The 56343-nt window shown below is 65.6% G+C and carries 56 protein-coding genes (1 of these 56 only partly in view); 28 read left to right on the top strand and 28 right to left on the bottom strand.

Annotation, left to right across the window (positions count from 1 at the left end; all coding sequences use genetic code 11):
- Positions 1–1018, bottom strand: partial view of an ABC transporter substrate-binding protein gene (locus V1Y59_RS15975; protein ID WP_330505944.1) — the 5' portion only. Its footprint begins 371 nt before the window's first position; the window shows 1018 of its 1389 coding nt (coding positions 1–1018); it begins with the start codon at positions 1016–1018; the stop codon falls past the left edge of the window.
- The gene (locus tag V1Y59_RS15970; RefSeq protein WP_330505943.1) at positions 1018–2007 is read right to left on the bottom strand and encodes a sugar-binding transcriptional regulator; all 990 of its coding nucleotides are present in this window, start codon (positions 2005–2007) and stop codon (positions 1018–1020) included. Before V1Y59_RS15970 ends, V1Y59_RS15975 begins: the two co-directional genes overlap by 1 nt.
- 122 nt (positions 2008–2129) lie before the next feature.
- Between V1Y59_RS15970 and V1Y59_RS15965 the strand changes: the two genes are divergently transcribed.
- The 3 genes from V1Y59_RS15965 to xylB are packed head-to-tail and all read left to right on the top strand — an operon-like array spanning position 2130 to position 6063.
- On the top strand, positions 2130–3194 hold the full coding sequence (locus V1Y59_RS15965; RefSeq protein ID WP_330506037.1) for an NAD(P)-dependent alcohol dehydrogenase: 1065 nt from the start codon (positions 2130–2132) through the stop codon (positions 3192–3194).
- The gene (locus V1Y59_RS15960) at positions 3191–4675 is read left to right on the top strand and encodes a mannitol dehydrogenase family protein (RefSeq protein ID WP_330505942.1); all 1485 of its coding nucleotides are present in this window, start codon (positions 3191–3193) and stop codon (positions 4673–4675) included. Before V1Y59_RS15965 ends, V1Y59_RS15960 begins: the two co-directional genes overlap by 4 nt.
- Positions 4672–6063: a xylulokinase gene (gene xylB, locus V1Y59_RS15955; RefSeq protein WP_330505941.1), complete on the top strand. Its 1392-nt coding sequence runs from the start codon at positions 4672–4674 to the stop codon at positions 6061–6063. The genes V1Y59_RS15960 and xylB overlap by 4 nt, the downstream gene beginning before the upstream one ends.
- Before the next feature lie 107 nt (positions 6064–6170).
- On the opposite strand, the gene V1Y59_RS15950 is transcribed toward xylB, so the two are convergent.
- Positions 6171–7256 (bottom strand): NAD(P)H-dependent amine dehydrogenase family protein, encoded by a 1086-nt coding sequence (locus V1Y59_RS15950; RefSeq protein ID WP_330505940.1) that lies wholly within the window; start codon positions 7254–7256, stop codon positions 6171–6173.
- Positions 7257–7381: 125 nt separating this feature from the next.
- Between V1Y59_RS15950 and V1Y59_RS15945 the strand changes: the two genes are divergently transcribed.
- Positions 7382–8116: a glucose 1-dehydrogenase gene (locus tag V1Y59_RS15945; RefSeq protein ID WP_330505939.1), complete on the top strand. Its 735-nt coding sequence runs from the start codon at positions 7382–7384 to the stop codon at positions 8114–8116.
- A gap of 12 nt (positions 8117–8128) precedes the next feature.
- On the opposite strand, the gene V1Y59_RS15940 is transcribed toward V1Y59_RS15945, so the two are convergent.
- Positions 8129–9094, bottom strand: a complete 966-nt coding sequence (locus tag V1Y59_RS15940) for an arsenic resistance protein (protein ID WP_330505938.1) — start codon at positions 9092–9094, stop codon at positions 8129–8131.
- 126 nt (positions 9095–9220) lie between these two features.
- Between V1Y59_RS15940 and V1Y59_RS15935 the strand changes: the two genes are divergently transcribed.
- The 5 genes from V1Y59_RS15935 to V1Y59_RS15915 all read left to right on the top strand — a co-directional run bounded on the left by V1Y59_RS15935 (position 9221) and on the right by V1Y59_RS15915 (position 13397).
- The gene (locus tag V1Y59_RS15935) at positions 9221–10297 is read left to right on the top strand and encodes an ABC transporter permease (RefSeq protein ID WP_330505937.1); all 1077 of its coding nucleotides are present in this window, start codon (positions 9221–9223) and stop codon (positions 10295–10297) included.
- On the top strand, positions 10294–11133 hold the full coding sequence (locus V1Y59_RS15930) for an ABC transporter ATP-binding protein (protein WP_330505936.1): 840 nt from the start codon (positions 10294–10296) through the stop codon (positions 11131–11133). Before V1Y59_RS15935 ends, V1Y59_RS15930 begins: the two co-directional genes overlap by 4 nt.
- Complete coding sequence (locus V1Y59_RS15925) at positions 11130–11990, top strand: ABC transporter ATP-binding protein (protein WP_330505935.1); 861 nt, start codon at positions 11130–11132, stop codon at positions 11988–11990. Before V1Y59_RS15930 ends, V1Y59_RS15925 begins: the two co-directional genes overlap by 4 nt.
- Entirely contained in the window at positions 11987–12589 is a 603-nt protein-coding gene (locus V1Y59_RS15920) for a TetR/AcrR family transcriptional regulator (RefSeq protein WP_330505934.1), read from the top strand. Before V1Y59_RS15925 ends, V1Y59_RS15920 begins: the two co-directional genes overlap by 4 nt.
- 85 nt (positions 12590–12674) lie before the next feature.
- Positions 12675–13397 carry a CPBP family intramembrane glutamic endopeptidase gene (locus V1Y59_RS15915; protein WP_330505933.1) on the top strand — a complete coding sequence of 241 codons (723 nt, stop codon included), beginning with the start codon at positions 12675–12677 and terminating at the stop codon, positions 13395–13397.
- A gap of 11 nt (positions 13398–13408) precedes the next feature.
- Here V1Y59_RS15915 and upp read toward each other — a convergent pair whose 3' ends face one another.
- The 4 genes from upp to V1Y59_RS15895 all read right to left on the bottom strand — a co-directional run bounded on the left by upp (position 13409) and on the right by V1Y59_RS15895 (position 17286).
- The gene (gene upp, locus V1Y59_RS15910; RefSeq protein WP_330505932.1) at positions 13409–14038 is read right to left on the bottom strand and encodes a uracil phosphoribosyltransferase; all 630 of its coding nucleotides are present in this window, start codon (positions 14036–14038) and stop codon (positions 13409–13411) included.
- A gap of 15 nt (positions 14039–14053) precedes the next feature.
- Complete coding sequence (locus tag V1Y59_RS15905) at positions 14054–15295, bottom strand: URC4/urg3 family protein (RefSeq protein WP_330505931.1); 1242 nt, start codon at positions 15293–15295, stop codon at positions 14054–14056.
- Positions 15292–16566, bottom strand: a complete 1275-nt coding sequence (locus V1Y59_RS15900) for a GTP cyclohydrolase II (protein WP_330506036.1) — start codon at positions 16564–16566, stop codon at positions 15292–15294. Before V1Y59_RS15900 ends, V1Y59_RS15905 begins: the two co-directional genes overlap by 4 nt.
- A gap of 132 nt (positions 16567–16698) precedes the next feature.
- Positions 16699–17286: a class I SAM-dependent DNA methyltransferase gene (locus V1Y59_RS15895; RefSeq protein ID WP_330505930.1), complete on the bottom strand. Its 588-nt coding sequence runs from the start codon at positions 17284–17286 to the stop codon at positions 16699–16701.
- A 94-nt stretch (positions 17287–17380) separates the two neighbouring features.
- On the opposite strand from V1Y59_RS15895, the gene bluB reads away from it, so the two are divergent.
- Positions 17381–18010 carry a 5,6-dimethylbenzimidazole synthase gene (bluB, locus tag V1Y59_RS15890; RefSeq protein WP_330506035.1) on the top strand — a complete coding sequence of 210 codons (630 nt, stop codon included), beginning with the start codon at positions 17381–17383 and terminating at the stop codon, positions 18008–18010.
- An 84-nt stretch (positions 18011–18094) separates the two neighbouring features.
- Here the strand turns inward: bluB and katG are convergent, their stop codons facing one another.
- The 4 genes from katG to V1Y59_RS15870 all read right to left on the bottom strand — a co-directional run bounded on the left by katG (position 18095) and on the right by V1Y59_RS15870 (position 22118).
- The gene (katG, locus tag V1Y59_RS15885) at positions 18095–20323 is read right to left on the bottom strand and encodes a catalase/peroxidase HPI (RefSeq protein ID WP_330505929.1); all 2229 of its coding nucleotides are present in this window, start codon (positions 20321–20323) and stop codon (positions 18095–18097) included.
- 37 nt (positions 20324–20360) lie between these two features.
- Complete coding sequence (locus V1Y59_RS15880; RefSeq protein WP_330505928.1) at positions 20361–20804, bottom strand: Fur family transcriptional regulator; 444 nt, start codon at positions 20802–20804, stop codon at positions 20361–20363.
- A 66-nt stretch (positions 20805–20870) separates the two neighbouring features.
- Entirely contained in the window at positions 20871–21095 is a 225-nt protein-coding gene (locus V1Y59_RS15875) for a dodecin (RefSeq protein ID WP_330505927.1), read from the bottom strand.
- Between the two features lie 129 nt (positions 21096–21224).
- Complete coding sequence (locus V1Y59_RS15870; RefSeq protein ID WP_330505926.1) at positions 21225–22118, bottom strand: MBL fold metallo-hydrolase; 894 nt, start codon at positions 22116–22118, stop codon at positions 21225–21227.
- Between the two features lie 135 nt (positions 22119–22253).
- On the opposite strand from V1Y59_RS15870, the gene V1Y59_RS15865 reads away from it, so the two are divergent.
- Positions 22254–23156, top strand: coding sequence for a hypothetical protein (locus tag V1Y59_RS15865; RefSeq protein ID WP_330505925.1), 903 nt, complete (start codon positions 22254–22256; stop codon positions 23154–23156).
- A 3-nt stretch (positions 23157–23159) separates the two neighbouring features.
- On the top strand, positions 23160–24935 hold the full coding sequence (locus V1Y59_RS15860) for a GMC family oxidoreductase N-terminal domain-containing protein (protein WP_330505924.1): 1776 nt from the start codon (positions 23160–23162) through the stop codon (positions 24933–24935).
- Here the strand turns inward: V1Y59_RS15860 and V1Y59_RS15855 are convergent.
- Complete coding sequence (locus V1Y59_RS15855) at positions 24904–25674, bottom strand: MFS transporter (protein WP_330505923.1); 771 nt, start codon at positions 25672–25674, stop codon at positions 24904–24906. The two genes, V1Y59_RS15860 and V1Y59_RS15855, sit on opposite strands and share 32 nt — an antisense overlap.
- Positions 25675–25767: 93 nt before the next feature.
- On the opposite strand from V1Y59_RS15855, the gene V1Y59_RS15850 reads away from it, so the two are divergent.
- Together V1Y59_RS15850 and V1Y59_RS15845 are read left to right on the top strand one after the other, a co-directional pair.
- The gene (locus V1Y59_RS15850; protein ID WP_330505922.1) at positions 25768–26559 is read left to right on the top strand and encodes a GNAT family N-acetyltransferase; all 792 of its coding nucleotides are present in this window, start codon (positions 25768–25770) and stop codon (positions 26557–26559) included.
- Positions 26560–26565: 6 nt separating this feature from the next.
- Positions 26566–27450: a hypothetical protein gene (locus tag V1Y59_RS15845; protein WP_330505921.1), complete on the top strand. Its 885-nt coding sequence runs from the start codon at positions 26566–26568 to the stop codon at positions 27448–27450.
- Positions 27451–27472: 22 nt separating this feature from the next.
- On the opposite strand, the gene V1Y59_RS15840 is transcribed toward V1Y59_RS15845, so the two are convergent.
- Entirely contained in the window at positions 27473–28063 is a 591-nt protein-coding gene (locus V1Y59_RS15840) for an FKBP-type peptidyl-prolyl cis-trans isomerase (protein WP_330505920.1), read from the bottom strand.
- 179 nt (positions 28064–28242) lie between these two features.
- Between V1Y59_RS15840 and V1Y59_RS15835 the strand changes: the two genes are divergently transcribed.
- On the top strand, positions 28243–28680 hold the full coding sequence (locus V1Y59_RS15835) for a VOC family protein (RefSeq protein WP_330505919.1): 438 nt from the start codon (positions 28243–28245) through the stop codon (positions 28678–28680).
- A gap of 26 nt (positions 28681–28706) precedes the next feature.
- Here the strand turns inward: V1Y59_RS15835 and V1Y59_RS15830 are convergent, their stop codons facing one another.
- The 3 genes from V1Y59_RS15830 to V1Y59_RS15820 form a co-directional block, all read right to left on the bottom strand.
- Positions 28707–29261 carry a DUF4334 domain-containing protein gene (locus V1Y59_RS15830; RefSeq protein WP_330505918.1) on the bottom strand — a complete coding sequence of 185 codons (555 nt, stop codon included), beginning with the start codon at positions 29259–29261 and terminating at the stop codon, positions 28707–28709.
- A 146-nt stretch (positions 29262–29407) separates the two neighbouring features.
- Positions 29408–31120, bottom strand: coding sequence for a dihydroxy-acid dehydratase (ilvD, locus tag V1Y59_RS15825; RefSeq protein ID WP_431309190.1), 1713 nt, complete (start codon positions 31118–31120; stop codon positions 29408–29410).
- 131 nt (positions 31121–31251) lie between these two features.
- The gene (locus tag V1Y59_RS15820; protein WP_330505916.1) at positions 31252–32379 is read right to left on the bottom strand and encodes a glutamate--cysteine ligase; all 1128 of its coding nucleotides are present in this window, start codon (positions 32377–32379) and stop codon (positions 31252–31254) included.
- A gap of 63 nt (positions 32380–32442) precedes the next feature.
- Here V1Y59_RS15820 and V1Y59_RS15815 point away from each other — a divergent pair, with 63 nt between their 5' ends.
- Together V1Y59_RS15815 and V1Y59_RS15810 are read left to right on the top strand one after the other, a co-directional pair.
- On the top strand, positions 32443–32889 hold the full coding sequence (locus V1Y59_RS15815) for a type II toxin-antitoxin system Rv0910 family toxin (protein ID WP_330431821.1): 447 nt from the start codon (positions 32443–32445) through the stop codon (positions 32887–32889).
- A 123-nt stretch (positions 32890–33012) separates the two neighbouring features.
- Positions 33013–34806: a thiamine pyrophosphate-requiring protein gene (locus tag V1Y59_RS15810; RefSeq protein ID WP_330505915.1), complete on the top strand. Its 1794-nt coding sequence runs from the start codon at positions 33013–33015 to the stop codon at positions 34804–34806.
- 12 nt (positions 34807–34818) lie between these two features.
- On the opposite strand, the gene V1Y59_RS15805 is transcribed toward V1Y59_RS15810, so the two are convergent.
- From V1Y59_RS15805 to V1Y59_RS15795, 3 genes are all read right to left on the bottom strand, one after another.
- Positions 34819–35148, bottom strand: a complete 330-nt coding sequence (locus V1Y59_RS15805; RefSeq protein WP_330505914.1) for a hypothetical protein — start codon at positions 35146–35148, stop codon at positions 34819–34821.
- A 44-nt stretch (positions 35149–35192) separates the two neighbouring features.
- The gene (locus tag V1Y59_RS15800; RefSeq protein WP_330505913.1) at positions 35193–36884 is read right to left on the bottom strand and encodes a cation:proton antiporter; all 1692 of its coding nucleotides are present in this window, start codon (positions 36882–36884) and stop codon (positions 35193–35195) included.
- Positions 36885–36974: 90 nt separating this feature from the next.
- Entirely contained in the window at positions 36975–37493 is a 519-nt protein-coding gene (locus V1Y59_RS15795; protein WP_330505912.1) for a flavodoxin domain-containing protein, read from the bottom strand.
- A 222-nt stretch (positions 37494–37715) separates the two neighbouring features.
- On the opposite strand from V1Y59_RS15795, the gene V1Y59_RS15790 reads away from it, so the two are divergent.
- From V1Y59_RS15790 to V1Y59_RS15780, 3 genes are all read left to right on the top strand, one after another.
- On the top strand, positions 37716–38006 hold the full coding sequence (locus V1Y59_RS15790) for a putative quinol monooxygenase (RefSeq protein ID WP_330505911.1): 291 nt from the start codon (positions 37716–37718) through the stop codon (positions 38004–38006).
- Positions 38007–38058: 52 nt separating this feature from the next.
- Complete coding sequence (locus V1Y59_RS15785) at positions 38059–38490, top strand: PPOX class F420-dependent oxidoreductase (protein ID WP_330506034.1); 432 nt, start codon at positions 38059–38061, stop codon at positions 38488–38490.
- A 121-nt stretch (positions 38491–38611) separates the two neighbouring features.
- Positions 38612–40192: an aspartate:alanine exchanger family transporter gene (locus V1Y59_RS15780; protein WP_330505910.1), complete on the top strand. Its 1581-nt coding sequence runs from the start codon at positions 38612–38614 to the stop codon at positions 40190–40192.
- Between the two features lie 9 nt (positions 40193–40201).
- On the opposite strand, the gene V1Y59_RS15775 is transcribed toward V1Y59_RS15780, so the two are convergent.
- Positions 40202–41866, bottom strand: a complete 1665-nt coding sequence (locus V1Y59_RS15775) for an alkaline phosphatase D family protein (RefSeq protein ID WP_330505909.1) — start codon at positions 41864–41866, stop codon at positions 40202–40204.
- A 205-nt stretch (positions 41867–42071) separates the two neighbouring features.
- On the opposite strand from V1Y59_RS15775, the gene V1Y59_RS15770 reads away from it, so the two are divergent.
- From V1Y59_RS15770 to V1Y59_RS15735, 8 genes are all read left to right on the top strand, one after another.
- Positions 42072–43148, top strand: a complete 1077-nt coding sequence (locus tag V1Y59_RS15770) for a DUF2332 domain-containing protein (protein ID WP_330505908.1) — start codon at positions 42072–42074, stop codon at positions 43146–43148.
- Between the two features lie 95 nt (positions 43149–43243).
- On the top strand, positions 43244–43477 hold the full coding sequence (locus tag V1Y59_RS15765; RefSeq protein WP_330505907.1) for a hypothetical protein: 234 nt from the start codon (positions 43244–43246) through the stop codon (positions 43475–43477).
- Complete coding sequence (locus V1Y59_RS15760; protein ID WP_330505906.1) at positions 43467–43778, top strand: type II toxin-antitoxin system PemK/MazF family toxin; 312 nt, start codon at positions 43467–43469, stop codon at positions 43776–43778. The genes V1Y59_RS15765 and V1Y59_RS15760 overlap by 11 nt, the downstream gene beginning before the upstream one ends.
- 168 nt (positions 43779–43946) lie before the next feature.
- Positions 43947–44186, top strand: a complete 240-nt coding sequence (locus V1Y59_RS15755; RefSeq protein ID WP_330505905.1) for a type II toxin-antitoxin system Phd/YefM family antitoxin — start codon at positions 43947–43949, stop codon at positions 44184–44186.
- Between the two features lie 26 nt (positions 44187–44212).
- On the top strand, positions 44213–44614 hold the full coding sequence (locus V1Y59_RS15750) for a type II toxin-antitoxin system VapC family toxin (protein ID WP_330505904.1): 402 nt from the start codon (positions 44213–44215) through the stop codon (positions 44612–44614).
- 299 nt (positions 44615–44913) lie between these two features.
- A complete protein-coding gene (locus V1Y59_RS15745) occupies positions 44914–45123 on the top strand; it encodes an antitoxin MazE-like protein (RefSeq protein ID WP_330505903.1) in 210 nt (69 codons plus the stop codon).
- Positions 45105–45452, top strand: coding sequence for a type II toxin-antitoxin system PemK/MazF family toxin (locus V1Y59_RS15740; RefSeq protein WP_431309189.1), 348 nt, complete (start codon positions 45105–45107; stop codon positions 45450–45452). Before V1Y59_RS15745 ends, V1Y59_RS15740 begins: the two co-directional genes overlap by 19 nt.
- Positions 45453–45702: 250 nt before the next feature.
- Positions 45703–46404, top strand: a complete 702-nt coding sequence (locus V1Y59_RS15735) for a DUF4062 domain-containing protein (protein WP_330505902.1) — start codon at positions 45703–45705, stop codon at positions 46402–46404.
- A 19-nt stretch (positions 46405–46423) separates the two neighbouring features.
- Here V1Y59_RS15735 and istB read toward each other — a convergent pair whose 3' ends face one another.
- The 7 genes from istB to V1Y59_RS15700 form a co-directional block, all read right to left on the bottom strand.
- Positions 46424–47188, bottom strand: a complete 765-nt coding sequence (gene istB, locus V1Y59_RS15730) for an IS21-like element helper ATPase IstB (protein WP_330505901.1) — start codon at positions 47186–47188, stop codon at positions 46424–46426.
- A gap of 66 nt (positions 47189–47254) precedes the next feature.
- Complete coding sequence (gene istA, locus V1Y59_RS15725) at positions 47255–48793, bottom strand: IS21 family transposase (RefSeq protein ID WP_330505900.1); 1539 nt, start codon at positions 48791–48793, stop codon at positions 47255–47257.
- 1319 nt (positions 48794–50112) lie between these two features.
- On the bottom strand, positions 50113–51117 hold the full coding sequence (locus tag V1Y59_RS15720; protein WP_330505899.1) for an ATP-binding protein: 1005 nt from the start codon (positions 51115–51117) through the stop codon (positions 50113–50115).
- Positions 51118–51131: 14 nt separating this feature from the next.
- Positions 51132–53141, bottom strand: coding sequence for a Mu transposase C-terminal domain-containing protein (locus V1Y59_RS15715; protein ID WP_330505898.1), 2010 nt, complete (start codon positions 53139–53141; stop codon positions 51132–51134).
- Positions 53123–53905, bottom strand: coding sequence for a TnsA-like heteromeric transposase endonuclease subunit (locus tag V1Y59_RS15710; RefSeq protein ID WP_330505897.1), 783 nt, complete (start codon positions 53903–53905; stop codon positions 53123–53125). Before V1Y59_RS15710 ends, V1Y59_RS15715 begins: the two co-directional genes overlap by 19 nt.
- A gap of 130 nt (positions 53906–54035) precedes the next feature.
- Complete coding sequence (locus V1Y59_RS15705) at positions 54036–54638, bottom strand: class I SAM-dependent methyltransferase (protein ID WP_330505896.1); 603 nt, start codon at positions 54636–54638, stop codon at positions 54036–54038.
- Between the two features lie 558 nt (positions 54639–55196).
- On the bottom strand, positions 55197–56165 hold the full coding sequence (locus V1Y59_RS15700; protein WP_431309188.1) for an amidohydrolase family protein: 969 nt from the start codon (positions 56163–56165) through the stop codon (positions 55197–55199).
- Positions 56166–56343: the final 178 nt, after the last annotated feature.

Below are 56343 nucleotides of genomic sequence, written 5' to 3'. Positions count from 1 at the left end.
AGGCGTCGTCGGGCTTCTCACTGCTGGTGGGGATACCGAGCGACCACGTGTAGAGCCACCCGTTGTCGGCCTTGGCCATTCGTGGTGCCGGCAGATATCCGACGTCTCCGGCGATGGTGGAGGTCTCCGGGCTCTCGAGCACCGAGACCGCCGATGTGGCGTCGTACCACATCGCCGTCTGACCTTGGGAGAGCAGGTTGCCGCACTCCTGGAAGCCCGACGACGCGGCACCCGGTTGGCCGTGGTCGCGGACCGTGTCGACGTAGAACTGCACTGCGGCCTTGACTTCCGGGCTGGTCAACTGTGCGTTCCAGTTCTCGTCATACCACCGTCCGCCGAATGCGTTGATGACGGTGTTCAGCGGCGCCAGCAACTCGCCCCATCCCGGCTTGCCGCGCAGGCAGATCCCGGAGACGTCGCCGCGGTCGAGGGCCGCGGCAGCGTCGGCGACCTCCGGCCAGGTCGGATTCGGGGGCAACGAGATGCCCGCGTCGGCGAACATCCGCTTGTTGTACATGAGGAACGACGACTCGCCGTAGAACGGCGCCGAGTACATCGAACCCTCGTACGACAGGGCGGATTTGAGTGTGGGGATGAAGTCGTCCGAGTCGTAGTCGGGATCAGCGGCCATGTACGGACCGAGATCGACCAGCCAACCGTTCTCCGCCCACATCGGCGTCTCGTAGTTGCTGATCATGACGACGTCGAACTCGCCGCCGCCGGTGGCGACGGATGCCGTGATCTTGGCCCGGGCCTCGTTCTCCGACAGGGTGACGAACTCCAGGTTGATCCCGGGGTTCTCGGCTTCGAACTGGGAGGACAACGCGACGGCGTCCTGCATCTGGGAGTTCGAGACCATGGCCACGGTGACCGCGTCACCGCCGCCGCCGGTCAACTCACCCGCGCCGGAACAGCCGGCCAGCGTGAGCGCGGCAACCGACGCGATCGCGGTGGCGCCGATCTTCGGGCCACGCGGGATGCGGCGGCGACGGCGGCCGCGTTTCGGGACGTGCGCCATCAGAGGTCACCTTTCTGTTGCGCGACAAGCCATTCTGCGGTGGGGAGATCGGTGACGAGGATCGTCGCGTACCCGCCGCGGATGGCGCCGAGGATGGAGTCCCGGCGGTGCTCTCCACCGGAGACGAGGATCGTGGTCGGACAGGCCCGCACACTGTCGAGCGGTACCGATACCGTCCGATCGACGAGCGTCGAGCCGACGGCACGGCCGTGGTCGTCGTAGAAGCGTCCGCCGATCTCGCCGACGGCTTCGAGTTCGTCGAGCTCATCGAGAACGATCGCGTCGATGAATGCGCCCTCGAAGAGGGTGGTCGAGGTCGACACCGAGCCGACGCCGAACAGCATCACGTTGGCCGACCTCGCTGCGGACAGCGATTGCGAGAGGATCGAATCCCGTTGCAGCGCAGCCACCGTCTCGGGATCGGCATACAACGGTGCGACCAGGCGGATCGGGCGTGCATGTAGACGATCGGACAATCGGGCGAGGGCGTGGTCGACACCGGTGTGGTATTCGACCGACGTCATCGAGCCATCCATCTGAACCACCTGGCGGCACGACGAGGTGGCCGCCATCGCGTCGGCGACCGCGACCTGCTCAGGACCCCACGTGAACCCGAGCACATCGGTCGGCTGGATGCGGCGCATCAGGACGGACGCCCCGGCGCGGCCCAGCGCGGCGTTGGCCGAGGCGGTGCCGTCGGCGACTTCGTCGATGATGAGGACCTCGTCGAGCCCGAACGTCTCCTCGACCGACCGCTCGACGTCGGTGTGAATGGAGGAGCGGAGGTGGCTGGGCGCGCTCACCGTCACCTGTACGAGTCCCTGGGCGCGCGCACGGGCGACGAGCCGGCCTGCAGTCGGACGGGACACGCCGAGACGCGTGGCGATCTCGGCCTGGGTCAGGCCCTCGAGGTGGTACATCGTCGCGGCGCGGACCAGGAGTCGCAGGTCATGTCCGGTGTCCGCGGTGGTTCTCGAAGGAGTGGTCAACCTCGCCGCCCTCAGATTCGTGTGAGCATTTGCTCACTAGCCGGGAATATGCTCAATACGCTAACATTGCGGATGTGATGCACGCAACAGTCAATCCCGTGAGTGATCTGGCGATCACGAGCATGCGAGCGAGTGTGCTGTACCCGGACGGTCGCCTTCTCGTGGAAGAACGGCCCATACCCCGCCCCCGCCCCGGCGAAGTCCTCATCCGGGTACTCGCCGTCGGTGTATGTGGTTCCGACACCCACTATCTGCGCCACGGTCGTATCGGCACGCATGTCGTCGAGCATCCGATCGTGCTGGGCCACGAGGCGGCCGGGGTCATCGTCGGAGTCGGGGATGGAGTTCCAAAATCCCGTGTGGGGCAGCGGGTGTCAATCGAGCCGCAGTGTCCGGACCCGTCGACAGACGAGTCGCGTCGCGGTCACTACAATCTGTGCCCTCGCATGCGCTTCTACGCCACACCTCCGGTCGACGGTGCGCTGTGCGAGTACGTCACGATCGGTGCCGCGTTCGCGCATGCGGTGCCCGACTCGGTCGGCGACGACGCCGCGGCGCTGTGTGAACCCCTCTCCGTCGGAATCACCGCCATCCGCAAAGCCGAGGTGACGATGGGGGACTCCGTGCTCATCGCAGGCGCCGGACCCATCGGACTGATGTGTGCGCAGGTCGCGCGGGCGGCAGGCGCGGATCGGATCGTGGTGAGCGAACCGGACGCGGTGCGACAGGCGATCGCACCGCGGTTCGGCGCGACCGAGGTCGTCGAGCCCGGCGCCGAGATCGCCGATGTCTCGGCGTTCATCGATGCCAGCGGAGTCCCGGCTGCGGTCACCGCCGGTGTACGTGCGCTTCGCCCAGCCGGGCGTGCGGTACTGGTCGGCATGGGCGCCGACGAGATGTCGCTGCCCACCAGCGTGATCCAGAACCGTGAGATCGTCCTGACCGGGGTGTTCCGTTATGCCAACACCTGGCCGGCGGCGCTGTCCCTCATCACCTCGGGGCGCGTCGATCTCGACGCGATGATCACGGGACGTTTCGGGCTCGACGACGTCCGAGCAGCTCTCGAGAGCGACCGCACACCCGGCAGCATCAAGGCGATCGTCTATCCCGGCGGGACGCCGCCGGCCACACCCATCCAGTCGCCGGAATCGGCGGAATCCGACACAGTAGAGGACGTGCACCCGTGACCGACACACACGAGCTGAGTCAGGCGGAGCTCGCGGAGATCCGCAGCGTCTCGACCCCCGAATACGACCGGTCGCAGATGGGTTGCGGCATCGTCCACTTCGGGGTCGGTGGATTCCACCGGGCGCACGAGGCAATGTATCTGGACCGACTGTTCGCCGCCGACGCGGAGGCCGCGTCGGATTGGGGGATCTGTGGTGTCGGGGTGCGGCCGCCCGACGCCGCGATGCGTGATGCGCTGGTACCGCAGGACGGTCTCTACACGCTGACCCTTCGTCATCCCGACGGTGCGGTGGAGACCACGATCGTGGGTTCGATCATCAAGTATCTGTATGCGCCGGACGATCCCGACGGCGTCGTTGAACAGCTGGCCGCACCGGCCACCCGCATCGTCTCACTCACCGTGACCGAGGGGGGCTACAACTTCTCGCCGTCCACCGGCGAGTTCGACCTCGACAACCCCGACATCGTCGCCGACCTCGCCGACGGTGCGGTGCCCCGTACCGTGTTCGGTCTGGTCACCGAGGCGCTGCGTCGTCGTCGGGCACGCGGTATCGAGTCGTTCACCGTCATGTCGTGTGACAACATCGCCGGCAACGGCCATGTCGCCGAGTCGACGTTCCTCGCATTCGCCCGCCGCAAGGACCCCGATCTGGCCGACTGGATCGCCGACCACACCCGTTTCCCCAACTCGATGGTCGACCGCATCACCCCCGCCACACCCAAGGAACTGCGCGTCGAGGTCCGCGAGCGGACCGGCATCGACGACCGGTGGCCGGTTGTCGCCGAACCGTTCACCCAATGGGTGCTCGAAGACGCCTTCTCGATGGGGCGTCCCGCCCTCGAGGACGTCGGCGTGCAGGTCGTCGACGATGTGACGCCCTACGAATTGATGAAATTGCGGCTGCTCAACGCCGGCCATCAGACGCTGTGCTACTTCGGATATCTGATGGGGTACCGGTACGTCCATGACGCGACTACCGAACCGCTGATCGCCGAGCTGTTGCGCCGCTACATGTCCCAGGAGGGACGTCCGACGTTGCAGCCGGTGCCCGGAGTCGACCTGGACTCCTACACCGAAACCCTGATCGACCGGTTCGGCAACTCCGCGATCGCCGACACGATCGCGAGGTTGTGCCAGGACTCCTCGGACCGAATCCCCAAGTGGCTGGTGCCCGTCATCCGAGACCGGCTCGACAACGGGGGAGATGTCACCCTTTCTGCCGCGGTGGTCGCGTCCTGGACCCGGTACGCCGAGGGCGTCGACGAGGACGGTGCCGAGATCACGGTGGTGGACCCGCTGTCGGAGCGGATGGTCTCGGCCGCAGTGAGGTCGCGTTCCGAACCGCTGGCTTTCGTATCGGACGCGAGCCTGTTCGGCGACCTGGCCGGCGACGAACGGTTCACCAAACCGTATCTGGCCGCCCTGGAATCCCTACGGAGTGAAGGCGCACGGGCAACCCTCGAGGGGCTGCTGGCATGACACTGGTCGCAGGGGTCGACTCCTCGACGCAATCGTGCAAGGTCCTCGTCTGCGACGCGGCCACCGGCGGCGTCGTCCGGAGCGGGTCCGCGCCGCACCCGCCGGGCACCGAAGTGCACCCCGATCACTGGTGGGATGCGCTGCAGAGAGCCATCGAGTCCGCAGGCGGACTGGATGACGTTGCGGCCCTATCGGTCGCCGGTCAACAGCACGGCCTGATCTGTCTGGATCGTGATGGACAGGTGGTGCGGGATGCGTTGTTGTGGAACGACACCCGATCGGCGGGCAGTGCCATCACACTCATCGACGAGCTCGGTGGCGCAGCGGAGTGGGCGGATCAGGTCGGCGTCGTCCCGGTCGCCTCGATCACCGCGACCAAACTGCGTTGGCTGGCCGACAACGAACCCGACCTCGCCGATGCGACTGCGGCGGTGTGTCTGCCGCACGATTGGCTCACCTGGCGACTGCGCGGCGGGACGGACATCCACGAACTGACCACCGATCGCAGTGACGCATCGGGGACCGGTTACTACTCGGCGGCATCGGACAGCTATCGCGACGACGTGCTCGACATCGCCTTCGGTGGGCGTCGGCCGGTGCTCCCGAGGGTTCTCGGTCCGGCCGATACCGCCGGAACCACCCCCGGCGGCAAGATGATCGGAGCGGGGGCCGGCGACAATGCCGCTGCTGCACTGGGATTGGCGGTGGGCCCGGGTGATTGTGTCGTTTCACTGGGAACCTCAGGGGTGGTCAGTGCGGTCTCCGGGACACCACCGCGCGACGCCGACGGCCTGGTCGCCGGTTTCGCGGACGCCACCGGCCGACATCTTCCGCTGGTGTGCACCCTCAACGGTGCCCCGGTATTGGCTGCGACCGCCCGGATGTTGGGCGTCGATCTCGACGACTTCGGCACCCTCGCTCTTTCCGCGGAGCACGGGGCGGGCGGGCTGGTGTTCGTGCCCTACCTCGCAGGCGAACGCACACCGAACCTGCCGGACGCGACCGGGTCGCTGATCGGCGTCACCACCGACAACTGGTCCCCGGAGAACGTGGCGCGCGCCGCCGTCGAGGGCTTGCTGTGCTCACTCCTGTACTGCCTGGAGTTGGTGCGAGGCCAGGGTGTGGACCTCGACCGCGTCCTGATGATCGGCGGTGGGATGCGGTCGGCGGCGGTGCGGGACATCGCACCCGATCTCTTCGGTCGCACCGTGCACATCCCCGATGCGGGCGAGTACGTCGCACTCGGTGCCGCGCGGCAGGCGGCGTGGGCCGCGACCGGCGAGCTCCCGGGCTGGGAGGTGCCGGCCGAGGAGCGGACAGCTGGGGCGGCCGACCCGCAGGTATACGCGCGCTACCGCGAGGCCGCGGATCTGGTGCTGCGGGGCTGACGGAGCGGGGGCCCCTTCGTGACATCCCTTCGCAGGCTCCGGGATTCCTCAGGGGTCGGGTGGGGCGTCTCATTTCGATCCCTGAGGAGCGAGGCGCTAGCCGAGCGTCACGAAGGGGCGCCGACGAAAGTGCCCGCGCCCGTGATCAATGGCAGGTCGAGGGTGGTGCGGATTCCCGACGGGCCGTCGACGACGCTCGGGATGGCGTTGACGATCCGGCCGGCCGCCGCGACGATCGCCGCGTGGTTGTGGTCGCCGCGCTCGCTGGATGGACAGATGTCGACACGGTAGGCGGGTTCCCCGACGATCTCGACCCGATAGCAGCCGCCGGGCTGGGCCGGTTGCGGCCACTGCGCACCGAGATCTCCGCGGAGACGGGTGACATGTTCGACGACGATCGCCGGTCTGCCCTCCGCCATCCCGATGATCTCGAATCGGACGGCGGCGCGGGTTCCCTTCTCGACGCGACCCGTGGCGACGTCGAAGGCCTCGGGCGCCGCCTCCTCCTCGTAGTGCTCGACGATCTCGTCCACGGTGACGCCGAGGCCGGCGGCGAGTTGACGAATCGTTGTGCCCCAAGCCATTCCCAGAATTCCCGGAAGGAAGAGCATCGGTGTCTCGTCCATCGGTTTGCCGAAACCCATGACGTCGAACATCACGGTTGCGCCGTCGTAGGTGGCGTAGTCGGCGATCTCCATGCAGCGGATCTGTTCGACCTGCTGACAGGTCCCGGCGAGGGCGAACGGGATGAGGTCGTTGGCGAAGCCCGGATCCACGCCCGTGATGAAGATGCTCGCCTCGTTGTCGGTGGCCGTCGACTCGAGCTTCTTGATGACCTTGTCCGGCATAACACCCCAGGGGTACTGCAGGGTATTCGGCGCCGACCCGACGACATCGATTCCCGCGGCGAGGAGGCGGACGCAGTCGTCGAAGGCCTCGACGGGGCGGGTGTCGCCCATGGCGCAGTAGACGACGCAATCCGGTTCGGTCGCGATGAGGGCGTCGAGATCGGTGGTCGCGGTGACGCCGGTCGGCCCGGCGTCGATCTCGGCGAGCTCTGCAGCGTCTTTGCCGACCTTCTCCGGGTTCGACACGCACACGCCGACGAGGTCGAACCGTGCGTCGCCGATCAGTTGACGCAGCGCCAGCCGCCCGACGTTCCCGGTACCGACGTGGCCCACTCGGATGGCCATCGATCACTCCTTGCCTGGTCAGGTGAACAAATGTCCGGACTAGTGTCCATCTAGTAGATCACGCCGCGCGATGGATTGATAGAACCTGTTCTCATTTGCCTCTTGACCAGGTAACCTTCCTCGCCATGGGACGTGTAGACGGCAAGGTGGCGTTGATCAGCGGCGGTTCGCGGGGGATGGGTGCGGCGCACGCACGCATGCTCGTCGACGAGGGGGCGAAGGTGGTGATCGGCGACATCCTCGACGACGAGGGCAAGGCGCTCGCCGACGACCTCGGCGCGGCCGCACGGTATGTCCACCTCGACGTGACCTCTCCGGATGACTGGACGAGCGCGGTGTCGGCAGCCGTCGACGACTTCGGCGCGCTCAACGTCCTGGTGAACAATGCGGGGATCGTGAACGGTGCCGAGTTGCGCAAGTTCCGGCTCGACAAATGGAAGCAGATCCTCGACGTCAATCTCACCGGCACATTCCTCGGGATGCAGGCGGCGGTGGACCCGATGATCGCCGCCGGCGGCGGTTCGATCATCAACGTGTCATCGGTCGAAGGTCTGCGGGGCAGCCCGTGGGCCCACGGCTACGTCGCCACCAAGTGGGGCGTCCGCGGTCTGGCGAAATCGGCTGCGTTGGAACTGGCCTCGCACAACATCAGGGTCAACTCCATTCATCCCGGCCTGATCCGGACGCCGATGACCGAAGGGCTCCCCGAGGATCTCGTCAAGATTCCGCTGGGTAGGCCGGCGGAGTCCGACGAGGTCGCGACCTTCGTCGTCTTCCTCGCCAGCGACGAGTCCTCCTACGCAACCGGAAGCGAGTTCGTCATGGACGGCGGACTGACCGCCGACGTGCCGCACAAGTGACCACCGCGCGACTCATCGGGTGATCCTCGGGATGATCGCCACCAACGCGACCATCCCGACGACCTCGACGACCGTCTGGGTCACCACCACCGCGCCTGCGACCTCGAAGCCGGCGGGCAGCGCGAGGGCGAGGGGCAACACCACCAATGAGTTCCGGGTGGCCCCCGAGAACGCGATCGCGCGGCGCAGGGGCAGATCCAGACCGGCGCGCCGAGCTATCAGCAACCCGAGTCCGGCCATCACCGCCAGGAACACCACGTACACGGGGATCAACTCGACGATGTCGCGGACATGGTCACCGAGCGTGGCCATCTGGGAAGCGACCACCACGACCAGGACCACGACAACAAGCGGCACCATCAGAGTGCTCACCCCGACCCGGAAGCGGTCGATCTGCGCAACCGACCGGGCCGCCGCCTGCGTCGACCAAGCAGCCGCGAGCGGCACCGCGATCAGCACGACGAACGCAACCACGAACGGTTCGGGTTCGACGACGTCGGCGATCTCTGACCCCATGAAGATCGTGAGATAGACGGGCAGGAGCACCATCTGCGCGAGCAAAAGGATCGGCGTCGCCGCCAGCAACCGATGTCCGGCACCGCCGGCCAGACCGCTGAACACGATCACATAGTCGACACAGGGACACAGCAGCACGAGCAGGACACCGATCCGGATGGCCGGCTCGTCCGGCAGCAGGCTGAACAGCACTCCGACCACGATCGGGACCACCACGAAGTTGACGGCCAGCAGTACCGCCATGAAACGGCTGTCCCGCAACGACTTCCCGAGCGTCGCCATGGGGACCTGCAGGAACGTCACATACAGCAAACCTGCGATCGCGGGATTGATCGCGATTTCCAGCGAGGACTGCCAATTCGGCATCGACAGCCCCAGCCCCGCCCCGACTGCCACGGCAGCCAGATAGATCGCGACCTGATGTCGCTCCATGGTCTCCGGAAGAGCGGCAGGCGGACGCACAAGGCCCATTGTGTCCGACGGCGCGAACGCTCCGCCGACCGTATCCAGATCGCCGACCGTGTCGCGCCAGAATGAATTTATTCAACAACCGTTGACCACAGCATCCCGCAGTCATACGCTCCGATCATGCGCGCCATGATTCTCAAGGAATTTCGCGAACTCCGGCGGGACCCCCGCACCCTGGCCATGCTGATCGTTCTGCCGCTGCTGCTGCTGGTGATCTTCGGATACGCAGCCAATTTCTACGTGTCGTCGGTCCAGACCGCTGTGGTCGGCCCCGCCGCCGCGCAAGTCGAGAACAGTCTGCCGTCGTACTTCGAGGTCACCGAGACGAATGAGGCCGACGGAGCGGCGCAGGCACGGGACATGTTGCGGGAGAACAAGGTCGACGTGGCCATCGTGACCGGCGGTCCCGGCGAGCAACCGGTGGCGTATGTGGACGGTTCGAACCTGTTCGCCGCGCAGTCGACGGTCTCGGTGCTGAACCGGCTGGGAGATCGGATCCGGACCGACATCTTGTTCAACCCGGACCTCGAGACATCGTGGGTCATGGTGCCGGCGATCATCGGACTGATCCTCACCTTCATCGGCACCATCATCACCAGCATCGGCCTGGTTCGCGAACGTGAGGCGGGGACACTGGAACAGCTTGCCGTCATGCCGATACGGCCCAGCCAGGTGATCCTCGGGAAGATCGTGCCGTACTTCATCCTCGCCGCCATCGACATGGTGGTCGTCACGGTCCTCGGCATGGTCCTCTTCGGCGTCCCGTTCAACGGCAACGTCCTCGTGTTCGCGCTCGGTGCCGGGATCTTCTTGTTCGTCGTCCTCGGTCTCGGCGTGCTGATATCCACCATCTCGCAGACCACCGGGCAGGCGATCCAGACCGCGTTCCTGTTCCTTCTTCCCCAGATCCTGTTGTCCGGCATGATCTTCCCGCTGGATGCGATGGCGGCCGGGGTGCGGTGGATCGGGTACCTGCTTCCGCTGACCTACTTCACGATGATCTCCCAGGGGGTGATGCTGCGCGATGCCCCGATCGATTCGCTGTGGCTGCCGCTGGTCGTGCTCGCGGTGATGGCGGTGGTCGTGTTCACCGGGGCCACACTGCGATTCCGCCGAGACCTTGCCCCCGATGTGAAGAAGTCGCCGCCGCCGGCCTCACCGACATCCACTGAGGCGACCGACGCGGACGTGGCATGACCGCCCCGAGTGCCGTCGCCGCAGCCCGATCGGTGTCGGTGAGTTTCGGTGACCGAACGGCTCTCGATGACGTCACCGTCGAGGTACCGGCCGGGCAGGTCGTCGCGCTCGTCGGTGGAGACGGTGCGGGTAAGTCGACGCTGCTGCGGGCGTTCGTCGGCGAGGTGGGCCCGGACAGCGGCTCGATCGAGGCACCGGCCAAGCACGAGATCGGGTTCCTGTCCGCCGGGCCCGGCAGCTGGGCTGCGCTGACGGTCCGGCAGAACCTGGATTTCGTCGGCGGGATCTACGGGCTCTCGGGTGACGAACTGGTCGAGCGACGCGAAGGCGCCATCGATCGGGCAGGTCTTCGGGTGGCCGCCGATCGCCTCGCATCGGCCCTCTCGGGCGGGATGCGACGCAAGCTCGGCGCGGCGATGGCGATGCTCCATCGACCGGGTCTGCTGGTTCTCGACGAACCGAGCACCGGTGTCGATCCGGTGAGTCGAATCGATCTGTGGCGCATGATCTCCGAGGCCGCGGCCGACGGGGCGGCGGTGGTGATGTCGACGACCTACCTCGACGAGGCAGAACGGGCGGGGCACCTGGTCGTGCTCGACGATGGACGGATCCTCACCCAGGGGTCCTACGACGAGGTACGCACGGCATTCACCGGGGTCATCACCGCCGCCGACGTGCCCGTCCGGCCGGAGTGGTCGTGGCGGCGGGGGAGACGACGCCACGAGTACTGGGCGCAGGGGAGTCCCGACACCGATGCGCAGACGGTGACACCAGATCTGGAGGACATCGTCATCGCCTTGTCGATGTCGCGACGACACGAGGAGCCGGCATCATGAGCGACGAGGTGTTGCGTGCCGACTCGGTCACCCGTCGGTTCGGTGACTTCACCGCCGTCGACTCGGTGTCGATGACCGTGCGGCCGGGCGAGGTGGTCGGCCTGCTCGGCGCCAACGGTGCCGGCAAGACGACGTTGATCCGCATGTTGTTGGGGTTGCTGGCGACCACCGAGGGCGCGGTCGAACTGCTCGGCGGTCCGCCCGACCGAACGCACCGGGCCCGGATGGGCTACGTGCCGCAGAATCTGGGGCTCTACCGAGACCTCACGGTGGTCGAGAACCTGTCATTCAGCGCCGCCGCATACGACGCCGCCATCCCCGATCTGCCCGCCGCACTGGCCGATGTCCGGAACACGCTCGTCGGCGACCTCGCCCTCGGTGCGCAACGGCAGACGGCCTTCGTCGTGGCCTTGGCACACCATCCCGAGGTGCTGGTGCTCGACGAGCCGACCTCCGGAGTCGACGCGCTGTCCCGAGCCGAGCTGTGGGACACGATCAGGGCACAGGCCGACGGCGGGGCCGGGGTCCTGGTCACCACCCACTACATGGAAGAGGCGCAGCAATGTGACCGACTGCTCCTGATGGCCGGTGGCAGGCTGGTGGGGTCGGGGAGCGAGGACGACATCATCGGGGACACCCGCGCCGTCGCGGTGCACACGCCGGACTGGGCTCGGACCTTCGCGATCCTCAACGCTGCCGACATACCGGTGATCCTGGACGGCCGAGCGATTCGGGTGCCCGACACCGACCCCGCGACCATCGACGAGGCGTTGTCGGCGGCCGGCGTCGAAGCGGAGATCAGACCGGTGCGCGCCACCATCGAGGAGCGGATGCTGGTTCTCGCTCGGGAGCGATGACGGGGGCACGGGGCCGCGGTCGGCCCAGGCTCGACGACACCGGGGACAACAAGCGTGGACAGATCCTCGATGCCGCTCGAGAAATGTTTGCGGAGCGGGGATTCGAACGAACAACCATGCGCGCGATCGGCAGCCGCGCAGGCGTCGATCCGGCACTCATCCATCATTACTTCGGCACCAAGAACGACCTCCTCGTCGCGGCCCTGCGTCCGGAGATCGATCCCACCACCCTGTTCGCCGGCATCGCCGACCGCGGTACCGGTGTGGGACGTGAGTTCGTGGAACGTGCCGTCGGCTTCTGGGAGGACAATCCGCAACAGCGGTCGCGTGCGGTCGCACTGCTCAGGGTCGCGGTGACCCACGATGAGGTCGCCGACCGGCTACGCGAGTTCTTCGTCGGTGTCGCGACCACAGTGTTCGGCGACGTCGCACGCGCCGATCATCGGGAACGGCGGATCGCGCTCGTGGTCTCGCAGATGTTCGGGCTGGTGCTGGCGCGCTATGTCATGAAGGTCGGCGAGATCGAGACCGCGACGGCGGCCGAACTGGGGCGGAGTGTGGGCCCCACCATCGACAACTATCTGTTCGGGGAGTTGTAGCCGGCGCCGGGTCCGGGACATCGACACCGGCCCACCCCGGAAGACCATGGGGCACAATGGTCCCAACGTCGCCAGGAAGGACGCGATGATCCGCCCCGACAACGCCGCGCGAGTGCGCTCGGTGGTTCTGCTCGCCGCCGTTGTCGCAGCTCTGGTCGCGATCAACCTCACCGCCCACCTCGCCGGGAGCCCGGTCGCCGTCCTCGCTGTGCCCCTCGGGGCGGTCATCGTCGTCGGCGTGGCCCGGCTTGTGGGTCTGCAGTGGCGCGAGATGGGATTGAGCCGCGGAGAGCTGCGATCCGGCGTCCCCTACGCGGTGGCGGCGGTGGTCGCCGTGTTCGGGATCGTGACGGTGGCCGTCGCCATCCCGGCGACGCGTCAGTTCTTCTTGTCGGATCGTTTCGACAGTGCGACCGCAGCCCTGTTCGCCGCGCTGGTGACCATCCCGTTGCAGACGGTGCTACCCGAGGAACTGTTGTTCCGTGGTGTTCTGCAGGGGTCGCTGGGCCGGCTGTTCGGCGTGCGCACCACGCTGGGTCTCGGTGCGGCAGCGTTCGGGCTGTGGCACGTCGGGTCGTCCATGGGACTCACCGAGGGCAACGAAGGTCTGCGCTCGGTGCTCGGCTCCGGCGCGATCGGTCAGATCCTGGGCATCGCCGGTGCCGTCGCCGCGACGACCGCCGCGGGTTTCGTGTTCGGCTGGCTTCGCCATCGCACGACGAGTCTGCTGGCGCCCGTCGCCCTGCACTGGGCGCTGAACGCCACCGGCGCGGTGGGAGCTGCCGTGGCGTGGCACCTGCCGTCCTGACCGTATGGACGCTAGGTGGTGCCGAAGATCCGGTCCCCGGCGTCGCCGATCCCGGGCACGATGTAGCCGTTCTCGTCGAGCTCCCGATCGACCGCGGCCGTGAAGATCGGGACGTCGGGATGAGCAGACCTGAGCATGTCGATGCCCTGCGGACAGGCCAACAGGCACACGAACTTGATCGAGCGGGGCGAGTACTCCTTGATGCGGTCGACGGCGGCCACCGCGGAATGGCCCGTCGCCAGCATCGGATCGACGACGACCACGTCACGTTCAGCGAGATCGCCGGGCATCTTGAAGTAGTACTCGACGGCAATCCTGGTCTTGGGGTCACGGTAGAGGCCGATGTGGCCCACCCGCGCACCCGGAACCACCGTCAGCATGCCGTCGACGATGCCGGTGCCCGCCCGCAGGATCGAAGCGAACACCAGCTTCTTGCCGTCGATCACGTTAGCGGTGGTCGTCTCGAACGGGGTCTCGATGGTCACCGGATGCATCGGGATGTCGTGTAGGACGTCGTACGCCATGAGGGTTGATATCTCGGTGAGAAGGCGACGAAAATCGTTGGTGGACGTGTCCTTTCGCCGCATGAGTGTCAGCTTGTGCTGTACCAGCGGATGGTCGATGAGAACCACGTCGTCCATGTCGGGATCCTTCGGTCAGAAAACGGTGCCGTCACTGGCGATGTCGAGGGGAGGCAGGCCGCCGCGCCGTGCCCGGGCGCATTCCCGGCCGGCCGCCCACGTGCCCCCTTCCAGCACACAGGCCAACGGGAGTCGGTCGGCGTCGACCGCGAGCTCGCGGCGTACCTCCTGCGCGATCTCGTCGATCAGCGTGATGGTCAGCGCCCGCCATTCCACGACGAGCTCGTCGCCTGCGGCCCAGCGGTGTTCCGCGACATCGGGATCGCGGAGCCGCAGGACACCGGTATCGAGCAGCAGACCGCCGTTGCGGTATTCCGGCAGTGCGGTCAGGGAATCGAGGCCGTCGACACCATGGCCGGCCCATACGAACGGCTCGAGCAGTGAATACGTCAACCACTGTGACAATTTGTGGAACGGCATCCATCCGTCGGTCAATCCGTCGCCGCGCACGGCTTTGTGGCGCCAGCAGTCGCCCAGCGGGACCCCGCCGAGCGTGTTGCCGGACAACCAGATCCCCGAGGTGGTGGTCAACAACAGGTCGAGGATGGCATGGGCGTCGACCGCGGTGGTGCCGGCTCCTGCCAGCGCGTCGTAGAGGTGGCCGGGCCGGCGATCGTCGCCGAAGACGTCGGCACGCTCGCCCATGGTGGTCCCGAGCCGCCGCAGCAACTCCACGCGTCCGTCGAGCCCGACGAGTGGGTTGCGGTCGTCGACCTGGAAAGCGGTGCCGAGATCGGCGACGGTCAGCCGACGCAGACCGGCGGCATCGACCTGCATCGGCCGGTCGGGATCGGTGGAAAACAGGCCATCGACGAAGGCATGCCAGCACGCGACTGCGAGACCTTCGGAACGCCCTATTCGCAGGCCGGTGTCCGCCTCGACGTACGACCAGTCCGGACCTGCACCGGCGTCGAGGAGAACACTGACGACCGCCAGGTCGATGAGCGACCTCGCCTGGGCTGCCCGATCGTCGGGCAGGAGTCGGCGGATCCGGTCGGTCCGATCCGTACCACCGGCCTCGAAATGTCGCCAGCGACTGTGGAATGGGATGTCGAGCTCGGGATATCGGCGTCGCGTCACGGTCACGACCTCGGCCGCGGCGGCCGGTAGGGCGTCGTCGTCGACGACGAACCAGGTGGAATCTCCGGCACGGGCGCGCTCGGTGAGCGCGCCGGCCCGTTGCCGGATGGCCGTGGTGGACCGGAGTGTCCCGGCGGCGCGCTGCGCGCCGGTGACCTCCGGCAGGTCGATCGTCACGTGCCCAGGCCCCTGCCCTTGGCCTTGCCCAGTTCCGCTGCGTCCGGCACCTGACCCGGGGTGAAGTAGCCGGCTGCCATCTTCGCGTCGATCTCGACCTGAGCATCGGCGGGGATGAGTTCATCGGGGATGTTGACCCGTTCGCCGACCTCGATGCCCGAACCGGTGATGGCGTCGTACTTCATGTTGCTCATCGACACCAGACGGTGGATCTTCCGGATACCGAGCCAGTGCAGCACATCGGGCATCAACTCCTGAAACCGCATGTCCTGCACGCCCGCAACGCATTCGGTCCGTGCGAAGTACTGCTCTGCGGTGTCTCCGCCGACCTGCCGTTTCCGTGCGTTGTAGACGAGGAACTTGGTGACCTCGCCGAGCGCGCGTCCTTCTTTACGTGAATAGGCGACCAGCCCGACACCTCCGCGTTGTGCGCAGAGGATGCATTCCTCGATCGCATGTGTCAGATACGGCCGGCACGTGCAGATGTCGGAACCGAAGACGTCCGATCCGTTGCACTCGTCGTGTACGCGTGCGGTGAGCTCGACCTCCGGGTTCACGAGATCGGTTGCGCTGCCGAAGATGTAGACGGTTTGACCACCGATCGGCGGGAGGAAGACCTCGAGGTCGGATCGGGTGACGAGCTCCGGGTACATCCCGCCGGTCTCCTCGAACAGCACGCGCCGGAGCGCGGCCTCGGTACATCCGAATCGCTGAGCGACCCCGGGCAGGTACCACACCGGTTCGACGGCAGCCTTGGTGACGAGCGCGGCGCCGGAGTCGAGAAGGAACCGGCCGTCGGGTCGCAGTCGTCCCTGCGCGATGGCGTCGGCGATCTCGGGAAGGATCACGTGGGCCTTGGTGATCGCGATGGTCGGACGGATGTCGTGTCCGGCGGCCAACCGGTCGGCGAACACATCGGAGGTGACCGCCCCCCACGGATCGAGGCTGACGATGCGGTCGGGTTCCGACCATTGCGGGTGCGGGCCGACGACATCGGTGGGTGCGGTGTCGGTGAGGTCGGCGCGGTGTTCCCGGGACAGCGCGCCCGCGGCGACGGCCAGCGCGCGATAGACGCTGTACGAGCCGCTGTGGGTGCCGATGACATTTCGGTGCGAACGGCGCGAGGTGGTGCCGACGACGGGTCCGCGTTCGGCCGGGGTCGGTGCGCCCCATCGGATCGGGAGCGCGTCGAGTCCGCCGCTGTGAGAGGTCAGTCGGATGTGACCGGACGATGCGGGCGGCAGCGCGTCCGGACTCAGATCTGAGGTCATCATCGCTCCTGTCCGTGCGGCCCATCGGCGCCAGTGGAAGCGCCAGCATAGCGACTGCAGGGAACAGATGCTGGGCGAGGAGATAACAGATCTCCGACGATCGGTCGGTTCGGCGACCTCTGATACCGCAGATCAGCGACGACGGTGCACCGATACCGCATAGTCGTCGCCGTCGAACGGATCACGGTCCCACGTCGACCACCTGTCGACCAGGTCGAAGCCGGATCGCTCTGCGAGATCGTCGTAGTCGGCGAGGGACAGCCGATCCTCGCGCAGCGAGAATCCGGCGACCAGCAGACCGCCCGGCTCGATCCGCTGGGACAGCTGGTCGAGAACCCGCCCCTCGGTGTCCGGCTCGAGGAAGATCATCACGTTGCCGGCGAGAACCGCGAGCTCGAAGGTGCCTTCGATGTTCGTGTCCAGTTCGGCGAGGTCGGCGAGTACCCAGGGGACGTCGGGTCCGTTGCGTCTGGCGGTGGACAGCATGTGATCGTCGGAGTCGACACCGACCACGGCGAATCCCCGGCGGCGGAGTTCGATCGCGACGCGGCCGGTTCCGCAGCCCGCGTCGAGGATCCGCTGATCGGTCCTGTCACCGATCAACGATTGCACCAGGTCCGCTTGGCCGTGGATGTTCTGTCCGGCGGACAACAGATGCTGCCAGCGTTCGTCGTACTTGTCGCCCTTGGGGGCGTTCGTGTCGTCCCATCGCGTCGCCATCGGCCCATCGTGCCATCGTTCGGGAGACCGTGTATCGGACCGCCCGCGGACCCCGGACGTGGTGTGTGTGCCCGGACCGGGAAGTGTGGTGGGGATGGACATCTACGAGGCGATCGCGAGCCGACGCGACGTGCGGAACGAGTTCAGCGGAGACGTGGTCGACGAGGCACGGTTGTGGCGGGTGCTGTCGGCCGCGCATGCGGCGCCGAGTGTGGGCAACACCCAGCCGTGGGATTTCGTGGTGATCCAGGAGCCGGGGCGCCTGGCCGCGTTCGCCGAGCACGTCGCGGGCTGCCGCGCCGATTTCGCGCGGTCGTTGCCCGCCGACCGCGCGCAGACCTTCGACCCGATCGTCGTCGAGGGCATCGAGCAGTCCGGTACCGGCATCGTGGTCACCTACGACGCGGGTCGAGGAGGACCCCATGTGCTCGGTCGTCACACGGTCGAGGAGACCGGGCGGTTGTCGGTGGGGTTGGCGATTCAGAACCTGTGGCTCGCCGCGACCGCCGAAGGCCTCGGCGTGGGATGGGTGTCCTTCTATCGGCCTGATGCCGTGCGCCGGTTGATCGATCTGCCGAGAGGTCTCGACGTCGTCGCGTGGCTGTGCATCGGCCCGGTCACGCAGCTGCAGACCGTGCCCGATCTCGAACGTTTCGGTTGGCGGTCACGGCGGCCGCTCGCCGACGCCGTGCACCGCGAGACATTCACGGCGCCGAGCGCCTGATTGAGCAGACCGACTCGCGGGCATGCGGATACGACTGTGCCCTCCGGCGGTGGCCGGAGGGCACTGTCGTCGATCAGCGGATGATCACACGTCGAACCGGTCGAGGTTCATGACCTTGTCCCATGCCGCGACGAAGTCCTTCACGAACTTCTCCTTGGCATCGTCCTCGGCGTAGACCTCCGCCAGGGCCCGCAGCTGGGAGTTGGAACCGAAGACCAGGTCGGCACGCGTGCCGGTCCACTTCGTCGCTCCGCTCTCGCGGTCCTTGCCGACATAGGAGCCGTCGTCGGCAGGTGACGGCGTCCACTCGGTGGCCATGTCCAGCACGTTGACGAAGAAGTCGTTCGTCAACTGGCCCGGCGTCTCCGTGAACACGCCGTGCGACGAACCGTTGTGGTTCGCGCCCAGAACTCGCAGACCACCGACGAGCACGGTCATCTCCGGCGCCGACAGAGTGAGCAGGTTCGCCTTGTCCAGCAGGCGGTATTCCGCGGGCATCTCGCTGGCCTTGCCGGCGTAGTTCCGGAATCCGTCGGCCTTGGGCTCCATGTGCGCGAAGGAGTCCTCGTCGGTCATCTCCTGGGTGGCGTCGGTACGGCCCGGGGTAAACGGGACGGTGACGTCGACGCCGGCGTCCTTGGCCGCCTTCTCGACGCCGGCCACACCACCGAGCACCACGAGGTCGGCGAAGGACACCTTGGCGCCCGCCTCACCGTTGAAGCTCTCCTGGATGCGCTCGAGGGTGCTGATGACCTGCGCGAGCTCGTCGGGCTCGTTGACCTCCCAGCCGACCTGCGGCTGCAGGCGGATGCGGCCGCCGTTCGCGCCACCGCGGAAGTCGCTGCCGCGGAACGACGATGCGGCCTTCCATGCGGTCGAGACGAGCTGGGACACGGTGAGACCCGACTCGAGCAGCTGCGCCTTCAGCGAATCGACATCGGCGTCGGAGAGCGTAGGTCCCTCGTGTGCCGGCACATTGTCCTGCCAGATGTAGGTCTCCGACGGCACCAGCGGACCGCGGTAGCGGATCGCCGGACCCATGTCGCGGTGCAGCAGCTTGAACCACGCCTTCGCGAACTCGTCGGCGAGCTCCTCAGGGTGTTCCAGCCACCGGCGGGTGATCTTCTCGAATCCCGGGTCCATCCGCATCGACAGGTCGGTGGTCAGCATGGACGGGTGGGTCTTGCCCTCGCCGAACGCATTCGGGACGGTGCCCTCGCCTGCGGCATCCTTCGGCTTCCACTGGTTGGCGCCGGCGGGGCTCTTGGTGAGTTCCCACTCGTAGCCGTAGAGGATCTCCAGGAAGCTGTTGTCCCACTTGGTCGGGGTATCGGTCCAGATGACCTCCAGGCCACTGGTGATCGCATCGGCACCGACGCCGCTGCCCTGCGGGTTCACCCAACCCAGACCCATCTGCTCGATGGGCGCGGCCTCCGGCTCCGGGCCGACGAGCTCGGCGTCACCGTTGCCGTGGGTCTTGCCGAAGGTGTGTCCACCGACGATGAGTGCCGCGGTCTCCACGTCGTTCATCGCCATCCGGCCGAAGGTGTCGCGAATGTCCTGCGCCGCGGCAAGTGGGTCCGGGTTGCCGTTGGGGCCTTCGGGATTGACGTAGATCAGGCCCATCTGTACGGCGGCGAGCGGGTTCTCGAGATCACGTTCGCCGCTGTAGCGGTCATCGCCGAGCCACTCGGCCTCGGGGCCCCAGTAGACCTCCTCGGGCTCCCACTGGTCGGGACGACCGAACGCGAAGCCTGCGGTCTTGAAGCCCATCGACTCCAGTGCGACGTTGCCGGCGAGAACCAGCAGGTCGGCCCACGAGATCGCCTTGCCGTACTTCTTCTTGACCGGCCACAGCAGGCGGCGTGCCTTGTCGAGGCTGGCGTTGTCCGGCCAGCTGTTGAGGGGGGCGAATCGCTGCATGCCCGAACCGGCGCCGCCGCGGCCGTCCTCGACGCGGTAGGTGCCGGCGGCGTGCCATGACATGCGGATGAACAGCGGACCGTAGTGCCCGAAGTCGGCCGGCCACCACGCCTGCGACGTCGTCATGACCTCGGCGAGATCAGCCTTGAGCGCAGCGACGTCGAGCGTCTGCAGCGCGGCGTCGTAGTCGTAGCTCTCGTCGAGCGGATTCACCACATCCGGGTTGTGTGCCAGCAGTTTGAGATTGAGCTGATTGGGCCACCAGTCGCGGTTGCCGCCACCCTCGACGGGCGGCTTGATCCGCATCGGGCATCCCTTGTCGGCTGCCTCGGTGTTGGCCTCGGCGATAGGAGGGTGCTCGGTGGCGTGGGCAGGGTTTTGCTCGGTCACGACAAACCTTTCCGGGAGTGAGTGATTCGGGCTGTGATCACGGATGTGATCCCGAAGGGAGGGAGTCCGCGCAGTCGGCGCAGAAACCCCAATAGATGACCTCGGCCTCGTCGAGGACGAAGCCGTGGTGCTCCGACGGGGTGAGGCAAGGTGCAGCCCCGACGGCACAGTCGACGTCACCGATGGCCCCGCAGGACCGGCAGATGACGTGGTGATGGTTGTCGCCGACGCGCGACTCGTAACGGGCGACATGGCCGGACGGCTGGATTCGCCGTACGAGACCGGCGGTCGTCAACGCGCGGAGCACGTCGTAGACCGCTTGCTTGGACACGTCGGGAAGTCCGGCCCGGACGGCCCCGACGATGGTGTCGGTGTCGGCATGGGGGTGTGCCCACACGGCGTCCAGAACGGCGAGACGCGGACGGGTGACCCGCAGATCCGCGTCACGCAAACGCTTTACGTGATCAGTGGGAGACGGCACGCAGACAATGATGCCGGTTTTCTGGACTCAGTCAAGTTTTGGTGGAAAGCCCCTGGTCGGCGGCCGTCAGTCCAATGCGCCGTTGGGTTCGACCCGGAAGCCCACCTTGAGCGTGACCTGGGTGTGGGCGACCTTGCCGTCGACGATGTGGCCGCGCGTGCTGACCACCTCGAACCACTCGACATTGCGAGTCGTCTCCGAGACCCGGCCGATGGCGTTGGCGATGGCCTGGTCGATGCCCTCCGGTGAGGACCCGACAACCTCGATGACGCGATATGTGTGATCACTCATGGGGCGATACTCCCACGCACTGGCGCGGCTGTGGTGTGAACGCTCGACTTCCCATCAGACGCTCAGCGTGCAAGCCGCGCGTCGGGGAGAAGGCTGCGCGTCGACCTGCAGGCGGTGACGGGAAGGGAATCAGATGCGCACGTAGCCCTCGTCGGTGCGGCCCACCTGCTCGAGATCGATCAGCCGCTCGAGGTGCAGTTCGGCGGTCCGGCGTTCGACGGCGTCGACGAACGGCATGTCGACGTGGGGTCGGTACACCAGGCGGTGGGCGACGATGTCGGCGAGCGTTCGCGGTCTGTCCAGGAAATCCAGCAGCCGGTCGTCCCGGCGTGCGATGACCGCTGCGTAGTCGGTGAGGCGGCGGCGGAATTCGGTGGCACCCTCGATGACGCCCTTCTGGTGAAAGGTGCCGTACCACCGTGCCTCGATGTCACGGACCACGTCGATGGAGCGGAGATAGGCCTCGACACTGCTGCCGACGTCGCCGTACATGGGGCCGAACGAGGTGAGGTCGATGTCGGCCACGTACAGGAACCCGGTCGGCTCGACGAGCACGCCGCAGTGGCCGGCGGTGTGGCCGGGAAGATGAATCACGGTGGCGGTCACGTCGCCGAGGTCGAACACGTGGCCACCATCGACACCACTCGCCTCGGGGAACCCGTTCGGGAGAGCGAACTGGTTGCCGATCTCCTCGTCGACGGCGATCTTCTCCTGCGGGGTCAGGCCGTAGCCGTCGATCAACACCTCGAGAGAACGGACCGCGTCGACCTCTGCGTGGTGCGTGTGGATGGGGGCCGAGAAGTGTTTGAGACCCGCGATGTGGTCCTCGTGGGCGTGACTGATCATCACGGCGTCGACGCCGACGGGGTCGTGGTCGACCTCGAGCGACGGGTCGATGATCATGGCCCCGGCGGAGCCGTTGACGATCACCGAGTTGCCGTATGGAAACGCGCCCCCGTGCGCCGACGTCAGTACGGTGACCGGACCGAACGGTGTCGCGCGAAGTGCCGAATCGGTCTCCATGACGGTTTCGTACCGCCGGCAGATCCGCCTGTCAATGTGCCGCTGCGGTTTCACCGCCCGCAAAGCGGGTACATGCCCGGTGTGTCGATGGCTCGAACAGATGCGGGTGTTGCCGGTGTGCCGTACGGTACGGCTGTGACCTCAGACACAGTCACTGCGCAGTATGAACGCAATGCTTCGGGCGGTGTCAGTCGTCGTCGACTGCTGGGAACGGCCGGTCTCGCCACGATCGTTGCCGCGATATCCCGTGGACCGATGGCGGCGGCCGCGCCACCCGACGGCTACGAGGACATGCCGCCGGTCGCGCGCCAGATTCTCGCCGGCCTGCGGGTGTCGTCGCGCGACGCGCTGCGGGGTGTCGCGGTGATGGTGATGCCGGGCGACGACCCATACTCGGTTCGTCAGGGGGTGACGGGTCGCGGCCCGGGTGCCATGAGCGACGGCGCCGCCGACGAGTTCATCGGCCTCGTCGACAGGTTCCTCCCACAGGGCGACGCGCTCGTGCGACCCGTCGCCGTGGCACTGTCGGTGACCCTGACCGACCTGTCTGTTCCGGCCCCGCCGCTGCCGGACGATCAGGTCGCGCAAGCGGTCGATCGTGCGTTGGGGGTCGCCGACACCGATCGCACCTTCCCGCTGTCGTTGCTCGCGGGCCTGGTCGTCGACGTCGCGGCGGTTCTTGCCGGCGCCCCGCTTGCCGGGCCGTTCGCCTCGCCGTTCGCCAACGCCGACTACCGCACCAAGTGTCGTGCGTTCGAGCTCATCGAGCGTCCCGTCGCCGACTTGGTCGCTGTGTTCGATACCGCGCTACCTCAACCGCTTCGGGGATCTGGCGCGGGTCTGCTGCGCTTCGTCGGCGGAATTCTGCTCGACGGGTCGGCGTTCACGGTCTGGAGCGAGCATCGGCTCTACGACCAGAACTCCCGGCGGCTGGCGCGTCGACCGGTCGCCTGGGACATCACCCGCTACCGGACGGAAGGGCTGGTCGACGGCCACGACGACTTCATCGGCTACTACCGAGGATTCGAGGAGTTCTGATCTGTGCGTGACGTGATCGTGATAGGTGCCGGCGGCGGAGGGCCGGTCGTGGCCGCCGAGCTGGCCGGGCAGGGACTCGACGTGTTGATCCTCGAAGGTGGCCCACGGCAGGCGAATCCGGCTCGCCAGTGGTCGCACCTGGAGTTCGACGCCAACGACCCGACGGCGGGGTTCCTGCGATTCGGTCCGGGCGATCGGGACAAGGCCGGCTGGTTCCGGGAATGGGCGCAGAACAGTTTCGTGTGGGAACTGGCCGGGGTCGGCGGCACCACGCAGCACTTCTTCGGCAACAGTCCCCGTCCGTACCCCGGTGTGTTCGCGGGGTACCGCGGGCGCGACGCCGCACTGTACGACACCGCGCACCGGTTTCCGTTCACCTACCGCGAACTCGTGCCCTACCTGGAGTGGGTCGAGGAGACGCTGCCGGTGAAGCCCGCCCCGATGGGCACCAAGGAAGCGATCTTCTTCCGCGGCTGTGAAGGGCTCGGTCTGCCGCTGCAGCGGTCCAGAGACACCACGCGCGCTTCCTTTCGGCCACAACCCAACTGCATCCTCCATCCAGGAGGGACCGCCGGCCGGACGTCGGACTCCGATCTGCTCGTCCACCCGCAAGCGCAGGGATGCACCTTCTGCGGCCATTGCTTCCAAGGCTGCTACCAGCCCGCGCAGGCGCCGCGCAACCTGTTCGCCCGCCGCTCCACCGACAACAGCTATGTCCCTCTCGGCCTCGCCGCCGACGCCGTCCGGGCGGGCGGTAGGGCGATCGAGCTGCGCACGGATTGCTTTGTGCAACAGATCCATATGCAGGGGTCGGGCAGTGAGACCCGGGCGACGGGCGTGTCCTGGCGCGACAATGCGACCGGTGAGCAGTCGCGGGAAGATGCCCGCGTGGTCGTCCTGGCCGGAGGTGCCACCGAGAGCCCGCGGCTCTGGTTCAACAGTGGCCTGCCGAATCCCAATGGCTGGGTGGGGCGCGGTCACACCGACCACTGGTTCGACTGGGTGGTCGGACTGTTCGACGAGGACACGGGCAACACCCGCGGCGCGAACTCGTGTTCGCGGGTGGAGCTACCGGGCTACGGCTGCCTGGAGAACTCGGGGGTGACACCGGCGATCCAGGCCTTCACGATGACGTTGTCGAACAGCGGTATCCGTGGCCAGTACACCAACGGACGTGGGATGCGGGGCGCCTGGGACGGCCCGACCGGTCGTCTCGCCGGTGAGGAACTCCGCGACTTCATGGCGCACGGTATCGACCGGATGCTGAACATTCTGTGCATCACCGACGATCACGTCGAACCGGAATGCCGCATCACTCCGTCGGCCTTTCCGGCCGATTCCAACGGCGCGGTCGCGAAGATCGACATCGACATCCGCAAACGCTCCGCACCGACGCGCCGCAATCGTGAGTACGTCGCCACCAAGGCCGCACAGCTCCTCCGAAAGGCGGGTGCGCGCAAGGTGTATCGCCTCGACTGGGCGCCGCTGCTGCTGCACGTCCACTCATCGATGCGGATGGGGGAGTCCTCGAAGAACTCGGTTGCGCGTCCGTCCGGGGAGGCGCGGTTCGTCGACCGATTGTTCATCGCGGACAACTCGGTCCTGGCCAACTCGCTCGGCGGCCCCAACCCGACGCTGACCACACAGGCGCTAGCGACACGGACCGCCGAGAACATCATGACCACCTACTTCGGTGGTGATCGGTGGGTGGCCTCCGGCGCGCCGGTGGTCAGCACCGACGACCGGATCACGCGACGGATGGTCGAGCTCGGCCTCTGAGCATTACCACGCCCGCGACCGCCGCCACTACCACGATGGTTACGGCGCAGATGATCACGACGGACGGCGTGACGCCCGCTGCCGTCACGATGATCCCGACGAGCGCCCAGATCACGGTCAGGGGATACCCGATCAGCACGCCGCCGAACAGCCAGGTCACGACGGATGCGAAGACCGCCGCCGCGATCAAAATGACCAACTGCCACCATGGTTCGTCCGGATCGGCACCGCTGTCCGCGATGTCCGACGCCCAGTTCTGGAATACGGCGGCCGTCGCCCAGCCGGCATAGATCCCGACCGTGACCCGAGTGAGCGCGGTCCGCCACCCCGGCGCATCCTCGTCCCGATGCCCGGCGGCGATCCGCGCGGCGTCGAGCAGCGCCACGGTCATGACGGTCAACACGATCGATGTGACCCACCGCCATTCGGCGGCCGAGAAGAGGATCCAGATCGCTGCGCCGAAGAAGGCGATCGAGAGGTCGACGGCCAAGCGGTGCGCCGCGCGGGTGCCGGTGGACCTCGTCAGCAGCACCGTCGCGGCGAGGACGATCGACAGCAGGTAGATGACACTCCAGATGGAGAACGTGTAGCCGGCCGGAGTGATCAACAGGTCGACCGTGGATTCGTTCGGTGACGCCCCGACACCCGCGAACGGCACGATCGGGGCTACCACCTGCGCAATTGCGCCGAAGACCACGATGATGGCGAGAGGACTGCTGACCCGCATTGAGACATCCATGACGCCAGGGTAGGCACAGCTGGGCGGGACACCAGCCGATGTCGTCAGCCGACGCGGGTACACCGTCGGGCCGGGATGCGGTACTGATTGGGTGTGCGTGCGAGCGAGGCGGATCGGATGATGTGGGCGTCGGATGCCGTGCTGGCCGAGTCCGCGGCGTGGCGATCGTCGTGGCATCCTGCCGGGTCGGAGTACTTCATGGTGGACGGATACGAGTTCTACCAGCAGGAAGGCGGGGCGACACTCCTCAACTACCGCGGTCCACGGATCCCGGGGGCGGAGATCATCGAGAACGCGCTGGCGATCGCTGCTTCGCATGGCGCCCGCGCTGCGCTGGTGACGGTCGGCCCTGGACCGCTGGGCGAGGTGAGCACGGACATACTCGACAGGCACGGAGCCGAGACCGTGGCAGTCGTCGACGTGGTCGCGATGGAGATCGGCGGGCCGATGCCCGACGGTCTCGCGGCCACCGATGACCTGGAGTGCCGGAAGGTCGGCGTGGACTGCCGGATCGACGAGTTCGAGGATGTGTCCCGGCGCGCGTGGGGCTTCGTGCCGCCCGTGTTGTCGGATCCGTCCGCTGCGCACGACGATGACCGCACGCCAGGTCTGTTCGTCGCCCGCTGTGCGGGCGTGACCGCCGGCGCGGGAGGCTATTCGCTGGCCGCCCAGGTGGCCAGGATGTGGGGTGCCGCCGTGCTTCCGGAGTTCCGCCGACAGGGCGTCTATCGCGCTCTCATCGGCGCCCGGGTCCGAGATGCACGTGACCGTGGCGCCACCTTGGCGCTCGTTCACGCCGAGCAGACGTCGTCACCGATCCTGCAGGCCCTGGGGTTCCGAAAGTTCGGCGAGCGTCGACGTGTGCGGATGAGCATCGGGACCTGATCACCGATGGACATCGACGACGTGACCGACGAGCTGTACGGCCTGGCGCCGTCGGACTTCGTCGAGCGACGCAACCAACTCGCCAAGGCGGCGAAGGGCGACGGCAACCGCGATCTGAGGCGTCAGATCGCTGCTCTGCGGCGTCCGACCCAGGTCGGGTGGGCGATCAACCAGTGGGTCCGAACAGATCCCGATGGTGTGGCGGCACTGCTCGACCTCGCGGCGGAACTGCTGGCCGCACAGCGGAGGTCGTCGGCAGATCGTCTGCGCGCCCTGGCCGAGCGGCGGCAGGAGCTCGTCGCCGAGTGTGTCATGTCGGTCCGTCGGACCGCAGATGCCAACGGTGTCGAATTGTCGGACAACGCGATCCGCGACGTCGGCCAGACCCTGCGGGCCGCGGTCGCCGACGACGAGATAGCCGATGTCCTCCGTCGTGGCCGACTGGTGACCGCGGCCGAGTACAGCGGATTCGGGCCGGCCGGAGTCTTCCTGGTCCCGGAACCCACCGGTGACGGCGAGGCGGAGGTGGAGCCTGACGCGGAAGCCGAGGATTCCTCCGCATCGTCGACGGGCGAAGTGGATACCGAGCGATTGGAACGCGCCCGGACCGCGCTTGCCGAGGCCGAGGCCGCCGAACGAGACGCCGAGGACACGGTCCGGAAACAGGACGGCGAGATCGTCGGTGCGCGACAACGGGCTGATGAGCTGTCCGAGGACCTCGAGCGGCTACGGGCCGAACTCGAGCAGCGGGACGCCGAAGTGCGCTTCGCCCGCCGTCAGGTCGAGACCGCCGAAGAGCAACGGCGCGGCGCCGCGGACGACCTGGATGCGGCTCGGCGCCGCGTGGATCGTGCGCGTACCGCGCTGAGGCGCCTCGAGCGGCAGAACTGAGCGACGGACGTCGTGACCGTTGTCAGCCGTCGGCGGACAGGATCTCGATGACGAACACCAACGTGTCGTCCGGTTCGATACCCGCGGCCGGGTTGCCGCTCGGATAGCCGTCGGCCGACGTCATCGCCACCGCCACCGTGGCGCCGACGTTCTGACCCGAGATCGCCTTCTGGAACCCGGGCACCACGCCGTCGAGCGGGAACTCCGCAGGCATACCCCGCTCGTAGCTGCTGTCGAACACCGATCCGTCGCGGCCGTTGACACCGAGGTAACACACAGACACGGTGGCGGTGTCGCCCACGACCGCGCCGTCGGCCGGTTCCAGGGTTTCCACCGTGGTTTCGTTCACCGAAAACGGTGTCGTGACGTCCACCTTGGGGGCAGCGGCATCGGTCGGAGGCGTGACCGCGATGCTCCCGGTCGCGCCGTCGTAGTCCCAGGCCGGCTCTGCCGAGTCCGATGCGGCGCCGGACGGGCAACTCGTCGCGGCGGCCGAGGTGGTCGGGGAGTCGTCGGTGGCCGAATCCGACGAGCCGTCGTCAGACGAGCAGGCGCTCAGCGCCATGGTCAGCATCAGAGCGGAGGCGACGGCCCCGCGGCGCACCGTGAACATGCCCGTAACGCTACAGATCGGACAAACCGAACGAGCACACCGCCTCGCCGTGTCGCAGAGGTCCCTGTCGGATGAAATAGGACAGTTCCTGTCCGGGTCGTGGAGGACAGTGGTGTCAAGCGGGTCCGGCAGACCGTCGGACACGATCACATCGGGTTCGCAGCCGGGAAAGAGGAATCATGTCTCGCGAGATCCAGGTGACCATCGACAGCGCCGATCCGGGCGCACTGGCCGAGTTCTGGGCCGACGTCCTCGGCTACCAAGTCCAGAGTCCGCCGCCAGGGTTCGATTCATGGGACGCGGCGCTCGACGCCTTCGGCGTCCCACCCGAGCGGCGTAACGACGCTTCCGGGATCGTTGATCCGGACGGCCACGGCCCGAGGATCTTCTTCCAGCGGGTGCCCGAGGAGAAGTCGGGCAAGAATCGACTGCACCTCGATGTGCGCGCCGCCCCCGACCTGGTGGGGGACGAGCGCATGGTCGCACTGGAGACCGAGTGCGATCGACTCGTGGCGGTGGGCGCCCGCCGGGTCACGCGTTTCGAGCCGGAACCGCCGCTGCAGGGCGGACACATCGTGCTCACCGACCCTGAAGGCAACGAGTTCTGCCTGGACTGACCTCAACCGCCAGAGGAGGCGGACGATCAGCGCAGCGCGAGCGAATCGTCGCGGTGCAGGACGAAGTAGTACGGGCGATCAGACCCCTTGAGGTCCATCGCACCGATCACCGTCTCGTCGGTGAGGCGGCGGAACACGTCATTGACCGGCAACTGGTCATAGATCATGGTGGCGCTGTCCACACCGCGATATCGGGTGGTGCGCAATCGTGCCTTGGGCTTGCGGGCCTGGGACAGCAGTCGCGTCGCAGCGATCGGTGTCGCGAACGACAACGACTTGACCGCCGGGACACGGTTACCGAGGGGCACGCCGCTGAAGGCAATCGCCGGATTCATCGGCCACAGGGCCGTTCCGTCGCGGGTCGGGAACAGCAATGGGTGCACGGTCTCGGCGTCCACGAACTGTTTTCCCCACCAACCGCTCGCGGCGAGCAGCCCGTCCATCGGGTGGTCGGTGGGCAGCTCCGCCCCGCGCCACGTCCCGAGCATGAACTCCGTCTCGACGGCGGGCGATGAGTCGAACAGGTCGAGCGCATCGGTGGCGGTGGACGGGACGGTGTCCATCAACTCGGTCAGCTGCATAGACAGATCGTACGCACCAAGAGACAGAGCGTTCAATGTGTTCCAATGTGCCGCCGTGGTTGAGTAGCCGGTGAGCTTGCGAGTCGGGCGCTCCTTCCGCTGGTCGAGTAGCCGGTGAGCTTGCGAGCCGGCGTATCGAGACCCCCTCACCGGCAGACGGCACCCTCCGAGGCAGACGTGACCAGCTTCGAGTACTTCGCCAGCACGCCACGCGTGTACCGCGGCGGCAGCGGAGTGAAGTCGTCGGCACGTCCGGCGAGTTCATCGTCGTCCACGAGGAGGTCGAGCGTGCCGCTCCCGACGTCGAGGCGGATACGATCCCCGTCACGGACCAAAGCGATCGGGCCACCGTCGACGGCCTCGGGTGCGACATGGCCCACGCACAGGCCGGTGGTGCCGCCGGAGAACCGGCCGTCGGTCATCAGCAGGACGTCCTTGCCGAGGCCGGCGCCCTTGATGGCACCGGTGATCGCGAGCATCTCGCGCATGCCGGGACCGCCCTTGGGACCTTCGTAGCGGATCACCACCACATCACCAGAGGTGATCGTGCCGTCCTCGAGCGCATCCATGGCCGCCCGTTCACGGTCGAAAACCCTTGCCACACCTTCGAACACATCGGAGTCGAAACCGGCCGACTTCACCACCGCACCCTCTGGGGCGAGTGAGCCCTTCAGAATGGTGATGCCCCCGGTCGGATGGATCGGCGAGCCGATGGCACGCAGCACCAGTCCGTCGGGGTCGGGCGGGGCGATGCCGGCCAGGTTCTCGGCGACGGTCTTGCCGGTGACGGTGAGGCACTCACCATGCAGCAGCCCGGCGTCGAGCAGTGCCTTCATGATGACGGGTACACCGCCGATCCGGTCGACGTCGGTCATCACGTGACGACCGAAGGGTTTCACGTCGGCGAGATGCGGGACCCGCGAGCCGATCCGCGCGAAATCGTCGAGCGACAGTGAGACCTCCGCCTCGTTGGCGATCGCCAATAGGTGCAGCACTGCGTTGGTCGATCCGCCGAACGCCATCACCACCGCGATCGCGTTCTCGAATGCTTCACGGGTCATGATGTCGCGGGCGGTGATCCCACGGCGCAGCATCTCGACGACCGCCTCGCCGCTTTGCCGGGCGAAGCTGTCGCGTCGCCGGTCAGGGGCCGGAGGCGCAGCGCTGCCGGGCAGCGACATGCCCAAGGCCTCGGCGGCGCTGGCCATGGTGTTGGCCGTGTACATCCCGCCACACGCGCCTTCTCCGGGGCAGATTGCCCGTTCGATCGTGTCCACGTCCTCGCGGCTCATCAGTCCGCGTGAACAGGCGCCGACCGCCTCGAACGCGTCGATGATGGTGACCTGTCGCTCCGCTCCGTCTGAGAGCGTGGCGTAGCCCGGCAGCGTAGACCCGGCGTACAGGAAGACGTTGGCGAGGTCGAGGCGCGCGGCGGCCATCAGCATGCCCGGCAGAGACTTGTCGCATCCGGCGAGAAGCACCGAGCCGTCGAGCCGCTCGGCGTTCATGACCGTCTCCACGCTGTCAGCGATCACCTCGCGTGACACAAGCGAGAAGTGCATGCCCTCGTGGCCCATCGAGATGCCATCGGAGACCGAGATGGTCCCGAACTCCAGCGGATACCCGCCGGCCTCGTGCACACCCTCCTTGACCGCCTTCGCCAGGCGATCGAGAGACAGGTTGCACGGGGTGATCTCGTTCCACGACGATCCGACGCCGATCTGGGGTTTGACCCAGTCATCGTCGCCCATGCCCACCGCGCGCAGCATCCCGCGGGCGGCGGTCTTCTCGAGGCCGTCGGTGACGTCGCGACTACGGGGCTTGATGTCGATGTCGGTACCGGACTCTGACTTGCTCATATCGGCCACCCTAGATCCGTCGGCGCCGTGACGGTTGAGTTGGTCGTCGATTCCGCCCGAATCGGAACCTGCGGCCTATTCCTCCGGCCCCGCAGCCGATCGGTTCGACACTGCCGCGTCGGCGGGACCGATCATCGGGTGAACACACGCGCAGCGTCTGCCACGATGTCACGCCCCTGGGCGCCTCCGGCGAACCGGCGCCGTTGACGGGTCGCACCGTTCCCGTTCTCCGACAAGCTCCTCATGTAGTCGGTGACCAACGAGCTGTCACCGAGCACGTCGAGCGCGGCCGAGATGTCGTCGACGAGGTCGGACATCATCTGCCGAGCCGGGACGAGCCGCTGGGACAGCACATCGATGCCGTCTCCGTCGACGCCATCGTGTGCGGCCTTCCACATGGCAGCCCTCAGTACCGCCGAATCCACTTCCGGTGCATCGATTCCCGCATTGATCTCGTTCGTCGCCGTCATGACCAGTGCCCGGACGACGGTCGCCAGGGCGACGGTGTCGGCGGGTTGCTGCTGGACGTCGCCGACGCGGATCTCGATGGTGGGTAGATGATCAGACGGTCGGATGTCCCAATACACCATGTGATCGTCGAGGATCGCTCCGGAGGAGACGAACATCGTCACGAGCCGTTCGAAATGCTCGCGCGAGTGGAGATGTGGTGGCGGACCGGAGGCCGGCCAACGGTTCCACAGCATGGACCGCCAGCTCGCGTGTCCGGTGTCGGCATCCCGGTAGATCGCCGAGTTCGCCGACATCGCCAGCAGAATCGGTAGTCGTTGCCGCAGGTGATTGCTGACTTTGACGGCGATGTCCCGATCGTCGACGCCGACATGAACATGACAGCCCGAGATCCCCTGCTCGTGGGCGAGCATCCCGAACTGTTCGCCGATGCGGCGGTACCGCTCGGTGTCGGTCACCGGGAACGCATCCGGGATGGTGGGTGGTACACCCGTCCCGATCACGTCGACCTCGACCTCGTCGGCCGCGTCGGACACCACCGACCGCAGCCGACGAAGTTCGTCGAGGACCTGGCCACTCGTCGCGCACGTCGAGGTGGCGATCTCGACCTGACAGGTGGTGAGTTCCAGATCCAGATCCACCCCACGGCGGGAGGCGGCGTCGGCCACCTCTCGATTGCGGCCCACTGGATGCCGGGATGCACGGTCGACCAGGATGAACTCCTCTTCCACACCGATGGTCGGCAGCGACGAGTCGAGACCGTGGGCGCGCACCAGGTCGGCAGAATTCACGATCTCATCGTACGGTCGGGGAGAACACGCGGAGATCCGCTCAGCCGAGGATGGGAGTGTGCGGTGGCAGGTGTCGATGTCGGTATCCGATCGGACATGACGCCGGACGCGGCGTGGAAACTGGCCTCCGACCTCGGACGGTTCTCGGAATGGATGACGATCTTCGGCGGATGGAAGAGTGAGGTTCCCGATGAGATCCACGAGGGCACGGAGGTCTCGTCCCTGATCAAGGTCAAGGGATTCCGCAACATCATCCACTGGACCGTCACCGACTACGAGGAGCCGGAGAAGATCTCGTTGTCCGGAAAGGGCCGGGGCGGTGTGCGCATCGACCTCACCATGCGCGTCAGCGAGGACGGCGCAGGTTCACATTTCGACCTGAACGCGACCCTGAGCGGCGGATTGCTCAACGGGCCGGTCGGCCGGCTGGTCGCGCGGGTCATCGAGTCCGACGTGCGTCAGTCGATCGAGAACCTGGCCGAGTTGGGTGGTTCGGCGCAGGGTCGCTGATCACGGAGGTGTCGGTAGCCAGCGGGTGACATCGCGCACGGTGAGCCATCGAGAGGTGTCGGTGTCGGGCGAGGTGGGTACTCATCGAGTCGTTCGCCGGCCGCTACCTGCTGAGGAGACTCGATGAGTGACACCGTCGCCGACGTGGTCCTGTCCCGACTTCGCGAATGGGGGACGAGACAGGTCTTCGGATATCCGGGCGACGGCATCAACGGGCTGCTGGCCGCCTGGGCGGACGCCGACGATGATCCGCAATTCGTGCAGTCGCGGCACGAGGAGATGAGCGCGTTCGAGGCGGTCGGCTTCGCCAAGTTCTCCGGACAGGTCGGTGTGTGCGCGGCAACCAGCGGGCCCGGTGGAATCCACCTGCTCAACGGGCTCTACGACGCCAAACTCGACCACGTGCCGGTGGTGGCCATCGTCGGGCAGACCGAACGCTCGGCGATGGGCGGGGCGTACCAGCAAGAGATCGACATGCTCTCGCTCTTCAAAGACGTGTGCAGCGACTTCGTGCAGATGTGCACCGTGCCGGAACAGATCCCCAACCTGATCGACCGGGCTTTCCGGGTGGCGATGACCGAGCGTGCACCGACGGCTCTGATCTTCCCGTCGGATGTCTTCGAACTGGAGTACTCGCCTCCGCAACACGAGTTCAAACATGTCCCGTCCAGTCTCGGAATGGCGACCGCCACAACCGATCCCGCCCCTGACGCCGTCGCACGTGCGGCCGCTGTGCTCAACGAGGGGAACAAGGTCGCGATGCTGGTCGGCCAAGGCGCGCGTGGCTGTACCGACGAACTCACCGAGGTCGCCGACCGGCTCGGCGCCGGTTGTGCGAAGGCGCTGCTCGGTCGAGACGTCCTGTCGGACACGCTGCCCTGGGTGACCGGATCGATCGGACTGCTCGGGACCACGGCCAGCTATCACCTGATGCGTGACTGCGACACGTTGCTCACCATCGGCTCCAACTTTCCGTACTCGCAGTTCCTCCCGGAGTTCGGCCAGGCGCGGGGAGTGCAGATCGACCGATCTGGCAAGTTGATCGGTATGCGCTACCCCAACGAGGTCAATCTCGTCGGTGACGCCAAACGTACTCTGCAGCAACTCATCCCGCAGTTGGAGCGAAAGCAGGACCGCTCGTGGCAGGAGAAGGTGGAAAAGCAGGTCGAGCGGTGGCACACGACAGCGCAGCGGCAGGCGATGACGGATGCCGATCCGATCAACCCGATGCGGATCTTCCACGAATTCTCTCACCGTGCACCTTCGGACGCGATCATCGCCGCCGACTCGGGCAGTGCGGCCAACTGGTATGCCCGTCACATCACGTTCCGGGGCGATATGCGCGGATCACTGTCCGGGACCCTCGCGACGATGGGACCGGCCGTCCCATACGTGATCGGCGCCAAATGGGCCCACCCCGGACGGCCGGGGATCGCCTTCGAGGGCGACGGCGCGATGCAGATGAACGGACTGGCCGAGATGCTCACCGTCGCCCACTACTGGCGGCAATGGACCGATCCCCGGCTGATCGTCGTCGTCCTGCACAACAACGATCTCAACCAGGTCACCTGGGAACAGCGGGCGATGGCCGCCTCGCCGAAGTTCGAGGCCTCCCAGACACTGCCCGACGTCGACTACGCGGCCTTCGCCCGGGGGATCGGATTGGGTGGCATCAACGTCGATGATCCGGCAGACCTCGGTCACGCGTGGGACCGGGCGTTGTCGGCGGATCGGCCGACGCTGCTGGACATCCGGTGTGACCCCAGCGTCCCTCCCATTCCTCCGCATGCGACGCTCGACCAGGCGAAGTCGCTCAGCACCGCGCTCGTCAAGGGCGACGAGGACTCCTGGGACATCGTCAAGCAGGGCGCCAAACAGAAAGTGCAACAGTACCTTCCGGGCACCAAGGGCGAGTAGGGACGATCGACGTCAGCCGCCGGAACGGTCGTTCGGCCGCACCTTCCGGAAATACGACCTGAGCGCGACCGCCGACCCGGCGGCACTCACCGCTGCGACGACCAGACACGCCGGATCGCGGAGTCGCGACCGGCCTGTGTAGACCAACAAAGCCGCCACCGTGGCGTTCATCGACGCCCACACGATGTTCGACGCCGGCGACGAGTCGCCGACACCCGGCGGGTCCGCGAACGGCGTCGGAAAGGGTTTGCCGCTGATGCCGTGCGCGAGGTGCGGTACCACGTTCGTGGCGATGGCGGCGGCCGCGCCCGCGGTGGCGACGTCCGAGATCCTGACAGTCATTGCGCTCCTTGGGGTGTCCAGACTCTCCCGTCGAGCGTAGTGGTTCAGGGCCCCGGCGGCGGGCCGCCGGGGTGGTCGTCGTCGGTGTCGTCCGTGCGATCCGATCGGTCGGTGATGAGGTGGTCGAGTATCTCCGTGGTCGCTTCGGCGGCCAACGAGAACGGTTCGAGGACGATGTCGGCACCCGCGGCTCGCAGCGCCTCGGCGTCGTGCGGGTGGTGGGCGGTCATGACCACATGGCCCGCGTAGTCGTGGTGGGCAAGGGCATGGAGCAGAGCGAAGTTCGCGTCCATTGTCGGGATGGTCGAGATGATGAACCGTGCCCGCGTCAGCGGAAGAGTCTCGAGGAAATGGAGATCCGCGGCACTGCCGTAGATCGTCGTGACGCCCGGGCGGGTGTTGGCGGCGAGCCGATGAGGGTCGAAATCGACCGCGAGCAACCGATGGCCGGCGGCACTGAACTCGTCGGCGATGTGGCGGCCGAATCGACCGAGTCCATAGAGGATGGCGTCGACCTCCAGTTCGGGATCGCCGGAGGTCCCGCGCCTGCTCGAGGAGCGGTCGAAAACGCTCAGCCAAGGTTCGAGACGTCGATACAACTGATGTGAGAACAAGATGAGATAGGTGGAGCCGGCGATGGTAATCAGGGCGACCACCGTGATGACGCTGGAGGTCGTGTCGCTGATGTGACCGAGTCCCAGTCCGAGGGCGGCCAGGATCAGGGAGAACTCGGAGATCTGTCCCAGCGGTAGACCGGTCATGAAGTTGACCTGCTGGGGATAGCGCTGCAGCGCCATGAGGGCGATGATGATCACCGGTTTGCCGACGAGCACGAACAGCGAGAAGACCACGACCTCGGCGATGTGGCCGGAGGCATCGGCGAAGTCGAGGCCGGCGCCGAGGTCGAGGAAAAAGAACAACAGCAGGAAATCACGAAGGCTCACCAGCCGCGCGCCCAGCGCGTCCCGATACGGTGTCGCCGCGAGGGAGACCCCCGCCAGGAACGCGCCCACTTCCGAACTGAATCCGAGTTCCGCGGTGACAGCCGCGAGTGCGATCGCGTACGCGACCCCGAACAGGACCAGCAGTTCCTGTGACCGCGCGACCTGGTGTAGCAGCCAGGGCAGGACGAAGCGCATCACCAGCGCGATGCCGGCGAGGAGTCCGACACCTTTCACCAACACCAGGGCGATGCTGACGGCCATGGCGTCGTCGGTGTCCTGACCGAAGGCGTTGATTGCAATCATCACGACCACCACGACGAGGTCTTGCACGATGAGCAACCCCACGGCGATCCGGCCGTGAAGCTGCTCGATCTCGCGGGTGTCGGAGAGCAGTTTGACGATGATGATCGTGGACGAGAACGTCAGGGCCAACGCGATGTAGAACGCCGCCACGGCACTCATGCCGAACGCGAGGGCCAGCAGGTAGCTGATCGCGCCGGTGAGCACCACTTGTCCGATGCCGGTGATCAGGGCGACCGGGCCGGTGGTGCGGATGAGGTTCATGTCCAGGCGCAATCCGACCAGGAACAGCAGGATCGCGATGCCGAGCCGGGCGAGCAGCTCGATCGTCTCGTTGGTGGTCACCCAACCGGTTCCGGTGGGACCCACCAGGATGCCGACTCCGATGAACGCGACGATCATCGGCTGCCGGAGCTTGGTCGCCAGGAGACCCGCGACCGAGGCGATGGCCAGGATGGCCGCGATCAGAACGAAGTCGTGTGGCTCCACCACGCTGCAACTCTTCCGTCGGACATTCTGCCCATCAAACCTAACGTGCGCGGGCGCGTTGAGGGGTGAGGCCGCGATGTCCGAGGCTGATGATCACGACACGATCTGCGACCGCCCCGGTCGACTCCCGGCGAGAGATGACGCGATGTCGTGTGCCCAACCGTCGATCTCCACGAAGTCGCGGTCGTCGACGTCGGGCGCGCGCAGCATGGCCGCGAAGAGACGCTCGGACCGCCGCAGCGTCGAGCGATCGAGTTTGCCGGGGAACGTTCGGTGCTCGCGCGCCCACGGTGCGGTCATCGCAGAACCGGTGGCCGGCGTGATGTCTCCGACCGGACCGCTCGAGAACAGCCAGACCGGAAGCGCGTGCAGGTTGTGCTGCTCGCGATCGATCAAGTCGCGGGCTGGACGTAGCCACCGGCCGAAGTAGACAGCGCTGCCGATGATCGCGGCGTCGTAGAACGCGATGTCTTCGACGTCCACCACGTCGATCACGTCGATCTCGGCCTCGATCATCTGCCGCTCCAGATCGACGGCGAGCGTCGCCGCCAGGCGCTCGCCGACCTCGCGCGTTGAGCCGTACCGACTGGCCGTGGCAACCAGAATGCGCATCGTGAACCTCCCGTACTCGATGCCTTGCTGTCTCCAGTCAACGCGTGTCGTCGCACGTTCACCAGGGACCATCGATGCCGAGAACCGGGGCGAAGGTCCCACGCTTCCGTAACTCGGCACCGAGATTTCGGCCGCCACCGATGATGTCGAGGTGTCAGGCAGGTCAGCATCACTGAGTGCCGGTTCCAAGGGCCGGCACGCCCCGACCGACAGGAGACGCTCATGGTCATCGTTGCCGGACACATCACCGTCGAACCAGGGCGCCGGCAGGCGTACCTCGCCGGATGCGAGCAGGTGGTGGCACTCGCTCGTCGAGCGCCCGGGTGCCTCGACTTCGCGATCAGCGCCGACCTCCTCGACGCCGATCGCATCAACATCTACGAGAGATGGGAGACCCAGTCCGCCGTGGAGGCATTTCGCGCATCCGGCCCCGACGACGACCAGCAGACATCGATCCTCGCCGGCGCGGTCGAGGAGTACGACGTGAGCGGGTCGCGAACGCTGATGGGTTGATACCGGAGCGGGTCCGCGGAATGGGCCGGCGCGGTCCGGAGTTGGCATGGTCATGACATCACCGGACTTCGACCCTCGGTCCCTCATCAGCGACACACGACTCGGAATCCTCGCCACCATCAAGCAGAGTGGCCTGCCCCAGCTCTCCCCGGTCACCTGCGTCTACGACCGCGACGCCGACACGATCTACGTCTCGATGACCGAGGGCAGGGCCAAGACCGCCAACCTGCGCCGCGATCCCCGCGCCGCCATCGAGTTCACGAGTCCCGACGGGTACACCTGGGCGACCGCCGAGGGTACGGCGACGTTGATCGGTCCCGGCGACGACCCGGACGGCGCCGAGGTGGACGCCCTCGTCGAGTACTACCGTCGCGGCGCCGGCGAACATCCGGACTGGGACGAATATCGGCAGGTGATGGTGTCTGACCGTCGAGTTCTGCTGGTCCTGGATGTGTCCCACGTCTACGGCGCCAAACTGCGTTGATCGCTGAGTGATAGCCGCAAGCTGTCGATGTCCCGACCGCGGCTGAACCGCTGCAGCCGTCGCCGCCGGGAGGCTAGAGTCACAGGCGTCAGGACGCGACCTGCCCGACTCAGGAGACCCGATGCAGTGGTTCGTGGACAGTCCGTTGCTCACCCTCTTCTTCTGTCTCGGCGTCGGCGCCCTCGTCGGTCGAATCCCACTCGGCCCCGTGTCATTCGGCCCGGCCGGCGCGTTGTTCGTGGCGCTTGCGTTGTCTGCCATCGAGCCCGACGTCGAACTGCCGGCGATCGTCACGAATCTGTCGCTGTGCGTGTTCTGCTACATGGTGGGAATTGCCGCGGGACCGTCCTTCATCAGCGCGATCCGTACCGGCTGGAAACCGGTCCTGGTGTCGGTGGTCGCCATCTTCGCGATGGCCGGTGCGGCGCTGGGACTGGGAAAGGCGCTGGGCTTCGACATCGGCACGATCGCCGGTGCCTTCGCCGGAGCGGGGACCGCCACCGCCGCCCTCGGCGCTGTGCAGCAGCAACTGGCGGGTGGCGGTGAGATACCGCCGGAGCCGGCGATCGGGTACGCCGTTGCGTACCCGATCACCGTGTTGTTGACGATCCTCGCGTGCGCCTACCTGATCGGCGTGGGACGCCGCCGTCCGACCGCCGAGGATCGGGAGAAGGTCGCGCCGATTGTGATCCGCACCCTGGAGGTGGTGGGGGAGCCGAACCTGACCGTGCACGCGCTCGCTGAGCGCTATGACGCACTCGTCTCCCGATTGACCCGAGACGGCCGAACGGTCGTCGCGCACGACGCCGAACCGCTGGCAGCGGGCGATCTGCTCACGGTGACTGCCCGGGAGGACGTCGTCGACCACCTGGTGTCCGATCTCGGCCGGCAGACCGCCGACGAGGCCTGGCTCGACCGCTCGGCCATCGACTTTCGCCGGATCATCCTGTCCAATCGATCGCACGTCGGGCGGCCGTTGCATCAGCTTCGGCTCGAGGAGCGGTTCGACGCGGTGGTCAGCCGGGTGCGGCGCGGCGACGTCGATCTCATCGCGACACCGGATCTGGTACTGCAGAGCGGTGATCGGTTGCGGGTGACCGCGCCGCGAGACCGGCTCACCGACGTCGCCGCGGACCTCGGAGACTCCGAACGTACCGCCGGCGACATCAATCCGATCGGTCTCGGCCTCGGCCTCACCATCGGGTTGCTCCTCGCGTTCGTGGAGATCCCGATGCCGGGTGGCGGAACGCTGGTTCTCGGTACGGCGACCGCGCCGCTGATCGCCGGTGTGGTGCTCGGCGCCCTCGGGCGAACCGGGCCGATCGTGTGGACATTGCCGGGCAACGTCACGAACACGTTGAATCAGTTCACGCTCATGGTGTTTCTGGTCGCGGTCGGTACCGGGGCAGGTGACGGCCTGGTGACCGCGCTCGGCGACGACGGACTCGAGCTCGTCCTGCTGGGCCTGGCGATCTCGGCCGCGCACGCACTCGTATGCGTCTTCGCCCTGCGCACCCTGCTGCAGTTCGGTACCGCCCGAGCACTGGGCGGTCTCACCGGCTCGCAATTGAATCCGGCGCCGTACGCCTATGCGATGGGGAAGGTGCCTGATCAGCGCGTCGCCCTCGGCTATGCGGTGCTTTTCCCGGTCAGCATGATCATCAAGGTCTTCCTTGCGCAGATCATGGTCGTCTACTTCTGATCGCGCCGGCTACGAACTTGTCGACGCCGTGGCGGGGGACACGTCCGAACCCCTGTGACCGGTGAGAGCGACGTCGGCCACGACCGTCAGCTGCTCGTCGTCTCGCGGCTGCTCGAAGACAGCCCGCGCATCAGCGCCCGCGATCTCGAGTCTGGCGATCGTGTTGCCGAACAGCGGCCCGGTGGTCTTGGTCCACGACATCGGACGGTCCGGGGAACCACGTCGCCGCGCCCACCGGTCGGTGAGGCGGCCGAGTAGAGGTGACCATCCCGCGATGAACGCCGGCTTGATGAATGGTGGCACGTGGTTGTGGACGGGTGAGCACACCAATTGGTACACATCGGATTTCGCCGGAGTCGCGAAGTCGACACGTGCCGCGTAACTGTGGTGGACGTCGCCCGACAGGACACTGACGGTCGACGGTGCCGATGGATGAGACGCGACGTCGCGGATCAGCGCGCTGAGCCGGGTGAACGAGTCCCCGAAAGCCGCCCAGTGTTCGAGGTCGAGGGCCTGGCGGAGCTTTTCCGCCAGTCGACCGCGGCGTCCGGTATGTCGTGCGGCGATCTCGTTGACGGCTTCGGCGTTACCGAGCACGGGTGGCAGCAGCCACGGCAGCGACGAACCGAGCAACAGGTGGTCGACACCGTCGAGAGCGTCGTGCATCTGCTCGTCCAACCAGTCGAACTCCTTGTCGCTGAGCATCTTGCGATCCCCATCGGGGAATACCCGTCCGTTTCGGGAATCGATCATGATCAGGCGGCTGCGCCCGAGGTCCCAGCGGAAACTGAAGCGCAGACCCTTGCGGCCGTCGACCTCCGAGTCGGCGCGGTCGGCGAGCTCGACCAACTGAGGCCAGCAGTCGCCACCGCCCGCCACCACCTTCTGAAAGTCCGGGTCGGCTTCGAGCGCTGCGGGGCTGAGGTTGCCGAGGTGCTGGTATACCCAGTAGGACACCAGGCCTGCGCGGATGCGCTCACGCCACCACGGTTCGGCATTGATCGCCTCGCGCCATGCCGCTGAGGTGTTCCAATCGTCGCGGATGTCGTGATCGTCGAAGATCATCGCCGTGGGGACGGTGGAGAGAATCCAACGGATCTCGGGATCGCCCCAGGCATGTCGATACAGACTTTCGTACTCGTCGTAGCTCACGACCTCGTCTTCGGGGTGCTCGGCGGATCGACGTCGACCGGCGAGGTTCTGGCGTGCGTGCGGAGTGAGTTCGTCTGCGTAGACCTGATCGCCCAGGAGAAGCAGCGCATCGGGCCACTCGTCTTCCGGCTGCTGCGCCAGGCGCACCGCATAGGAATCGAGAGCGTCGACGCCGAGCTTGGCGTCCAACGAGGGATCGTCGGAACGGGGGAAGCGGCAGGAACCGAACACGACACGGTGCCGCTCGGCGCGCAACGGGCCGCGCGTGCGAATCACGCTCGGGGGGAACGACGAGTCGGGGAGCGGCCACACCTGCGAACCGTCCACGTTGACCTCGTACGGCGTGGTCGAGTCGGGGGTCAGTCCCGTCACCACGACGATCGCGTAGTGGCAGCCGTGCACCTCGAAGGTCCGTGCTCTGCACCCGAGGACCTCCACCTCGGCGGCGTTCGTGGTCTGCACCCAGATCAGCGCCGTGGTGTCGTCGACGTGACGCAGGACCGGTCCGAGAACAAGTGACATCGGACCAGCCTAGAGGGTTTCCCTGTGAAGGTCCTGTCGGTCCGCTGTGCTGTGGTCGTCGCACAATTGGCTGTGAACAGCAGTTATGCACTGTCAGGTGATAGCTTGCAGATATGTCTGGGATCAGTGCAGATCCGTGGCATCGATGACGGCGCGCGACCACGGGAACGGTGCGATCTGTGGCGACGCCGGATGACGGGTTCTGATGCCGAGACGAAGCGAAATCGACCGGCTCCGGAGGCACGGCGAGGCCATGGCGGTGAGTTCTCCGATGTGCGCGCGGATCGCGTATGCGTTGAGTGAATCGGCCGACGCCCTGCGGGTCATCCGAGCAGTGCCCACCGGCCACCGCGACCCGCGGTCGATCATCGCCGTTCTGCATTACCTGGCACTGACCGGGCGCGCGGCGGAACTGGCCGCGGCCATCGATACCGACGACCCAGACGCGGCCGCCGTAGCGGCTGTGCAGATGATGCATCGGCACGCCGACGTGGTCGTCGCCACCGCCGCGCACCGGACCCACCAGACGATGCGAACCGCCGTCTGCGCGGTGCTGTACCCCGCCCTCGCCGACGCGGCGCATCGGCTGGGAGCAGACGACATCGGAGTGATCGATGTCAATCCCGGCGCCGGCCTCAACGTGCACACCGACCGCGTCGCCATCACCTACAGTACCGGAGAGTCGCTGGGCGACAGTTCATCTCGTGTGAGTATTGACTGTCGGGTGGTGGGTCAACACGCCATTCCGACCCGCAGCCTCCCGCGAGTCGTCGCTCGCGTCGGGATCGGTACGGACATCGTCGACTTGGCCGACCCGGACGACGTGCTGTGGCTACGGGCCTGTGGTCCGCCCGACCAGGACGAGCCGGCAGACCAACTGGACGCCGCCGTTGGGGTGGCCGCCGCCCAGCCGCCGGTCCTGCTCAGAGGTGACGTCCTCGATGTCGTCGATGATGCGATCGACAAGGTCCCCGCTGGTGCGCTGCCGCTGGTCACCACCACGTGGGCGCTGTCGGCCCTGCCACTCGAGAGTCGACTCCGCTGGCTGCAGCGCCTGGGCGACATTGCCGCGCGGCGGCCGATCGCGTGGATATCGGTCGAGGGCGTCGGCGTTTCTCCTTCGATCCCGACCATGGGCGATCGTCGGGCCTCAGGACACAGCATTGTCGGTCTGACCGTGCTCGGTTCTTCGGATCTGCACTCGCAGGCCGTCGGACGGTGCTGGTCGAGGGGCCGCGTCATGTCCTGGCTGAACGCGTCGCCTGAATCAGGCATACCTTGAGGCTACTGGTAACCCCGCATATTCGATTGCTGCATAATCCCCAGGCCTCGATGCGCGTGTATCGAGTGTCTTACAATGTGTACTACACTTGGTTGATGGCTGACACCATCACATTCCGACCCGACGAGGACACTTCTCGGGCCTTGTCGATCCTGACGGAAGACGGAACGCCCGTATCTGCTGCGGTTCGCGCTGCGCTGATCGACGCAGCAAGACATAAGACTGCCAAGTCGCTCCGCGAGGAAGCGGAAGCGCTGGCCGGCGACCCGATTGATCGAGCTGAGGCCGCTCAGGTGCTTCGGGACATGGAGGCGCTACGTGCGAGGTGAGGTCTACCGGCTTCGCGCTCCGAAGAATGTCCGGGGTCACGAACAGTCGGGCGCCCGCTACGCGGTGGTCGTGCAATCCGACCAGTTGCCGCTTTCGACCTGGTTGGTCGCGCCGACATCAACCTCGGCGCGCGCGGCAACATTTCGGCCTGAAGTTGAGGTCGCGGGTCGAACGACGCGGGTTCTGGCTGAGCAGGTTGCGGCTGTTGATCCTGGGCGACTCGGAGACAGTATGGGTTACCTGACCCATGAAGAGTTGCGCCGCGTCGACGCTGCACTCCGGGTGGTTCTCGAGTTGTAGTGCGCACTATCACTTGTATGTCCTGCATCCGACAGGGACAGTTCGGTCGACGAGTCCCAATAGTGGTGCGGCGCGCCACAATACGCAGTCTTTACTGGTAACCCTGCATATTCGATTGCTGCATATTCTCCGACGACGTGTGTGTATCACCGGTGATACACTGGTGGCATGACCGACCGGGTGAGTGTCAGAGACCTTCGCAACAACGGTGGCGAGGTGCTGCGCAGGGTCGAGCGTGGCGAGCGTGTCGTCGTCACGCGCGACGGCGAGCCAGTGGCCGAACTCAGGTCTCTGCCCAGAAAGAGTGTGAGCGCGGCCGAGCTGATTCGGCGGCGCGCCCATCTTCCGCAGATCGACCCGGACGTCCTGCAGTCTGACATCGATAGCGTGTTGGATTCGTCCCTATGACGGGGCCGGTCGATACAACGCGGGGGATGCTTGACACCTCAACGGTGATTTTGCTCGGCAGACTGGCGGATCCCGACGAGCTGCCCCAGGAGTCGGTGATAAGTGCGATCACCCTTGCGGAGCTTTCGGTTGGCCCGCACGTCGCGCGAACCCACCGCGAGCGAAGTGCTCGGCAACAGCACGTACAGCAGGCGGAAGCGGATTTCGAGGTGCTGGCATTCACTGCCGAGAGCGCGCGAGCTTTCGGCGGCGTCGCGGCGGCATTACGCTCATCGGGGCGAAAGCCCAGTGCGCGTGCATATGACGCATTAATCGCGGCCTGCGCCATCGCGAACGGCATTCCGCTGTACACGTGCAACCCAAGTGATTTTCTTGGTATACCCGAACTAGAGCTACATTCGGTGACGCATCCAGATGCTGGAGCCTGAGGGCTGCGTTTCCTTCATTTCTGACGCGCGAGGTCATTGGCACCCATGACGCGGCACTTGACCGCCGGGTTGTCGCGGGCGTTCCGCCATCGCAGCCTCATCGCGGTGTCACTGAGTCCCAGGTAGGGTGGCCAACCTCCCGATTGCGTTGTCATTAAATAGACACTCCGGCACCTGAATACCGTTGCACTGCAGGCAATGGGCAGTGGGTTACTGGTAACCCTGCATATTCGATCGCTGCGTATTCGCAGCCAACGCACAGCCTGGCCGCTCCGTAGCGTTACATGTAACATGGGGCCATGGCAGTGAGGGACAGGGTTGGTGAGTATCGACGCCGTATGCGTGAGCGCGGTTTGCGACCGTTGCAGGTTTGGGTCCCTGACGTGCGCACGCCCGAATTTGCCGCGCAAGCCCACACGCAGTCGGTGCTAGTGGCACAAGCCGATGCCGATGGGAACGAGCAGGATTTCGTCGAGGCTGTCGCCGTGCCATGGGACGACGAGGCGTGATTCGCGGCGAGATCTGGACCGTTGCGGGTGGTGTGTACGCATCGAAGCCGCGGCCTGCGGTCGTCGTCCAGGATGACCTCTTCGATTCAACTCTGTCGGTGGTGGTTGCGCCGATGACGAGCCGACTCATCGATGCACCGCTGTTGCGGATACGCATCCCAGGCGACCGCGATGCGATCTCGGGCCTCGACCGAGACAGCGACGTGATGGTCGACAAGCTCACCGCAGTAAGGCGGTCGAACGTGCTGACCCGTGTTGGCCGGCTGACGTCCGAACAGTTAGTGGAGGTCGAACGCTCACTGATGGCGTTCCTGGGACTTGCGCGATGATGCGATGCGAGGTGGCAGCTCGATGTCGGGCGGGAGGGGCTGTTGGTTGACACTGAAAGTGGTAGCGCTGCCACCGATCTGGGAGTTGATCAGCTGTAGTTCTGCCAGATCCCGATAGAGGCTCAATGACATCAGAATTGGGAGCTTGAGTTCTCGCGGTTCGAATGGCGGCCTCGTTGACAGCAGAGGTGGGAGCCAACCATGAGACAAGCCGGGCTGACGCGGAAATCAGTATCCAGGGCTGCGGACGGTGAATGTCGGTGACAACACGCACCTCAAAGCGCGGTCGCCGCAGAGCAGATCAGGCAAACTGTTCGACGTGACTCAGCAGCTAACCGGCGTCCTGGTTGTGATCGCATCCCCCGGGGATACGTCCGAAGAGCGCTCGACCGTTCGCGATCAGATCAATGACTGGAACATCAACAATGGTCGACGAGCAGGCATCGCGCTACTTCCTTGGCTATACGAACGCAGTGCGGTGCCATCGCTCGGCGACCGACCGCAAGCCATCATCAACGCACAGGCTGTGGACCGAGCAGATGTCGTTGTTGCATTCTTCGACAGTCGACTCGGTACGGCCACTGGAGTGGATGTGTCAGGAACCGCCGAGGAGATTCGTCGGGCCCGTCAACTCGGAAAGCCGGTTCACGTCTACTTCTCGAACGAGCCGATTCCGCGCGACGCGGATCTCGAGCAGCAGAAGTCATTGCGCGAGTTTCGAGAAGAACTTGAGCAAGAGGGTCTGCTCGGAGACTACAACGACCCCGCCGACCTTGCCGGACAGGTGATCCGGGCCCTGGAGCACGATATCGACAGCGCTGGTTGGTCTGCGGCCGCACCGAATCGATCGGCGAGTGCATCGGGTGCGAAATTGAGTGTCGACGGTCACGTAATTCCTCAGGGGTTTCCGTCAAGTAATTCCCCATGTTCGAGTGTGCTGGGATCAGCGTAGCTGAGCAGGTCGGGTGGGGTCAGGCGGTATTCTTCGCTGGCCGCCCGGGTCGTTTGCGGGGTCGGTAGGACGGGCCGTCCATGAGGATCTGGTGGCTGGTGTTGATGAGCCGGTCCAGCAGCGATTCGGCGACGACGGGGTTGGGAAAGAGCGGGTACCAGTCTTTGGGTGCCCGGTTGCTGGTCAAGATCAGTGGCTTGCCGGCGATCGCGCGATCGGAGACCAGATCGTAGAGGTCGTCGGATCCGGTGGTGGTGTGCTCACGCATTGCAAAGTCGTCGATGATCAGCACGGCAGGGCGGGTGTATTCGCGCATGCGTTGGCCGATGGTCCGGTCAGCGTGCCCACCGGCGAGGTCGGCGAGCATGCGAGCGCATTTGACGAAACGTACGTCCGCGCCTCGTCGTGCTACATGATGGCCGAGCGCTTGTGCCACATGGGTTTTGCCGACTCCGACGGGCCCGTAGAGGATCACCGATTCACCGGCATCGAGCCACCGCAGCGCAGCGAGGTCGCGAAGCATCGCGGCGGGCAGTTTCGGGTTGGCCGTGAAGTCGAAGTCTTCGAAGGTCGCCTGTTGTTCGAAGCGGGCTCGGCGTACGCGTCGGGCCAGGGCGGCATGCTCGCGGCGGGAGATTTCGTCTTCGCAGAGCACCTGCAAGAACTCCAGATGCCCGAGCCCGCCGTCGCGGGTTTGGGCCAAGCGGGCGTCGAGGGTGTCGAGCATGCCGCCGAGTTTCAAGGTCTTGAGTGCAGCCCGCAGGCTGGGATCATGAATGGTCATCGGCTGATTCTTTCTATCGAGATACAGATGGAAGGTGTTGCAAGGCAATGTCAGTACGCAGAGGAACTATTGACCGGAGGCGGTGTCGAAAGCCTCTGGGCCGCGCAGCAGAGCCGGCACCGCAACAACAGCTGGGACCGATGTGCCCTCATCTTCGGTGCCGGCGGCCAGGATTCCTTTGATCGTGCGGTACTGCACATCGCCGACTTGGCGGGCGCGGTGGCAGGCGGCGTTGATCCGGGCGTCGGAATAGGTCTTGCGTAGGCCGACGATGCCCTGGATCGCTCGCAGCCGGTGCAGAGCGTTGACTTGCGAGAGCTCGGCGACCACAGCGACCGCGGCCGGGCCGATCTCGTCGGCTTGGTGGCGGCACCAGGTGACGGTCTGCAATGTGTAGGCAACCTTGTGGGGCGGGTAGTGCTCGAAGTTCGTCGACCGCCCCGCCAGATGCAGAACATGGGTCGCAGCGACCTCATCACCGTCGAAAACCTGGACGATGTCGCCGGCGGTACGGATCGTGACGCGGTGCCCGATCAGCCGCCACGGCACCGAATACAACGCTTTGCCGGCCTTGACATGACAGTCCGGCGCGACCTTCCCCACGTGATAGACGACATGTTCAAAAGGTTTCGGAGGCAACGGCTTCAGAGCGCCTCCCTCGACCTGAACGAACAGCTCGGCTGGCGTCATCCCGTCGATGCCGCGGTGCGCATGCTGGCCGTACACGTCGGTGCACCACACCACCGCGGCTTCTTGCATCTGCGGCAGCGAGCCGAAGGTTCGGCCCCTCCAGAACGAGTCCCGGATGTAGGGCATCGGGCGTTCGATCCGCGGTTTGTCCTTCGGTTTGCGCGCGCGGGCGGGGTCGATCAGGACATCGTAGAAGGTGGCGAGCTCGGCGTAGGCCCGATTGATCTTCGGGTCGTAGAGATCAGGACGGTCGACCCCGGTCTTGAGGTTGTCGCACACGCTCCGGGCGGGAGTGCCGCCGAAGTAGTCGAATGCCGCCACATGCGACGCGCACCAGGAGGATTGATCCATCCGCAGCACCGGCTGGACGAACAACAACCGCGAGCACGCCAGGATCATCGCGAACGCCCAGACCGTCACCCGCCGGTCGGTGACCGGGTCATGCCACATGCCGAGCTTGCCGTAATCGACTTGCGCTTCCTCACCGGGCGGAACTGCACCACGCGGTACCGTGGCCTTGCCTTCGGCGACCTGTTCGGCGAATGCTGCTGTTACGTAACGCCGGACTGACGACTCGGAAACCCCCACTGCGTGGTCATCGCGCAACCGCTGGGCGATGGTCGCAACCGTCACCGACTGGTCCAACTGGTCCTTGATCCAGTCGTGATGGGCTGCGATCGCCGGCCGGGTCACCGCCCGCACCGACGGATCAGCCACCTCAGGGAACCAGCCGGCGATCAGCTCCCTCCACACCTGTTCGTCGAACCGCTCGTCGCTGTTAGGGGTCATGCCGGCTGCGATCGCCGGCGCCAGATACTTGCGGATCGTTTTGCGGTCGATCCCCAACGCCGCCGAAATCTGCACCTGAGACCGGCCGCCATGCCAATGCCGGAACAACTCCATCAAATCGGTCATCGTCCACGTTCTCCTTGCCACCACGGGCCCCTTCCAGGGCCGGTAGGAGACCCTGCAAGAAGCGAACCTGTAGCCGCACCCGAACCCCGGCCGACACACCCCAGGGTGGGGAATTACGTGACGGCCAGGTGGGGAATTACGTGACGGACAACCCCATCAACCTGAGGAATTACGTGACCGCTGACAATTGAGATGGCACCACGATCATCGAACTGAACAACAAGGTATCGATAAGAACGGGAAAATGAAGTATCGGACGCTCGCCAATAGGTTGGTAGTCACGAACACGGGTGACGTTGCAGCAGAGGACCTTACCTTCACGGTTGCTGGTTTAGATGATGCCAGTCTTCATTTCGATCCACCGACCGAGCCAGTGACTATCGAGGCAGACTCTTCACGGAGTTGGACTGCTATCCCCTTGAGGAGCGGTTCGGTCCAGATCGACGCGTCCTGGACCGAGTCAGGCGATTCGAAGTCCCAGCGTTGGACTATCACAGTCGACGGCTGATCGCATCGAAGTCAGCTGGCGAGGGCGTGACGACGACCCAGGAGGTCGTGGGCTCCCTCGATGAGCATCCACCGTTCGTCTCCGGCCCACTCGAATGCGGCCGACAAGCGGCCACGCGTGGAGGCGCCGGCCCACCGACCAGAGATCGATGTATTCGTGACTGCAAGGTTGGCGATCGTCCTAATCACTCGGGCAGTTTCGGGGAAGAGAGCAACGCGATCGTCCGTACCCAGAGTGAAGCCCTCCTGATCCTGCGCGACCTGAAAGCGTCGTGGCCGGGTGCCGGTGTCCATAAGGTAGTAGTGATCACGCACAAGTTCCCAAGCTGTCTCGTACAGTTCCCGGTCGACGCTCCCGGCCGAAACCAGCCGACGAAGCCGACACTCAGCCTTCCAGAGATCGGCGTCGAGAACACCGGGCCGCTGATTGTCGCCGAGCCACCGACCGTGCCGCCTGCAGAACATGAAACGGATGTGCGGGTAAGTGACAACCTGGTGGCCAGCGGTGCACGACAGACACGCGACTCTCGATGCAGCCTGCTTGTCCCACGGTCCGCGTGTGTTGGGGTGTCCGCGTAGCGCCCGTTCGTGAGCACGCACGAACATGGCGGAATCGGGACCACCCAGTTCCGCTATGACTCTGCCGAGTTCTGTTGCGCCACTGCGCGCGGAGACCCTGCGCTTCTTGACCAGGCTCAGCATCCACGAGTGGTCGATCGAGTTGGCCGTGCAGAGACGTCGTAGGTACGAGTTCGGAGTTTCGAAGTGAACGTAGCGCACGGGGATAAGTTGGCGCGGTAGTCGGTCGATCGTCATGCGACCCCGATCTGTCCCACGCCGATCAGATGGTCCTGCGTGATTGATTCGCTGCCAGTCTCTTCGCGGTCGTCGATGGCGCCCGCCATCGCGAGTGCCAGGATGCTGCGAAGATCGCCGATCTTGCCGTTGCTCATCGTGAGCAGAATGTCGGCGAACGGCGCGAGGTGGTCGGGCTCTGCATCGAGTAGTTGCATGGCGGTGCCGAGGGAGTTGACCAGCGCCGCCCATTGTCCGCGCGAGCTGTCGTCGCTGCCGAGGAACGGCCGCATCTGTGTCACTTGGCATCGGGCCATGATCTGTTCGGCTGGGCGACTTGATAGTCCTTCGAGGAGGTCGACGCCGGCGAAGACGCAGATAGAGCCGGAGTCGTTCATGATCGTCTTCAGTGAGTTGATTGCGTCGTCTCCCGTCTTGCCGTCGAGCTTAAGCATCTGGAGTTCGTCGATGATGAGGACTCGCGTGTGGTGTCGGCGAAGTGCGTCCAGCGCGAGGTCGGTGAGTTGATGTTGCGTCGCGGACTTGAAGCTGTGCGGGATGCCGTAGAAGTTGAGGATCGCGCTCGCAATCGATTTCGGTGAAGCCTTGGGTTCCATCTCGATGTACGCGACCGGTACGTGTCCTTGATCGCGGAAATCGGGATTTCGCTTACACATCCAAGCTTCGATCTCTGCGGCAAGGCGGATGAGAGCGGTGGTCTTGCCGATGTGCGGTGGACCTGTCAGCACGATTCCGCGTTCGCCGACAGATCCGGGGTCGTGCATGCGCATCAGTGCGAGGCCAGTCGTGGTGAGTCGGCGAAGCGCCGGCGTCTTGACGATCAGGCCGTTGCTGAACCATTGGAGGCGTTGGTCGTCGTAGGCCGACTGTGCGACGGTATCGAGTTGATCGAAATCCTTGCGTTGCAGCGATTGCGGGCGTACGACTTGCGTGTCGAAACGCTGCCGTAGGCCGTTCAAACTCGTCTTTCTCGCGGCGGTGCGCGCCGTGAAGTTATTCATGCTCGCAAGACTCCTCACGCAATTGTGTAGTCGTCGGGATGCTGACGAATGGGTACGGCCTGGGGCAACAAAGTCGGAGTCGATTCCACTGGTCGAGGCAAGGTGTCTCGTTTTCGATTAGCCTTCTCCGCGGCTGTCTTCGTCGCCTTCTTCTCGGCCTTTGAGTCTGTCGACTTGCGCGACTTCTTCGTGCTGGCCTGTTTCGCTGCCACACGGGCGGACTCGGCATCGAGAAAGTCCTGCGACCACTGAGTGTGTGGGTCGACGGCCTGCTCCGTCGCTCCGAGGTTTGCCGATGTTCGGGAGCCGAATGGGAGTGCAGCCAGTCGAATGCTTCGGGCGTGGCACGTGATCCACTCTGAACTGTCCGGGTGGCGAACCCATACGCGTTCTGGGTCGTAGGGATCCTGGCGCACTTCGAATTTGCCGCTTCGCGTCCGCAGGTCGTTGAGCTCGGGCGAGTCGTAGATTTCGTTGCCGAGGTGCACGCCATCCGAGCGAATAGTGCGTTCGTTCCGCGGCATGAGCGCGATGTAGTCGCGGTCGGAGAAGGGGAGTGGGATGCCTGCGGTGGCGTCGAACGAGGCTGCGTACATCTGGTTGGGTGTGAAAGTTCGTCCGGGATGCTCTCGCAGTACTAACCCCGAGTGAGGGCGATTCTGGTACACGGTGACGATGAAGGCCCACATTTGATCGACAAGCGACGCGAACGGCATCGCTGCACGTTCGGCGCGGCCGCGGTGCTCGGGGGAGTTGCCAACGTAGCTGTCGATCCGAGAGAGAAAAAGGCTGTTGACGCTCCTGAAGAACCGCTCGACGTGGGGCTTTGCAGTGGGAGAATGCGGCGGGGCGTCGATGACGCTCCATCCCAGTGTTTCTGCTGCCGCGCGGCTGGCGAGGAAGTCCTTTCCCCGGTCCATCGTCAGCGTTTCGACAGCGATGAACGGCATCGCGGGAGCCTCTGAGTTCGCCTGTCCCATAGCGATCATTGCTGGGCCCGGCAGCGCTTTCGAATTGCCCAGTGAAAGTTCATGATCGATCCGATCAACTGCGCGACGCGGACTGACCATGCGTGCGAACAGGATTGCGTGGTCGGTCGATGATGGGGCACCGCCGTGAATGTGGAAGCCAACGACACTGTCGGTGAACACGTCTATTGCCGCCGTCATGTACGGGCGGATGACCTTGCCGTCGGGCATGACCGCCTCAACATCGAGTGTGTTCGAGTCGATCTCGACGAACTGCCCTGGATAGGTCGCGAGAATCGGCTGGAACGCGCGTTTTGGCCGGTTACCTTCGCTTCTTCTGTGCTGAGCCGACTTTGTGAGCCCGGCAGCGTCGAGGAGGGGAGTGAGCCATCGTCGAAGAGTGCGGTCGCTGGGCCAGTTGACGTCGGTGTCGGGGTTGTCACGGCGGACTCGTTGTTTGACCTTATCGAGGTAGTACAGGACATCGCGGGTCGTCGCGCCGAGATGCTCAGCGATGACCCGGTGCGCCGCATCATCGACTATCTGTGGAATCTTTTGCCCCGTGGATTCCTTGGCACGGCGACCGTCGATAAGGCCAAGGATGCCGTCAGCACGATACTGAGCGTCCTTGCGGAACAGGCTCGTTCGTGAGGTCTTGATTCCCGCGGCATTGAGTTCCTGCGCTTTGCGTTCCATCCGACCTTCGATAGTCGTGTCTGGTCCGTAACCGTCGCGCGGCAGAGCATCGGGATCATGCGGGTCGACCACGCCGAAGCGAGCCTCGGTCAGGTGTTGCAACCAGAAGAGTGCGTCAGCGCGGGTGGCCGAATCGAGCATGGCGAGCTGGATGCGGTCGGCAGCTGCGCCGCTGTGACCATCACTACCACCGTGGTACTCAAATGAGTCGTCATGAGAGATGGTGGCCATGTCAACCCATCTTGGCGTTCCATCCGTGACCGGGTTCAGCCTGGAGCCGTTGCGGCCGTGGGCGTCAACGATCCAGTCGCGTCCATCCCACGAAATGACGTCCCCCAAGTTCACGCGCCGCAGTTGCATGGTTCCTCGTTCCGGGTCGTGCGAAGCACCGATTCGGGGGAGACAGGCACGGAGAGGTCGGCATCGAGGTATCGGTGCCAGAGCAGGTGGCGCACGTGAGCGGCTGCGCGGTAGGGATGTTGGAGGTCGGCCATGATTGTTCCGTCACCGAACGGCACGCCGTCGTTGAAGACTTCGCGGATGCGCTCGAATTCGGAAGGCGACGGATGATAGTGGCCATGCCGGGCGGGGCGGAGGAATTGCAAATTCTGGAGAAGCGCAGGCGCGGGCTCGTTCAGGACTTGATGCTTCCAGCCGATTGATGCGCACAGCTCGGCAGTCTTGCGGAACTGTTCCCGTGCTTCATCGGTCATTCGTCCAGACGGCTTGACGTCGTATACGACCTGATCGCCAGATCTCAGCAACGCGAGGAAGTCTGGTACGTGGTCCGTGCCGTCCGCGAACACAAGTTTCATCGGTTGGGAGGCGATCTGTTGGGCATCCCCTTCGAACTCAAGGACGAGGAGCGCATCGGCCTCCACCGCCGATTCGCACCAGACATGCGATCGTTGTGGAGACACGTACTGCCGGGAGTGTCGGTTGCGTCGGTTCTGGTACTGAACTCCAGAACGGAAGGGAAGCGCCTTCTCCATCTTGGCGTGAAGCAAAGCAGCAGAAGCGATTTCAGAGCGAAGGCTCCCGCCTGCCGATATCCACGAAACCGTACCTTGGCGTACAGGCGCGCCGGCTAACGACTCGGTATCGTGCACTGTCTCCGTGCCCATCGCGATTCCTCCGATCTATCTCCGTGATCAGTTGGGAGAGTACGACGGGGGTACGACAACGAGCCGACACCCAGCCCTGAGGTGGGCGACGACGTGGTGAAAGTGAACGGAGTGGTGCTCCTCTACTTTGCTACTTAGGCTTGCTCCACGTGATGGCGTATCGCCACAGCGGGAGACGTCGCCACCCCATGCCGGGTAGCATCGCGGCTGCGATCTGTTCAACCTCGGTGTACGTATGCGGAGACCGCATCTGGACGGGGGCGTTGTGTTGCCAGAAGCCGCGCGTGCGTGAAAGAACTTGGTGCTGAGCAACTCCGAGGACATCAAAGGCGTAGTCGCGTAATGTCGAACTGCGAGCGCAGCCGATTACGACCAGCGCGCCGCCGGGGGCGGTCAGGTCCGCGAGGCGCTGCAAGCCGACCGTCAGATCGGGGAAGTGATGGACAGTGGCGACAGCAGCAACGAGATCGTAGTGCGCCTCGGGTAAGTCGTAGGTGAGGACATCGCCAGTGATCCAGTTGACGTCGGCGACGTTACTTGATTGAGCGCTGTTGACTATGTCGGCATCGGAGTCCAGGCCAGTGACATCAGAGAACTTCTCAGCGAGGCGTACCGCCAGCAGCCCGTCACCCGTGCCAACGTCGAGAGCGGTGCGTGCGCGGGGCGGCGCGGCGGCGAGCGCCATGTCGTAGTAATGGGTGTTGTGGTTCCACCGGTGTCGTACTTTGCGCACCAGACCACTCTGTCATGCCTGAACGGACTTGCGAGGTCGCGACCGAGCCGCGGGCCGAGTCGCTCAACTGAAACGTCATGGCCGAGGAAGACGACTCCCAGGTATCTGTCACTCACTCCGATCTATCGTGTCAAACTCCCATCTACCGTGTCATCCGACAGACTGAATCTCGTTGCACCGCAGCGCAATATGCAGCAGTCTACTTGACATAATGTATCTTATCGGCGCGTTTCCTATCGAGTTCACAAAACAGGTGAATACTCGACGAGTGTCGATGATCACCCCAATTGGCAACGATTCATCGAGTTGGCGAATCTCGCGGCGGTTCTGTCGGCGATTGACAACAGACGACTCCGGTTCCGCGCGGCGCGTCGAGTCTCTGGCTTTCGCTCGTACGCCGACTCGGTGCGCGGCCCCACCCGGCGCCTTCCGCAACTGCTAGAAACGTCACAGTGACGAATCAACGGAAGCCCCTTTTGCATGCGTTGGCCTCCAACCCTCGGCCGATAGTCAGTGATTGCGGGGTTCCCGGATCGTGGGCGCATCTGGATCGCGCCTCTACGGCTGCAATGCCTTGCTGACCGCCCGCATCACCTTGCGGCGCGCCGCACCCCTAACGTTGCGCGGCGCCGCCGACGGTCCGGTTTCGGTGTCGAATCGTGGGAACAATCGTGCAGCGTTGGACCATTCGATGGCGTCACGCTGTTGCGTGCTGAGGTTGGGGTAGTTCTCCAGGTTGGCAGCGAAGTAGGAACCAGCGGTCAGTGGGGCGAACGGCCAGTCAGAGCCGAAAGTGATGTTTCCGGGCTGAGCGAACGCGAGAAGGCTTGGCAACGATGCGGTACTGGCGGTCAGTGCGAGGTCGAAGTAGAAGGTGCGGAAATCGTCGAGGATGTCGAGAATGCTGCGACCTGTGTCGCCTGCGATAGCAATGGCCATTCGGTGAGCGGCGTACGGTACGAATCCGCCGCCGTGGCTGAGGAGGAAACGTATATCCGGATACTGCTCCCGGATCTTGTTGCGTACGAGCAGGTATGCGGCGCGAGTGGTGTCCAGGAGGAAATCCGCGGCGAACGGCGGGACCCCGGAGACCGCCGGGCCCGGTAGCTCGGCGGGATGAATGAAAGCGACGGCTTTGCGGGCGTTGAGTACGGACCACAACGGCTCGAGACCGGGCTCCCCCAAGTATTGGCCGGCCGAGTTGGCCAGCAGTACCACGCCATCGGCGTGCAAGTCGTCGAGCGTACGGATTGCTTCGGCAGTCGCGAGGTCTGCGTGAGGAGTGGGAAGTGTTGCGAGGAACCCGAATCGCTGTGGACTGTCTCGGACAAGGTCTGCGCTGTAGTCGTTGAGTTCGCTCGCAAGACGCAAGGCGGCCGCTGCGTCGTCGAGGAAAGTCGTCCCCGGGGTGGACACCGACAGGATGGCGGTCTGCACGGCCAAGGCGTCCATCGTCTCGATTGATGTGTCCGGACTCCAGTCCGGCAGGTCGCGTCCTCCGGCGGCGTCGATTCCCGCCGCCGCCAAGGCTGCCCGGTATGACGGCGGGATGAGGTGATGGTGGGTGTCTATGCGAAATGTGGTTCCCCCGGAATCGTGGAGGACTCCTCTATGCGGCTTTGGGTTCGGTGCGCGCGGCGTTCTCGTAGTCGACCGGGCTCACCATCCCGATCGCGCTGTGGCGGCGTTGGTGATTGTAGAAGCC

The sequence above is a fragment of the Gordonia prachuapensis genome (genome assembly GCF_036350515.1).
Classification (GTDB): Bacteria; Actinomycetota; Actinomycetes; order Mycobacteriales; family Mycobacteriaceae; genus Gordonia; species Gordonia prachuapensis.
The sequence above is the reverse complement of the archived record's forward strand: the minus strand, read 5'-3'. Positions and strand labels throughout refer to the sequence as shown.

What these genes read in the sequence shown, in the direction of transcription:
- V1Y59_RS15930 (WP_330505936.1), top strand. Translation starts at nt 10,294, where the DNA reads ATGACCGCCCCGAGTGCCGTCGCCGCAGCCCGATCGGTGTCGGTGAGT.
- V1Y59_RS15720 (WP_330505899.1), bottom strand. Translation starts at nt 51,117, where the DNA reads ATGAATAACTTCACGGCGCGCACCGCCGCGAGAAAGACGAGTTTGAAC.
- bluB (WP_330506035.1), top strand. Translation starts at nt 17,381, where the DNA reads ATGGACATCTACGAGGCGATCGCGAGCCGACGCGACGTGCGGAACGAG.
- V1Y59_RS15895 (WP_330505930.1), bottom strand. Translation starts at nt 17,286, where the DNA reads ATGGCGACGCGATGGGACGACACGAACGCCCCCAAGGGCGACAAGTAC.
- V1Y59_RS15920 (WP_330505934.1), top strand. Translation starts at nt 11,987, where the DNA reads ATGACGGGGGCACGGGGCCGCGGTCGGCCCAGGCTCGACGACACCGGG.
- V1Y59_RS15775 (WP_330505909.1), bottom strand. Translation starts at nt 41,866, where the DNA reads ATGTCACTTGTTCTCGGACCGGTCCTGCGTCACGTCGACGACACCACG.
- V1Y59_RS15740 (WP_431309189.1), top strand. Translation starts at nt 45,105, where the DNA reads ATGGGACGACGAGGCGTGATTCGCGGCGAGATCTGGACCGTTGCGGGT.
- V1Y59_RS15780 (WP_330505910.1), top strand. Translation starts at nt 38,612, where the DNA reads ATGCAGTGGTTCGTGGACAGTCCGTTGCTCACCCTCTTCTTCTGTCTC.
- V1Y59_RS15805 (WP_330505914.1), bottom strand. Translation starts at nt 35,148, where the DNA reads ATGACTGTCAGGATCTCGGACGTCGCCACCGCGGGCGCGGCCGCCGCC.
- V1Y59_RS15875 (WP_330505927.1), bottom strand. Translation starts at nt 21,095, where the DNA reads ATGAGTGATCACACATATCGCGTCATCGAGGTTGTCGGGTCCTCACCG.
- ilvD (WP_431309190.1), bottom strand. Translation starts at nt 31,120, where the DNA reads ATGAGCAAGTCAGAGTCCGGTACCGACATCGACATCAAGCCCCGTAGT.
- V1Y59_RS15845 (WP_330505921.1), top strand. Translation starts at nt 26,566, where the DNA reads ATGGACATCGACGACGTGACCGACGAGCTGTACGGCCTGGCGCCGTCG.
- V1Y59_RS15765 (WP_330505907.1), top strand. Translation starts at nt 43,244, where the DNA reads ATGGCTGACACCATCACATTCCGACCCGACGAGGACACTTCTCGGGCC.
- V1Y59_RS15915 (WP_330505933.1), top strand. Translation starts at nt 12,675, where the DNA reads ATGATCCGCCCCGACAACGCCGCGCGAGTGCGCTCGGTGGTTCTGCTC.
- V1Y59_RS15965 (WP_330506037.1), top strand. Translation starts at nt 2,130, where the DNA reads ATGCGAGCGAGTGTGCTGTACCCGGACGGTCGCCTTCTCGTGGAAGAA.
- V1Y59_RS15900 (WP_330506036.1), bottom strand. Translation starts at nt 16,566, where the DNA reads ATGACCTCAGATCTGAGTCCGGACGCGCTGCCGCCCGCATCGTCCGGT.
- V1Y59_RS15925 (WP_330505935.1), top strand. Translation starts at nt 11,130, where the DNA reads ATGAGCGACGAGGTGTTGCGTGCCGACTCGGTCACCCGTCGGTTCGGT.
- V1Y59_RS15710 (WP_330505897.1), bottom strand. Translation starts at nt 53,905, where the DNA reads ATGGGCACGGAGACAGTGCACGATACCGAGTCGTTAGCCGGCGCGCCT.
- V1Y59_RS15785 (WP_330506034.1), top strand. Translation starts at nt 38,059, where the DNA reads ATGACATCACCGGACTTCGACCCTCGGTCCCTCATCAGCGACACACGA.
- V1Y59_RS15810 (WP_330505915.1), top strand. Translation starts at nt 33,013, where the DNA reads ATGAGTGACACCGTCGCCGACGTGGTCCTGTCCCGACTTCGCGAATGG.
- istA (WP_330505900.1), bottom strand. Translation starts at nt 48,793, where the DNA reads ATGACCGATTTGATGGAGTTGTTCCGGCATTGGCATGGCGGCCGGTCT.
- V1Y59_RS15835 (WP_330505919.1), top strand. Translation starts at nt 28,243, where the DNA reads ATGTCTCGCGAGATCCAGGTGACCATCGACAGCGCCGATCCGGGCGCA.
- V1Y59_RS15755 (WP_330505905.1), top strand. Translation starts at nt 43,947, where the DNA reads ATGACCGACCGGGTGAGTGTCAGAGACCTTCGCAACAACGGTGGCGAG.
- upp (WP_330505932.1), bottom strand. Translation starts at nt 14,038, where the DNA reads ATGGACGACGTGGTTCTCATCGACCATCCGCTGGTACAGCACAAGCTG.
- V1Y59_RS15750 (WP_330505904.1), top strand. Translation starts at nt 44,213, where the DNA reads ATGCTTGACACCTCAACGGTGATTTTGCTCGGCAGACTGGCGGATCCC.
- V1Y59_RS15830 (WP_330505918.1), bottom strand. Translation starts at nt 29,261, where the DNA reads ATGCAGCTGACCGAGTTGATGGACACCGTCCCGTCCACCGCCACCGAT.
- V1Y59_RS15745 (WP_330505903.1), top strand. Translation starts at nt 44,914, where the DNA reads ATGGCAGTGAGGGACAGGGTTGGTGAGTATCGACGCCGTATGCGTGAG.
- istB (WP_330505901.1), bottom strand. Translation starts at nt 47,188, where the DNA reads ATGACCATTCATGATCCCAGCCTGCGGGCTGCACTCAAGACCTTGAAA.
- V1Y59_RS15935 (WP_330505937.1), top strand. Translation starts at nt 9,221, where the DNA reads ATGCGCGCCATGATTCTCAAGGAATTTCGCGAACTCCGGCGGGACCCC.
- V1Y59_RS15840 (WP_330505920.1), bottom strand. Translation starts at nt 28,063, where the DNA reads ATGTTCACGGTGCGCCGCGGGGCCGTCGCCTCCGCTCTGATGCTGACC.
- V1Y59_RS15770 (WP_330505908.1), top strand. Translation starts at nt 42,072, where the DNA reads ATGCCGAGACGAAGCGAAATCGACCGGCTCCGGAGGCACGGCGAGGCC.
- V1Y59_RS15795 (WP_330505912.1), bottom strand. Translation starts at nt 37,493, where the DNA reads ATGCGCATTCTGGTTGCCACGGCCAGTCGGTACGGCTCAACGCGCGAG.
- V1Y59_RS15945 (WP_330505939.1), top strand. Translation starts at nt 7,382, where the DNA reads ATGGGACGTGTAGACGGCAAGGTGGCGTTGATCAGCGGCGGTTCGCGG.
- V1Y59_RS15950 (WP_330505940.1), bottom strand. Translation starts at nt 7,256, where the DNA reads ATGGCCATCCGAGTGGGCCACGTCGGTACCGGGAACGTCGGGCGGCTG.
- V1Y59_RS15870 (WP_330505926.1), bottom strand. Translation starts at nt 22,118, where the DNA reads ATGGAGACCGATTCGGCACTTCGCGCGACACCGTTCGGTCCGGTCACC.
- xylB (WP_330505941.1), top strand. Translation starts at nt 4,672, where the DNA reads ATGACACTGGTCGCAGGGGTCGACTCCTCGACGCAATCGTGCAAGGTC.
- V1Y59_RS15790 (WP_330505911.1), top strand. Translation starts at nt 37,716, where the DNA reads ATGGTCATCGTTGCCGGACACATCACCGTCGAACCAGGGCGCCGGCAG.
- V1Y59_RS15715 (WP_330505898.1), bottom strand. Translation starts at nt 53,141, where the DNA reads ATGCAACTGCGGCGCGTGAACTTGGGGGACGTCATTTCGTGGGATGGA.
- V1Y59_RS15855 (WP_330505923.1), bottom strand. Translation starts at nt 25,674, where the DNA reads ATGGATGTCTCAATGCGGGTCAGCAGTCCTCTCGCCATCATCGTGGTC.